This is a genomic window from Pseudoalteromonas sp. Xi13 (assembly GCF_003952205.1).
Classification (GTDB): Bacteria; Pseudomonadota; Gammaproteobacteria; order Enterobacterales; family Alteromonadaceae; genus Pseudoalteromonas; species Pseudoalteromonas atlantica.
The window spans coordinates 1190932-1248602 of sequence record NZ_CP034439.1 but is presented as its reverse complement, the minus strand read 5'-3'; the positions used below and the strand labels follow the sequence as shown (position 1 = coordinate 1248602).

General features: G+C 41.3%; 50 protein-coding genes (1 of these 50 running past the window's edge). 29 read left to right on the top strand and 21 right to left on the bottom strand.

What is annotated here, in order from left to right:
• The 4 genes in view from EJ103_RS05625 to EJ103_RS05610 are tightly spaced (at most 9 nt apart) and all read left to right on the top strand, a layout consistent with a single transcriptional unit that may run on beyond the window.
• On the top strand, window positions 1–1104 hold the 3' portion of the coding sequence (locus EJ103_RS05625) for a sodium/solute symporter (RefSeq protein WP_024033725.1). 507 nt of this gene lie to the left of the window's left edge; the window shows 1104 of its 1611 coding nt (coding positions 508–1611); its start codon lies off the left edge, out of view; it ends in the stop codon at window positions 1102–1104.
• Between the two features lie 9 nt (window positions 1105–1113).
• Window positions 1114–2079, top strand: a complete 966-nt coding sequence (locus EJ103_RS05620; protein WP_126006476.1) for an ester cyclase — start codon at window positions 1114–1116, stop codon at window positions 2077–2079.
• A gap of 9 nt (window positions 2080–2088) precedes the next feature.
• Window positions 2089–3192 carry an ester cyclase gene (locus EJ103_RS05615; RefSeq protein ID WP_126006475.1) on the top strand — a complete coding sequence of 368 codons (1104 nt, stop codon included), beginning with the start codon at window positions 2089–2091 and terminating at the stop codon, window positions 3190–3192.
• Window positions 3189–4043, top strand: coding sequence for a hypothetical protein (locus EJ103_RS05610; protein WP_096739884.1), 855 nt, complete (start codon window positions 3189–3191; stop codon window positions 4041–4043). Before EJ103_RS05615 ends, EJ103_RS05610 begins: the two co-directional genes overlap by 4 nt.
• 513 nt (window positions 4044–4556) lie before the next feature.
• Here EJ103_RS05610 and EJ103_RS05605 read toward each other — a convergent pair.
• The 5 genes from EJ103_RS05605 to EJ103_RS05585 form a co-directional block, all read right to left on the bottom strand.
• Window positions 4557–6971 carry a TonB-dependent receptor gene (locus EJ103_RS05605; protein ID WP_126006473.1) on the bottom strand — a complete coding sequence of 805 codons (2415 nt, stop codon included), beginning with the start codon at window positions 6969–6971 and terminating at the stop codon, window positions 4557–4559.
• A 351-nt stretch (window positions 6972–7322) separates the two neighbouring features.
• Window positions 7323–9677 (bottom strand): TonB-dependent receptor, encoded by a 2355-nt coding sequence (locus tag EJ103_RS05600; protein ID WP_164521611.1) that lies wholly within the window; start codon window positions 9675–9677, stop codon window positions 7323–7325.
• A gap of 502 nt (window positions 9678–10179) precedes the next feature.
• The gene (locus EJ103_RS05595) at window positions 10180–10692 is read right to left on the bottom strand and encodes a hypothetical protein (protein ID WP_054982240.1); all 513 of its coding nucleotides are present in this window, start codon (window positions 10690–10692) and stop codon (window positions 10180–10182) included.
• 25 nt (window positions 10693–10717) lie between these two features.
• Window positions 10718–11458 (bottom strand): hypothetical protein, encoded by a 741-nt coding sequence (locus tag EJ103_RS05590; protein WP_126006470.1) that lies wholly within the window; start codon window positions 11456–11458, stop codon window positions 10718–10720.
• Window positions 11455–11946 carry an RNA polymerase sigma factor gene (locus EJ103_RS05585; protein WP_126006468.1) on the bottom strand — a complete coding sequence of 164 codons (492 nt, stop codon included), beginning with the start codon at window positions 11944–11946 and terminating at the stop codon, window positions 11455–11457. Before EJ103_RS05585 ends, EJ103_RS05590 begins: the two co-directional genes overlap by 4 nt.
• A gap of 140 nt (window positions 11947–12086) precedes the next feature.
• Here EJ103_RS05585 and EJ103_RS05580 point away from each other — a divergent pair, with 140 nt between their 5' ends.
• The gene (locus tag EJ103_RS05580) at window positions 12087–13433 is read left to right on the top strand and encodes a S8 family serine peptidase (RefSeq protein WP_126006466.1); all 1347 of its coding nucleotides are present in this window, start codon (window positions 12087–12089) and stop codon (window positions 13431–13433) included.
• Here the strand turns inward: EJ103_RS05580 and EJ103_RS05575 are convergent.
• The 3 genes from EJ103_RS05575 to EJ103_RS05565 form a co-directional block, all read right to left on the bottom strand.
• Complete coding sequence (locus EJ103_RS05575) at window positions 13417–14370, bottom strand: hypothetical protein (RefSeq protein WP_126006465.1); 954 nt, start codon at window positions 14368–14370, stop codon at window positions 13417–13419. The two genes, EJ103_RS05580 and EJ103_RS05575, sit on opposite strands and share 17 nt — an antisense overlap.
• Window positions 14371–14432: 62 nt before the next feature.
• A complete protein-coding gene (locus EJ103_RS05570; protein ID WP_126006463.1) occupies window positions 14433–15305 on the bottom strand; it encodes a hypothetical protein in 873 nt (290 codons plus the stop codon).
• Between the two features lie 92 nt (window positions 15306–15397).
• Window positions 15398–17635 (bottom strand): exonuclease domain-containing protein, encoded by a 2238-nt coding sequence (locus EJ103_RS05565; protein ID WP_126006461.1) that lies wholly within the window; start codon window positions 17633–17635, stop codon window positions 15398–15400.
• An 89-nt stretch (window positions 17636–17724) separates the two neighbouring features.
• Here EJ103_RS05565 and EJ103_RS05560 point away from each other — a divergent pair, with 89 nt between their 5' ends.
• The gene (locus tag EJ103_RS05560) at window positions 17725–18219 is read left to right on the top strand and encodes a dual specificity protein phosphatase family protein (protein ID WP_126006460.1); all 495 of its coding nucleotides are present in this window, start codon (window positions 17725–17727) and stop codon (window positions 18217–18219) included.
• Window positions 18220–18312: 93 nt separating this feature from the next.
• On the opposite strand, the gene EJ103_RS05555 is transcribed toward EJ103_RS05560, so the two are convergent.
• A complete protein-coding gene (locus EJ103_RS05555; protein WP_126006458.1) occupies window positions 18313–19320 on the bottom strand; it encodes a hypothetical protein in 1008 nt (335 codons plus the stop codon).
• A 430-nt stretch (window positions 19321–19750) separates the two neighbouring features.
• On the opposite strand from EJ103_RS05555, the gene EJ103_RS05550 reads away from it, so the two are divergent.
• The 5 genes from EJ103_RS05550 to EJ103_RS05530 all read left to right on the top strand — a co-directional run bounded on the left by EJ103_RS05550 (window position 19751) and on the right by EJ103_RS05530 (window position 24714).
• A complete protein-coding gene (locus tag EJ103_RS05550) occupies window positions 19751–21175 on the top strand; it encodes a sugar porter family MFS transporter (RefSeq protein ID WP_126006456.1) in 1425 nt (474 codons plus the stop codon).
• Window positions 21176–21400: 225 nt separating this feature from the next.
• Entirely contained in the window at window positions 21401–22660 is a 1260-nt protein-coding gene (locus EJ103_RS05545) for an outer membrane protein transport protein (protein WP_126006455.1), read from the top strand.
• 1 nt (window position 22661) lies between these two features.
• Complete coding sequence (locus EJ103_RS05540; protein ID WP_126006453.1) at window positions 22662–23075, top strand: YeeE/YedE thiosulfate transporter family protein; 414 nt, start codon at window positions 22662–22664, stop codon at window positions 23073–23075.
• Between the two features lie 4 nt (window positions 23076–23079).
• Window positions 23080–23481, top strand: a complete 402-nt coding sequence (locus tag EJ103_RS05535) for a DUF6691 family protein (RefSeq protein ID WP_126006451.1) — start codon at window positions 23080–23082, stop codon at window positions 23479–23481.
• A gap of 153 nt (window positions 23482–23634) precedes the next feature.
• Window positions 23635–24714: a mechanosensitive ion channel family protein gene (locus EJ103_RS05530; RefSeq protein WP_126006449.1), complete on the top strand. Its 1080-nt coding sequence runs from the start codon at window positions 23635–23637 to the stop codon at window positions 24712–24714.
• 108 nt (window positions 24715–24822) lie between these two features.
• Here the strand turns inward: EJ103_RS05530 and EJ103_RS05525 are convergent, their stop codons facing one another.
• The gene (locus EJ103_RS05525) at window positions 24823–26958 is read right to left on the bottom strand and encodes a TonB-dependent siderophore receptor (protein ID WP_126006448.1); all 2136 of its coding nucleotides are present in this window, start codon (window positions 26956–26958) and stop codon (window positions 24823–24825) included.
• 245 nt (window positions 26959–27203) lie between these two features.
• On the opposite strand from EJ103_RS05525, the gene EJ103_RS05520 reads away from it, so the two are divergent.
• Window positions 27204–27656: a DUF302 domain-containing protein gene (locus EJ103_RS05520; RefSeq protein WP_126006446.1), complete on the top strand. Its 453-nt coding sequence runs from the start codon at window positions 27204–27206 to the stop codon at window positions 27654–27656.
• 86 nt (window positions 27657–27742) lie between these two features.
• Here the strand turns inward: EJ103_RS05520 and EJ103_RS05515 are convergent, their stop codons facing one another.
• The 3 genes from EJ103_RS05515 to EJ103_RS05505 all read right to left on the bottom strand — a co-directional run bounded on the left by EJ103_RS05515 (window position 27743) and on the right by EJ103_RS05505 (window position 31179).
• Complete coding sequence (locus EJ103_RS05515) at window positions 27743–28219, bottom strand: FKBP-type peptidyl-prolyl cis-trans isomerase (RefSeq protein WP_126006444.1); 477 nt, start codon at window positions 28217–28219, stop codon at window positions 27743–27745.
• Window positions 28220–30643 (bottom strand): ATP-binding protein, encoded by a 2424-nt coding sequence (locus EJ103_RS05510; RefSeq protein ID WP_241232299.1) that lies wholly within the window; start codon window positions 30641–30643, stop codon window positions 28220–28222. It abuts the gene before it with no gap.
• Between the two features lie 77 nt (window positions 30644–30720).
• Entirely contained in the window at window positions 30721–31179 is a 459-nt protein-coding gene (locus tag EJ103_RS05505; protein WP_126006441.1) for a hypothetical protein, read from the bottom strand.
• 174 nt (window positions 31180–31353) lie between these two features.
• On the opposite strand from EJ103_RS05505, the gene leuS reads away from it, so the two are divergent.
• The 13 genes from leuS to lipA all read left to right on the top strand — a co-directional run bounded on the left by leuS (window position 31354) and on the right by lipA (window position 44481).
• On the top strand, window positions 31354–33942 hold the full coding sequence (leuS, locus tag EJ103_RS05500; RefSeq protein WP_126006440.1) for a leucine--tRNA ligase: 2589 nt from the start codon (window positions 31354–31356) through the stop codon (window positions 33940–33942).
• Window positions 33943–34434, top strand: a complete 492-nt coding sequence (lptE, locus tag EJ103_RS05495; RefSeq protein WP_126006438.1) for an LPS assembly lipoprotein LptE — start codon at window positions 33943–33945, stop codon at window positions 34432–34434.
• A complete protein-coding gene (gene holA, locus EJ103_RS05490) occupies window positions 34434–35471 on the top strand; it encodes a DNA polymerase III subunit delta (RefSeq protein WP_126006436.1) in 1038 nt (345 codons plus the stop codon). Before lptE ends, holA begins: the two co-directional genes overlap by 1 nt.
• Before the next feature lie 11 nt (window positions 35472–35482).
• Entirely contained in the window at window positions 35483–36118 is a 636-nt protein-coding gene (gene nadD, locus EJ103_RS05485) for a nicotinate-nucleotide adenylyltransferase (protein WP_004585920.1), read from the top strand.
• A 54-nt stretch (window positions 36119–36172) separates the two neighbouring features.
• Window positions 36173–36490: a ribosome silencing factor gene (gene rsfS / locus EJ103_RS05480; RefSeq protein ID WP_024033760.1), complete on the top strand. Its 318-nt coding sequence runs from the start codon at window positions 36173–36175 to the stop codon at window positions 36488–36490.
• Between the two features lie 36 nt (window positions 36491–36526).
• A complete protein-coding gene (gene rlmH / locus EJ103_RS05475) occupies window positions 36527–36997 on the top strand; it encodes a 23S rRNA (pseudouridine(1915)-N(3))-methyltransferase RlmH (RefSeq protein ID WP_121637208.1) in 471 nt (156 codons plus the stop codon).
• A 9-nt stretch (window positions 36998–37006) separates the two neighbouring features.
• Complete coding sequence (gene mrdA, locus EJ103_RS05470) at window positions 37007–38887, top strand: penicillin-binding protein 2 (protein WP_004585917.1); 1881 nt, start codon at window positions 37007–37009, stop codon at window positions 38885–38887.
• Entirely contained in the window at window positions 38884–39990 is a 1107-nt protein-coding gene (gene rodA / locus EJ103_RS05465) for a rod shape-determining protein RodA (protein ID WP_004585916.1), read from the top strand. The genes mrdA and rodA overlap by 4 nt, the downstream gene beginning before the upstream one ends.
• A complete protein-coding gene (locus tag EJ103_RS05460; protein ID WP_024033763.1) occupies window positions 39990–40754 on the top strand; it encodes a septal ring lytic transglycosylase RlpA family protein in 765 nt (254 codons plus the stop codon). The genes rodA and EJ103_RS05460 overlap by 1 nt, the downstream gene beginning before the upstream one ends.
• Before the next feature lie 310 nt (window positions 40755–41064).
• Complete coding sequence (locus EJ103_RS05455; RefSeq protein ID WP_004585914.1) at window positions 41065–42225, top strand: serine hydrolase; 1161 nt, start codon at window positions 41065–41067, stop codon at window positions 42223–42225.
• Window positions 42226–42567: 342 nt separating this feature from the next.
• A complete protein-coding gene (gene ybeD / locus EJ103_RS05450) occupies window positions 42568–42846 on the top strand; it encodes a DUF493 family protein YbeD (protein WP_024033764.1) in 279 nt (92 codons plus the stop codon).
• 19 nt (window positions 42847–42865) lie between these two features.
• Window positions 42866–43519, top strand: coding sequence for a lipoyl(octanoyl) transferase LipB (lipB, locus tag EJ103_RS05445; RefSeq protein WP_126006435.1), 654 nt, complete (start codon window positions 42866–42868; stop codon window positions 43517–43519).
• Complete coding sequence (lipA, locus tag EJ103_RS05440) at window positions 43516–44481, top strand: lipoyl synthase (protein WP_004585911.1); 966 nt, start codon at window positions 43516–43518, stop codon at window positions 44479–44481. The genes lipB and lipA overlap by 4 nt, the downstream gene beginning before the upstream one ends.
• Window positions 44482–44545: 64 nt before the next feature.
• Here lipA and EJ103_RS05435 read toward each other — a convergent pair whose 3' ends face one another.
• Window positions 44546–47674: a multidrug efflux RND transporter permease subunit gene (locus EJ103_RS05435; protein ID WP_126006433.1), complete on the bottom strand. Its 3129-nt coding sequence runs from the start codon at window positions 47672–47674 to the stop codon at window positions 44546–44548.
• Between the two features lie 2 nt (window positions 47675–47676).
• The gene (locus tag EJ103_RS05430) at window positions 47677–48909 is read right to left on the bottom strand and encodes an efflux RND transporter periplasmic adaptor subunit (protein WP_241232298.1); all 1233 of its coding nucleotides are present in this window, start codon (window positions 48907–48909) and stop codon (window positions 47677–47679) included.
• A 147-nt stretch (window positions 48910–49056) separates the two neighbouring features.
• Between EJ103_RS05430 and EJ103_RS05425 the strand changes: the two genes are divergently transcribed.
• Window positions 49057–49995 carry a LysR family transcriptional regulator gene (locus EJ103_RS05425; RefSeq protein WP_126006431.1) on the top strand — a complete coding sequence of 313 codons (939 nt, stop codon included), beginning with the start codon at window positions 49057–49059 and terminating at the stop codon, window positions 49993–49995.
• On the opposite strand, the gene EJ103_RS05420 is transcribed toward EJ103_RS05425, so the two are convergent.
• Window positions 49984–51261 (bottom strand): VCBS domain-containing protein, encoded by a 1278-nt coding sequence (locus tag EJ103_RS05420; RefSeq protein WP_126006429.1) that lies wholly within the window; start codon window positions 51259–51261, stop codon window positions 49984–49986. The genes EJ103_RS05425 and EJ103_RS05420 overlap by 12 nt on opposite strands.
• Window positions 51262–51475: 214 nt before the next feature.
• On the opposite strand from EJ103_RS05420, the gene EJ103_RS05415 reads away from it, so the two are divergent.
• A complete protein-coding gene (locus tag EJ103_RS05415; RefSeq protein WP_126006427.1) occupies window positions 51476–51715 on the top strand; it encodes an RNA-binding protein in 240 nt (79 codons plus the stop codon).
• A 324-nt stretch (window positions 51716–52039) separates the two neighbouring features.
• On the opposite strand, the gene EJ103_RS05410 is transcribed toward EJ103_RS05415, so the two are convergent.
• On the bottom strand, window positions 52040–52633 hold the full coding sequence (locus EJ103_RS05410) for a TetR/AcrR family transcriptional regulator (protein ID WP_126006426.1): 594 nt from the start codon (window positions 52631–52633) through the stop codon (window positions 52040–52042).
• A gap of 122 nt (window positions 52634–52755) precedes the next feature.
• Here EJ103_RS05410 and EJ103_RS05405 point away from each other — a divergent pair, with 122 nt between their 5' ends.
• The gene (locus EJ103_RS05405) at window positions 52756–53841 is read left to right on the top strand and encodes an MBL fold metallo-hydrolase (RefSeq protein WP_126006424.1); all 1086 of its coding nucleotides are present in this window, start codon (window positions 52756–52758) and stop codon (window positions 53839–53841) included.
• Window positions 53842–53896: 55 nt separating this feature from the next.
• Here the strand turns inward: EJ103_RS05405 and EJ103_RS20140 are convergent, their stop codons facing one another.
• Window positions 53897–54046, bottom strand: a complete 150-nt coding sequence (locus EJ103_RS20140) for a hypothetical protein (RefSeq protein WP_164521610.1) — start codon at window positions 54044–54046, stop codon at window positions 53897–53899.
• Between the two features lie 155 nt (window positions 54047–54201).
• On the opposite strand from EJ103_RS20140, the gene EJ103_RS05400 reads away from it, so the two are divergent.
• Window positions 54202–55821: a M28 family metallopeptidase gene (locus EJ103_RS05400; protein ID WP_126006422.1), complete on the top strand. Its 1620-nt coding sequence runs from the start codon at window positions 54202–54204 to the stop codon at window positions 55819–55821.
• A 23-nt stretch (window positions 55822–55844) separates the two neighbouring features.
• Here the strand turns inward: EJ103_RS05400 and EJ103_RS05395 are convergent, their stop codons facing one another.
• From EJ103_RS05395 to EJ103_RS05385, 3 genes are all read right to left on the bottom strand, one after another.
• Window positions 55845–56789 carry a general glycosylation pathway protein gene (locus tag EJ103_RS05395; RefSeq protein WP_126006421.1) on the bottom strand — a complete coding sequence of 315 codons (945 nt, stop codon included), beginning with the start codon at window positions 56787–56789 and terminating at the stop codon, window positions 55845–55847.
• 242 nt (window positions 56790–57031) lie between these two features.
• Entirely contained in the window at window positions 57032–57247 is a 216-nt protein-coding gene (locus EJ103_RS05390; RefSeq protein ID WP_126006420.1) for an EF-hand domain-containing protein, read from the bottom strand.
• A gap of 72 nt (window positions 57248–57319) precedes the next feature.
• Window positions 57320–57520 (bottom strand): calmodulin, encoded by a 201-nt coding sequence (locus EJ103_RS05385; protein ID WP_126006419.1) that lies wholly within the window; start codon window positions 57518–57520, stop codon window positions 57320–57322.
• Window positions 57521–57671: the final 151 nt, after the last annotated feature.

The window sequence follows — 57671 nt, the reverse complement described above, 5'->3', positions numbered from 1 at the left end:
CTAGGTGGCATAACCGCCGTTATATGGACCGATGTAATTCAGTCAGCCATCTTATTTATAGGGGCTGGTATTATTATGTATGCCCTTATTACCTCTATGGATGGTTCATTTAGCTCAACACTGAGCGAGCTAAAAAGCCAAGGTAAATTAGACCCACTTAATTTCTCGCTCGACTTTACCCAAGTAACTACCGTGTGGTCTGGCGTGCTGGCTATGTCGCTTTATCACATTACGGTATATGGCACTAACCAAATGATGGTGCAGCGCACCCTTGCCGCTAAAAATATTGGCGATGCTAAAAAATCCTACTTACTAATGGGCTTTATCGCGTTCTTTATTTACTTATTCTTTATATTTATGGGCGTGCTGTTTTATAGCTACTACGGCGGGCGCACTTTTGAAAACGACAACTTAATTATTTTACAGTTTGCAGCTGATTATGGCTTACCGGGGTTAATGGGTATTATTGCCGCTGCGGTAATGGCAGCATCTATGTCGAGCCTCGATTCAGCACTTAACTCACTTTCAACCATAAGTACTATCGATTTTTATAAAAAGTACTTTGCGCCTGAAAAAAACGACGCTCATTATTTAAATGTTACTCGCTTATTTACGCTAGGTTGGGCGGTGATCATTATTATTCCGGCCATTATGTATCACCTATACAGCGAAGGTTCAATTTTAGAAATACTCACTAAAGTAGGCTCGTACTTTGTAGGTGCTCAGCTTGGCATGTTTGCCCTTGGGTTTTTCTCTAAGCACACCACCGAAAAAGGCTTATTAATAGGCACCTTAGTGTCGTTTATTACCGTTGCTGTGTGCGCACTTTTTACCGACATTGCATGGCCATGGTACTGCGCCATAGGGGCAATAACCTGCCTTGTATTTAGCATTGCGTTAAGTATTGCATTTGATGGCTATCAAGAGGATTACAACGAATACACCATTAAAGGTCAGTTAAAAGCATTTAAAGATGAAAAACGTCCAGAAAAAGAAAACGGCTGGTACTTAATTCCGGGTAAGTTTGACTCAATCAATTACTGGTTACTTGGCTTTTTTGTACTGAGCTTTGCCTCTCTCATGTTATTTGAATATTTTGTGTAAGGTGAAAAAATGAATATTTTAGAACAACTTTTCGAAAACTTCAGCGCTGCAGAATTGCCAAATCAAGCATTGCTTGCAGACTCCGTTCAATGGCAGGTAAGCCACCCTTTTGAGCCTATTAGCACAAAGCAAAATGTGATTAATGATTACTTTGGCGTACTTAAACATTCGTTACCTAACATAGAGCGCAAACCGTTTATCTCTATCCAGGGCGACTACAAAGGTGAGCAATGGGTGTGTGCAACAGGGTATTTTACCGGCACATTTACACAGCCTTTATTGGGTATTCCTGCCAGCGGCAAAAGTGTGTTTATTCGCTACAGCGAAATGGCGCAAATAGAAAACAACCAAGTGGTTAATGTTTACACATTTTTAGATTTAATTGATGTAATGAACCAAGTAGGCGTAAACCCATTACGCCCAAGCTTAGGTTACCCAGGTTTAGTTATGCCCCCCACCACACTTGATGGCGTACCAACAGGTGATAAAAACGAAACGCTTAGCAAAACCAACGAGCAACTTGTAGTTGATATGCTCACAGAGCTTGGCCGCTATGACGGTAAAGACTTATACAGCATTAATTTAGAAAAATACTGGCACCCAGACTTTATTTGGTATGGCCCAGCAGGCATTGGTACAACCCGCGGAATTAGCGGCTTTAGAGAGCACCATCAAGGGCCGTTTTTAAAAGGCTTTCCTGATCGCGGTATTAATAAAACACTGTGTTTAGTAAGTCACGATAACTTTGTTGCTACCGGCGGCTGGCCTCACATGTATGGCACCCATACCGGTGAAGACTGGTTAGGTTTACCGCCTTCTGGCAATAAGCTGTTCCCGCGTGTCATGGACTTTTGGCGCTGTGAAAACGGCATATTAAAAGAAAACTGGGTCGCTATTGATATCCCTCATTTATTAGATGGAATGGGCATTGATATTTTTGAGCAAATGCAACGCAAAATAGCCGCAGCTAATTAAGAGGTGAGCATGAACAAACACAATAATATGACCCAACCTTACTGGCTGCCGTTATCGAGCGTGTTAAACCCGCAAGGTAACAAACAACAGCCTTTAATCGGTTTTGATGACGAATTTGTTGATATCGTTGATTACATTTTACGCATAACGCACCGTATTTGGGAGCAAAAGAACATTGGCTTATGCTATCGCTATTACGCCGGTGTATGCCCTGTTTTTACCCTTGGCGCCTATGGCGAAAACATAGAAGATGTTATTCAAGGCACCCTTAAAACTATTGCGGCCTTCCCCGACAGGAGCCTAATTGGCGAAAACGTGGTGTTTTCAGAAGAAGCCAACGAGCACTATTACTCATCACATTTAATTAGCAGTGTAATGACCAACACTGGTAACTCTGAGTTTGGCCCAGCAACACATAAAACAGGCCGTGTTACAACCATTGCCGACTGCGTATGCTTTGAAAACAAAATAGTTAAAGAGTGGCTAGTGCGCGACAACGGCTTTTTAGTTAAGCAGCTTGGCTTAAACATTATTAATGTAGCCAAACACATGGCAAACATTCCGAGTAAAGAAAAACACACGCAGTGGCTAAACGATGAATTTAACCGTGTAATTGCAATAGATCACCGCGTTGCAAGTACGCCCATTGTAGAGGGTGAGCTTGCGGCATTTGCCCACACTTGGTTAGACACGCTATTTAATCAAAAACAGTTTGCTAAAGTGCACGAATTTTACAGTTTAACGGCCACACAGCAATGGCCTAGCGGCAGAATGGCCACCGGACTTGCACAAATTAACGGCGTATTTATACAATTTTTTGCAACCTGCCCCGACGCCAAATTAACGATTGATCATATAGCTATTACCCCATTTGACGAAACCACAACAGATGTAGCGATACGCTGGTCGCTAGCCGGCCACTTTAATCCGCAAAATAGCGAGCTAAGCGAGCTTAAACAGCAGCCTTACTTTATTTTAGGCGCATCGCATTTGCGTATTAAAAACAAAAAAATCATCGAAGAGATCACCGTTTTTGATGAAGTAGCACTTTATGCAAACTTATTTAAAGCACATGCATTAGTCAACAAATCACAGTGGGAGGAAAATGCATGATCAACGCTATTATCGATTTATACACTAAAGCCGACATTGAAGGCCTAAGCAGCAAGTTGCTTCGCAGTAGCCGTTGGCAGCAGCACCACTTTACCGCCATGGGTGCTTTGCAGGCGCAGCCTTTGTGGCTTAGCTTTTTAGCTCAATATGGTGTGTCTGAGTGTGTATCGCACACTCATAGTGTAGGCGCAGAACGTGAAACCCTACAGCTGGTTTTACAGCCTAAAAAGCTTAAAAACCCAGTGCGTTTAACGTTTGTAATAAAACACAACGGGACTTTTATTAAGTCAGTAAAATGTGTGGTTGATACGTTGTCGCTAGCGAATAACGAGTATGTAAATACAACGGTAAATAACAGCTCGGTTATTCCTAAACTACCAAAAAGTGACCCGATTATTGTTAGCGATTTAGATAACCAGCTGCACCCTACTACTTTTCATGCAACCCCCAGCGCTATTTGCGAGCTGCCCTCTCACACTGCTCGTACTTTAGATAACTGGTGGCAAATTTGGCAAACTAACAACCTGGCTCAGTTTGAAACCCTTTATACTCCAAGCGCTACGGCTGTACTTGCAGGTAACACACAGCCACAACCTATTAGCGCGCTGCTTGATTGCCACTTAGATTTTACGCAATCGCTAAGCAGACGCTATGCCCAGCTAGAAACCGTTGAGTATGACAGTACGCAAAACCAAGCCACCCTATGCTGGACTCTCGATGGCAGCTTTAATGCTAAAAACGTACGTGTACGTCAGCAAATAATTAGCGTTATTAGCATCAGCGATAATCAAATAACCCACGAAGTAATGCAATTCGACACGCTGGCACTTAACCAGCAGTTTGCATTATAAGGTCACCTTTTCCACTTCCCTTCAAGCGCTCACTGAGCGCTTTTTTTATAGATGGCCTTTGTAGCAACCTGTAATCATACTTAAGCAATTTTTACCTTGTTAATGACTCGCTTTTATAACTCAAAATAGCTCACTTAATTAAGCGAGTGGGTATTACTTATTTAAAAAATAACGCTTTAAAATAGTTAAAGGCAGTAAATAAAGTATCAGCCTCGCCTTACTAAAGCCCGAGTATCCAACCAACAGCCAAGCCCCCCATTGTAAGTTACGCACTTATGGCTTAAATACACGTATGCATTTAGCAAACTTAACTGAAGGGCTGGTTAGAGGGGTTAAGCTTACAATCTAAAGCCAATAAAAGCGCACTTAATAAATGCCAGCTAAGGTGGGGGAAATACAATAGTAAGGTTAAATAGTAGCTAACTGAAGCTAACTAACAAGCTTAAAATAAAAAAAGCCAGCTAATAAATAGCTGGCTGAAAGTAATGACCGTAGCGGCCATTTTAGGAAATTCTAAAACTGATATTTTAAGCTTGCGCCCCACGTACGTGGGTTGTTCCAGTTAGCTTGTACTGAGTTTGCAGGTAAGCCATCAACAATTTGTGAGTGCACTACACCACGGGTTAAAATCGCTTTATCACCAATGTTTTTAACGTACGCTTCTACTTGCACACTGTCGTTTATGTACCAAGTTAAACGTGCATCAGCCATTAAGTGCGCATCTACTTGCACCTCTGGGATGTTCGTATCAAACGCGTAGTAATCGTCTAAGTAATTTAGTTGAATGTACGGTACTAAGTACGAATCCCCCCCTAAGCTAAACTCATAACGAGCTGAAAAACCTACGCTGTATTCGGGTGCCATAGCCGGGCTCCAGCCTTCAAAACTAAACTGACTAGAGCTGTCGTTTATATCTTGGCGACCTTCTAAGTTACCTAATGCTAATAATGGGCGTAGTTGCTCATTACCTACTGCATAACCATCAGCAAATTCGCTATCAAGCAGAGATAAAGTACCGGTTAGTGTTAGGTTATTAATTGGCACCCATTGAATATCAGCTTCTAGGCCCACAGTTTCTACATCACCGCCGTTTTCGTAGTATTCAAAGGTGGTAGCAGTACCTGCTGCAACACACTCTAAAACAGTATCGCCAGTGGTCGTATCGTTACATGAGGTTGCAAATAACTGTGCTTTTACATCTTCGTATTCGTTCATAAATACCGAAAGATTTAAACGCATTGCGCCATCAAGCAAATAGCTTTTCATACCCATTTCGTAAGAGATAACATCTTCGTTATCATATAGTGGGTCAGCACCGCGAGCTACAACGCGCGAGTCGTTTGCGCCACCGGTTCTGTAGCCTGTCGCTACACTTGCATACACCATAATATCGTTATTAATGTCGTACTCGGCAGCCGCTTTATAAAGCAGTGCTGAGTCATCCCAATCTGGTATTGTATCGCCGGTAAATGTTTTGTCGTCTTGGTTTACACGCAATCCACCTACCACGCGCAAATCTTCTGTTACTTGGTAGCGTAATTGCCCATACGCCGCAATAGATTTAGCCGTATGCGGGTCGTAATCTGGGTTCCCCCATGAAGGCACTACAACAGAGTCTGATACACCATCGCCTGTGGTATCTGCATGCGATAACCAGCTCCAATCTGCTTCTTGGTCAAAGTAGTAAAGGCCACCAATCCACGAAAAATCACCCTCATCATTAGATGAAAGCTGCAGCTCAGATGAAAGTGTTTTTTGGTCATCCTCACGACCAAAACCACCTACAAAATCAATGCCACCGTCGCTGTAGTCGTTATCGTAATATTGCTTACCACTAAGCGTTGAGTAGTTGGTGGTCCATTTAATATCAGCAAAGTCGGTATACCATTCAAGTGCTAATGTGGTCGAAAAGCTTTCTTGCTTATCAAGTGAAAAACCATTGCGGTATACATCATACGGGCCAAGGTCTTCGTGCTGTGCATCACTTGGCTGATAAATATGCCCCTCGGTTATTGTAGGCGTGGTGTTAAATACACCCGACCCCGGCGAGGTTTCTTCAATTTGGTAGCCAGCTATTTGTTGGTAACCCCAAATAGCTTCTGAGTTTGAGTCTTTACGCGAGTAATCAAAGCGCACTGTGGCATTAAACTTTTCGTTTGGCTCCCACTTAGTAACGTTACGCATATAAAACTGGTTTTTCTCGCGCAAGTCATCTGAAGGGCCTGGAACAACTAAATTATTGATATAACCATCGTGACGATCAGAGGCCACTACAAAACGGGTTGCCACGGTGTCGCTTACTGGAATATTTATAATTCCTTCGTAAGCGCTGCGGTTATAACTGCCTGTTTCAACTTTTATACTCCCCAGTAAATCGTCAAAAACAGGTTGATTAGTAATAATATTAATACTGCCCGCAAACGTGTTTCGGCCATATAACGTACCTTGCGGCCCGCGTAATACCTCAATGCGTTGAACATCCACCAGCGCGCCTAAGCCCGATGAGGTAGTCGGCACATAAATACCATCTTGAAATATACCTACAATTTGCTCAGCAATACCGGTGCCTGCTACACCTACTTCGTTGGTGCGAGCGCCACGCATAGCGGGTCTAACTTCACCACCCGACGAACCCATACGTAAGCCTGGTACCACTTGCTCAAGACCCGTAACATCAATAATACCAGCACGGGCAATGTCCCCTTCCCCTAATGCTGTTATTGATGATGATACTTCCTGTAGGTCTTGTGAGCGACGGTTTGCCGTTACCGCTATACGCTCTATCGCGGGCTCTGCGGTTTGTTCTTGCGCTTGCGCTTGCGCTTGTGCTTGTTCTGGCTCTTGCGCAGCGTGTGCGTTCATTGTGGTTGCTGCAATAGCGGTGGTTACAGCAAAGTGAACGAGAGTCCGTGTAAATTTAGCTTTCATTATAGTTATTCTCCCCAGTATAAAACGTATTTAGTTCTCCCCAAACCTACATTTTCAATTATTACAGTAAACAAGTTGTATCAATTGAAAATGCATGGATCTAAAATAGACTTCGAAGTCAAAAAGATCAACAACTTTTTGCTCGAATAATAACCTTATCGAAATTAACCTAAATAAAACAATATATTAAAATTAAAATAAAGTGATTTCGAAACACAAAAAAAGCCAGTAATAATTTATTACTGGCTCTATGTAAGCGATTGTTTAATTTAAAATTTCAATGCTATATTTTAGCAAAATGCACAAACTTACACTTTTACTTAAACCTTAAAATACATTATTGAAAAATGCCTAAAAGTTATAGCCTACCCTTACACCATAAGTGCGAGGATTAGCATAATCGGCCGCAGCCACATTACCACCAAAGCGGACTGTCCTAAGTAATATAAGCTCATCTCCTGCGTTTTGAACATACGCACGTACAGACCACTCATTATCTGCCGAATACCATGCAAGGCTAGCATCGTACTTTTGGTAACTTTCTTGAGTACCAAATGAAAAAGGCAAATCGTTGGTTGTATACGAATCCGATAATTGAATACTGGTAGCAGGCACAACGCGGCCTTTATCACCTAAATCAAACTCATAACTGGCCAATAGTGTAATATTGTATTTAGGGCTTAGCTGCACGTCATTACCATCTAGTTGCAGTAAGTTATCCACGCCATTAATGGTCTCTCCACCCTCTTCAAATACATTTGGCGTAACAAAGTCGCCATACGTTGAGTCTGTAAACGCGGCGCGTGCCCCTAGGCGCAATGCATCACTTGCCTGCCAATCAATTTCTAACTCAAGACCTGCAGCATCAATTTCCCCGGCATTACCAAAAAACGACACCGCCGTACCACCCACGTTTTGAAAACGAGTAGAAAGTAGGTCCTCGTACTGGTTGTAATATAAAGAAGCGTTAAATCTTAATGAATTATCAAGCAGCATGCTTTTAAAGCCAAGCTCGTAAGCCGTTACTGTTTGCTCATCGTAGCTATCTTCACCATTAAAAGCGCCCTGTGCGTTACCCGCTAAAAAGCCTGTAGAAACTGTAGCATAAAGCAGTTGAGAACTTGCCAAATCGTGTTCAAGGCCTAGCTTCCAGGTTACTTTACTCCAATCATCGTCTGCGTTATCAACCTCAAGTACAGAAAAATCGAGCGTGCTTAAGTTATCTGGGTTTTGGCCGTAAATATCCCACTCACGGCTGTCATTTGTATACCTAATGCCGGCTATACCGCGTGTATCATCATTAAATGTGTAATTACCTTGAAAGTAGGCCGCAGCTGATCTTGTTTCTAACTGAATTTGATTTAACCACGACGCGTACTGAAATTCTTGGGGTTGCGTTGTATCTGGCACATTATCAACCACAGCGCCATAGCTGCCATTTAAAAATGCGTTGTCTAAATCTTCTGAGAGCAAATAAATACCCGCTACCCATTCAAAGTCGCTTTCATACGTTGAGCTAACCTGCACTTCTAACGAGTTTGTTTTTGATTCAATCGCATTGCCATCAACCGTGGTTGCATAAGTCGAAAAATCACCATCAGTAAGGCGCGTTTCTTCGTAATCCATTGAGGCTGCAATCACTTTCAAATCTACCGACTCTAATGACCAGTTAAGCTCTGCACTAATGCTTACATCACTTACATCACGCGATGGTTTATAGTCAAACTGCTGAGTAAATGGGTCTGACGATACCGCCTGTGCGGTATCAAGCCCAGGTGTTGCAGCGTTATCTAAACCTGCGCCAAAGCGGCCACAATTACTACCACACACATCGTCACGACCAATTCGCTCAGTTAATGGTGCCGACAAACTTGTTTTACCCGTTGCAGGATTTATAGGAACGCCTAAAATATGGTAGCCAAAAGCACCGCCGCCATTTGATTCATCCTGCCACGTTTCTACTTTTACATTTAAATTTATATCGTCGTTAATTTCAGTAAAAACTTGGCCACGTAAAAAATACATATCAGCATCTTTTAAGCCTGCATCTTCATTAAATGTATTTTCAACGTAGGGATCTCTTATTTCTCGAACGCCAGTAAATCGCACCGCGGTATCATCAGTAAGCGCTGCATTAAAAAAGCCCTCACCACGTAAATGACCATAATTACCAAATGTAACGGCCATACCGCCTTCGGTAATATCTAGCTCTGGTTTTTTAGCTATAACATCAATCGCACCACCAAATGAGTTACGACCAAACAATGTACCTTGTGGCCCGCGCAATACTTCAACACGCTCTAAATCAACAAACCCAGCAAGCGCCTGCCCGTGACGAGGACGATAAACACCGTTAGAATAAAACGCGATGGCAACATCGTTAGCCTCTACTTGCTCTGTTCTAGCACCGCGCATAGCTGGGCGAGCATCACTGCCCGACACACCCGACTTTAACCCTGGCGCTAAGCTATCAAGGTTTAAAATATCAGTAACGCCATTTTCTAGTAAATCTTTAGCAGATACAGCGGTCACAGCCAACGGCACTGATTGAATACTTTTAACACGCTTAGTAGAGGTAACCGAAATAACCTCCAACTCTTTGTTAGGGTTTAACTTTGCCTCTTGCGAGTATACCGAGGCTGAGCCCAATATCGCCGTGTTTACTGCAGCAAAAATAAGTGTTTTACGTAAAATATGTGCGGCCATGAGATTAATTCTCCACCTGTTGATATAAGTTATTTTATTAAGCATTTAAGGGCTAAATAACCCGCAACCGAATTTTAAGTATTTATAATGATTAAAAGCGCGATTTAAATGCCTATTTTTTCGACTTATAAAAACTATCGCTTTTTGCATTCGAATGCAATAAAGATTATGTAAAAGTTTTACATGTTCATAACACTAAAAACGAAGCAGCGTATTTAAATAAAAATAATCCCCTTTAAAATTATAAAGTTAATTTACAAGTTTATTCTTTAAAGCACTGGTTTGATCTGTTTAATTTAACAATAACAACCAAAGAAAGAAGTATGGTAGAGAAAATACAGATTAAAAGACTCCGAAGTCCAAGGGGTGTGTAATCACATTTAAAGTAGGCACCTAACCGACTAATAATTAAGTGCCCACTGTCTCTAAAGGTTAGACCGTAAGTGTGTAGCTGAAATATACTCACATGTAGAATAACAACAGCTAATAACTATTCTCATAATTAGTTTTGTGTCTTTTTGCTTAAGTTTTCAATTAAGTCTTGTGCGCTATAGCTGTTGTCGCTGGGTTTAATACCTTTGCCCATTTTAATGTCAATCAGGGTGTGTACTTCTTTTCGTTTATCATTGTTGCTCACTTGTACGCCTACGCTATTGCTCGGGCGTACGCGTGTTTCGCAGGTTAATAAACCGCAGTTTCGCTCATATTGCTGGCTGTGTGATGCACTAATAGATGACGCGGGCGCTTGCGATTTAGACTCAACAAAGGTTTCTTTATTTGTTACAACAAACCAGTCGTAACCTTGCGCTTGGGTAAGCTCAGCCGCGCGTAACAATGCATAGTCACCGGCATCGGCTACGTTGTTTGACACACTTTTAAACTCGACGCGGTATTGATCGTCACTAATTTTTTGCTCGCTATAACCTTGTGAGCCATTATTAGCTGGGCGGTAGTCGGGTTTAGATGCGCAACCCGCCATAAGTAAAATACTGATAATTAAAATAGATGTTTTCATTATTCACCTCGTTTTATAAAAACTATTATTGGTTTAACTGCCACTTTGCACTAATTGCTTGCTGCTCTTGCGCTCTATCTAGTGGTGCGCCGCTGATCATGCTATCTATAACAGCATCTAACTCACTGTTATTAGACGCCGTTTGATATTGCGCGCCATTATCACTTTGCTGCGCGGCTGTTTGCGCTTTTATTTGCCAACCGCTTTGCGTTTTACAAGCAATGCTTGTTTGCATGGTATTGTTTGAGCTTAGCGCATACTGCCTACAAAGCTCACCTTGCTGATTTTTAAAGCTAAGCTGCGCGCTAAATACTGAGCCATCACTTTGCTTATACTCACCACTACTTAGCTGTGTATTAAGTGCTGATGCTATGTTACTAGCTACTAAATTTTGCGACTCATTGGGTTGTAAATAACTCGTCATTGCAATACCAAATACCACGGCAACGCTTGCAGCGATTGCTAAGCTTTTATTAGCCGACTGCTTAACCCTTTGCCAAGGCGTTAACGTTACTACATTGCTATTTAACGTGTTTTTTGTCGTTGCTGTATCAAGCTTTGCAACCGTTTTAGCTAATGATTCACTAAGGGGTGCATCATCAATACTTGTTGCGTGCTCTTTTACTCGCATGTCTACTTCGCTTAGCTCTGCAAGTCGCATTACTAGTTCATCATCGGTTTCAAGGGCTTTGCGCACTTGCTCCATTTCGTGCTCGCTTAGCTCTGAGTCTAAAAAGGCGCTAAGTGTTTCGTCGTTAATGTTCATACTTGCTCCTTTTTAAAGTCGGGTTTTATTAAATTATAAAGTGTACTGCGTGCTCGCGATAATTTACTCATTACACTGCCTATAGGTATATCGAGTGTATGTGCTACTTCTTTATAGGCCATGCCCTGCACTGCCACCAGCGATACAATGGCGCGTTGCTCTTCGGGTAATTGCCCAAGTGCAATATTTACATTTTTAAGCATTTGATTGTTTTCGAGTGTTTGGTGCTCATTACTTGTAATTGGCTCTGGTAAAACATCGGCCTGAGCCGTATTTTGTCTTACCTTGCGCGAGCGGTATTCGTCTATCCACACATTGCGGCAAATTTTAAACGCCCATTTAGCAGGCTCAACGTCATCCGGAATGCCTTTTACTAATAGTTTTTCAATTGTTATTTGCACTACATCGTCTGCATCTGCTTTACTACCCGTTAGCGAATAGGCAAAGCGCCTAAGCATGGGCAATAAGGTTTTTAGAGTTTCGTTCATTGATTTTTACCCCTTTTATAAAGAAGACGATTCAAAAAAACATTTATTCCCAAAGAATCAAAATAATTTGAATAATGAAATATTTCTATGTGTTAAACGTTAACTAAGCAGCATGATAAATTTAATAGAAGTAACCCACTATGAATATTAAAAACACACGCGTTAAACACATAATAGCCACTTCGCTTTGCATATTTAGCGTAACGAGCTCTGCCAATATAGTGAGAGTCGATCAAGTGCTTGGGCAGTTAAACCCAATAGAGCAGCGTATTGAGCAAACAATAGAGCGGGCACAACGCCTGCCACTTCCGGTGCCTGTACCACAAGTTTCAATTGATGAACTAAAAGCGCAAATTAGTGAGCCAATTAGCAGCTTACCCAATGTGCTTAACATTAATATAAATAGCCAAAACACCGCATTTGTTGAAGTAGAGCTAGAAAACGGCTTTAGAGCAATAGAGCGCCAATGGTTATTAATGGCAAATAGCCAACAACTTAATACCCTAAAACAGCAAAATGTAACCATTGTATCGGTAAAAAATTACAACGCACTTAACATGAGCTTAGTGCGTTTTAACGTGCCCCAAGGTGTTAATTCTAAAAGTGAGTTATTAAAAGCGCTTAACTTAGATGAGTCTGCAATACTTGACCGAAACCACATATACCAAGCGCAAACAGGCGAGCCTACCGAAAAAGTAACACCAAATAACTCTATTGCCCCTTACTGCACACAAAGCGTAAAAATTGGCATGATCGACAGCGCCATTAATACCAAACACAGTGCTTTTGAAGGTGCAAATATCACTACGCAAAGCTTTTTACCACAAGGGTTAAGCTCGCCACATTTACACGGCACCGCCATTGCAGGGCTAATTACAGGTAAAGACGCAAAACTTAGCCCGCTTTTAGGCAGTGCCAAGCTTTACAGTGCCGAGGTGTTTTATAGGCAATCTGAATATGCTCAAGGGGCTACATTATTTGCCATAGTAGAAGCACTTAACTGGTTAGTAAGTAATAAAATACCCGTAATTAATATGAGCCTAACGGGGCCAAATAACGCAATTTTAGAAGCAAGTATTACTGCAGCAATAAAACAAAAGGTATTAATTGTAGCTGCTGCAGGTAACCAAGGGCCGGCGTCGCAGCCGTTATACCCAGCTGCGTATAAAAGCGTGATAGCGGTAAGTGCTATTGATTCACAAAACCAAATTTATAGATGGTCAAATAAAGGCGATTACATAGACTTTGCAGCCCTTGGTGTAAATGTTGTTACAAGCCAAGGCAATGGAAAATTTGGAAGGGAGTCGGGTACGTCAATGGCGGCGCCGCATGTAAGCGCGGCATTAAGTTGTTTATTGTTAAAGCATGGTAATAATAAAACCAAAGCACTAAACGAGCTTACATCGCTGGCCGTCGACTTAGGCGAGCAAGGCAAAGATACCACCTTTGGTTATGGCGCCATTTACCCACCTAAAAGTGCACTTTAGCTGACGCCGATAAAACAGATTGCGTATAGGTATTGCTACTAAGCTTTGATTGATAATCGCCATATTCAGCCTCGGCTATGAGTGTCACGTGCTCAAATAAAGCTAGGTTATAAAACGCATTAACTACATTTCTGTGCTCATCTCGCGACGGTATTTGCTCAAAAAAATCATCCGTTGTTTGCTCATCGTAATCTTTATTTTGATAACGCCAACCTGCCCCCACTTTGTTAGCCATATTAAAGGCCGTAAATTTGTGCGTAACTTTAGTAGTAAAACCGTAGCCGTTAAAGTCGTATTGGTTGTCGTCGGCGTTTTCTTTATCGGCACTTAGCGCTGCCATTAGCATGGTTTGGCCGTTATTTATAAAATGATAAAGCGCTACATCGCCGCCTACGCCGTCGGCATTACGTGCTTTTGCAGTAGCAAAACGTTTAGCTTTGATTTTTACACTCATACGCAAATACGTATGCGGGTTTAAAAAATGGCCATAGTAGGCGCTGGCTTGATTAAAATGTAAAAATGTATCGCCATCTACATTTGCTTTTGCACCATCGTAACGAACCCCTACCTCATGGCTATTAAAGCTGTAGCTGCCATCTAAACCGTATTGATGCAGGTCTAAATCGTATTGATCAAATTCATCGTAGTCTTGTTTTTCAAACTTATAGCTTGAGGTTAATTTAGCGCTTTTGGTTACTTGCCATTTAGCATTAACACCGGCTGCGGTTTTGATGCCGCTGTCGCTTTGCGACGAAATATCGTCAAGCTCTTGAACAGAGAGCGCCGAGTTACTTAATATCCCAACTTCAGCATCAGCATTTAGCTCAAAGCTACTTTTAAAGGGCTTATTTTGCTCAGCTGTTTTAATGTGGTTGGTTTGAGCAAGCACCGCTTGGGCACTAAAAACACATAAAGTGGCGGTTATAACTGCTTTCATATTTATTCTCCAACAGGCCGAATAGGTTTCCCCATTCGGCATTTGTGCAAGCACTTGGCGTATTAAAGCCCTAGGTCTAAATCGTTAGTAATGTTGGTTACTACTTCACTTGCGGCGCTAAGTGCTACATCGTTACTAATTTGATCAGTGACCGCTGCACTCACCTGCCCGCTAACACTTTGCTGTACCGTGCTTTGTAAACTACTAACCGTACTGTCTTGCACACTGGCAATTAAAGATTGCTGAACACTGCTTACTACTTCATTACTGGTATTAATTGCATCACCCACTTGCAGTGCAGAACTCACTGAGTTTGCAGCCGTATTAGTAATTGCTAACTGGTTTGTAAGCTCACCCGCATTTGTTGCATCAGCTTGTGTTACTGAATCGGTAGCGCTACTCACATTTGAAAGTAAAGAGGCATCTGATGGTGTATCGGTAGTGTCTGTCTGAGCGGCTTGCTCAGAAGTAAAAGAAAGTAATGACGACTGGCTCACAGCGGTTGTTAAATTACTCGCCGATGAGGTTAACTGCGTTGTTGCATCAAGCGCTGTATTGACTGCGGTATTGCTTGCAGCATTTAAAGACGAAGCCGATGCGTTCAATGAGTTATTTAAAGATGAGCTGGCAGATGCAACTAATGAATTTGCAGGCTCTGCGGCCTCGCTGCTTTCTTGCGCTGGAGTTTGCGTATTATTCGCCGTTGGATCTGTATCTTGCGAGTCATCAGCCGTTACTTGTGTATCGTTAGATACGTTTGTGTTATTGCTACCACTGGCTGTTAAACCGTTTTGTGAAAGCGCAATAGATGTAGATGTTTGTTGCTGCGCCGACATTGACTGAGATATTTCAATATCAGCGGCGTGCACAGCACCTGTAAAAGTACACACACCGCTTAACATCATTACGCTTACAATTTTATTTAATTTAGTCATTGTTTTGTCCTCTAGTTTGTCGGATTGACATAAAGAAGACGATTTACAAAAACACTTTATTCCAAAATAAATTAAAAATTTATAATAATACGCTACTGCATGAGCGTTTCACTATTTTGTATCAGCAATAATAGCTCAGCAGTGGCAGTTGCATCGGCCAATGCGCGGTGATGGCTGGTTAAATTTAAATTAAAATGCGCACTAAGGTTACCAAGCGAATACGACTTTAGCCCTTTAAACGCTCTGCGCGATTCAACCACGGTGCACATTTTTGGCATTTTAAAAAAGTGCCCTGCAACCTCGCACTCTTTTTTTATAAAACCGTAATCAAAGTTTACGTTATGGGCTACAAAAATACTGCCTGCGAGTTTTTCTAGTAGTGGCTGTGCTATCTCGGCAAATACAGGTGCGTTGTAAACCATGCCATCGCTTATGCCGGTTAGCTTAGTAATAAAGCCGGGTATATGGCGCTGCGGGTTAACAAGTGTCGTCCAGGTATCTATTACTTTACCGTGCTGCAGTTTAACTATGCCAATTTCGGTAATGCGGTTACCACCCTTTAAGCCGCCCGTGGTTTCTATATCAACCACGCTGTAAACACGGTTAGGGTCTACAAACCATTTAACTGCGGCAATATGTACCGTAAAGCCTACATTTTTTAAATTATCAATAGTGGTAAGTTGGTTGCGCCTAAGCTTGTCGCCCGGGGCTTTTACCTCTTCAAAATGTACTTGCCCATTATTAATAACCATTAAATCGGGGTAGCCGTCTTTTAGCTGTAAATACTGTTTACTCATGGCCGTTAAATGCGCAATTAAAGCTTCAAGCGGGCTGTTTAAAATAAGCGCCTCTAGTGGCTCTAATAAATTGCTGCGCCATCTAAATAAACCGTTGGGCTGCTCAAAGTATTGCGCTGCATGTTTACATACCAAATTCAGCAGCGCCTGATTAGTACTACAGCTTTTTAAACGTGCGTTAATTTGCGTGCTTTGTGCCTCATAAAAATTACCAAGCTGTAAAACTTGCGGGTAAATATCAAATTCATTACACGGCGGGTATGGCGACTCTATAAACAACTCGTGCCAAAATACTAAACCAAATAAGCTTTGCCATAAGGTGTTTTCGGTATTAAAAACCGTTAACCCTTTTGCGGTGTAATGCTCATTTACGCCTTGCTCTACATCGCCTCGGTAAATTTCGTCAATTTCCAGCACACATTGGGTGTCGGCTAGCATAGTGCTTAAGCGCGAACGCGTTTGTTTATTAAACTTACGCATTAAAAAGTCATCAGCAAAGTACAGTAAATCGTCGGTGAGCGGGTTTTCTATTATTTGTTCTAGCTGTGCTTTCACCCACTCTTTATTACCTAAACGGTATTGCTCTCTTATTTGAATTTCTTGGGCTTCGGCGTAATCGGTACAGCCTTCAAGTAAGCTAAAGGCAAGTTTGCTATCGGTATTTTTAAGTTGTTTATACAGCCTAACCAGCAGTTTGTTTTTAATATCGTGCGCTTGTGCACCGTGCGCCGGTTGCGCTAAAACTAAATGCGCAAGTTCGGTGTAAGGCGTTATGTCATCCAAGGTTTCAGCTTTTGCAGTACCGGCTGTTTTGCCAATGTTTTTAAACGCTAAACGGTAACGGTTTAAAACATAATTAGATTGCGCCTCAGCGAGTGTATTAAAGCGCGACAAGCTCTCGCTGTGCCCTTCGCGGGTAGCGGTCAATCCTAAATCTCGCATAACAAAACGGTTTTGATGGTTTACATCGCCACTACTTAAGCGCCCTGCAAATAAAAACTCAAAATACTCGTAATAATCTTCACGGTTATTTATCACATATTGGCTATATAAAGGGGCTAAATCATCTGCGCGCTCACTAAAAAATTGGCACGCAATAGTGACCAACTCCCCTTTAGGTGCACTTTTTTTAAAGCTTACTTGCTCGCTATAATTACTTAGTAGCTCCACCAGCATGGGCTTGGTTAAATGCGCTATAAGTAGCTTGTAATGCTGCGCGTTTGGCTCATATAAAATACCCGCTGTTTTTAGCGTATAAATAGCCTGATGCGGCGAGGTTATTTCTTCATAATTAAGCGATTGCGCCTGCACTAAATAAGGCTTGCGCGAATACACACGTGCCAACATGCATTGGCTTTGCTCATCTAGCTGGTTAATTTTACTAATAAATTGGCTGTGCTTGGGCTCAAGTAAATGCATACATTTACTTGTTACAAACTCAATAAGCTCTCTAAAATGCGCTAAATAGTATTTTGCTGGTAATTCTTTTTTCATAACATCGCCACAACTGTATATAAAAACAGTATCTAGCATTTGTGCTTATTATTCAATCTTAAACTTGTAACTAAAACACGCTATAGTGAGCGTATAAAAGTAAATTTATTAAAAATAAAGGACTTACCATGAGCGCGCACCCATACGATGTTTTATCACTCAATAACGGCGCAAATATTATTTTTACGCCTTGCCCTGGTACAAAAACACAAAACCTAGCGGATTCAATTGCCACATTAAAAGCCGCTGACACTCACATGCTGCTTTCACTTATGCCGCAAAATGAGCTTGAAAAAAATAATGTAGAAACAATTAATAGCAAGTGTAATAAGCACGGTATAACCTGGTTTCATTTACCTATAAATGACGACGAAGCACCCAAACAGCCTTTTACATCAAGCTGGAACACCCACAAAACCGACATATTACAAGCCATACAACACAAACAAACCATTGCCATACATTGTAAAGGCGGCACTGGCCGCACAGGGTTGGTGGCTGCACTTATTTTAAATTCGGCAGGTTACACAAAAGAAGAGGTATACAGCCTAGTACAAGGCATTCGCCCTAAAGCGCTCACTATAGAATTGCAAAAAGAATACTTTGAGAATTTTGAGGTGTAAGACAGAGGTTGGGGAAGATTTAGCACTATGATTAGTGCTAAAGATATTTTCAATGCTAGTTATGTGTTAGCAATTGATGGGGTTAATCACTCGTTAGGCAGTTTTTCCTACAGTGCTTAATGATGACTTATTTTGCTTTTGATCTTGAGGATCTGATACCAAGACGGTTAAACCAGAACCTTCGTTAATCCATTGATTACAATTAATTGAAATTTCCTTTTTGTCATCTGATATATCTAAATAATAATTAGCCCCCACAACAAAAATACAATGTTCTTGTACTTCAATATCATCTGCACAGTGTAAAATAAACTTAAAACCATCTGTTGGTTGTAACGCTTTAAAATCAATTAAAGCCCAATGATCAGAGCCGTACTCTGTAATTTTAAGCTCAACATCTAAGTGAGGTTGTTCATCAAAATCATCTGTGTTTACATATGTGATTTTACTAATATCACCACCATCATTCTTTTCCTCAAACGTAAATTTATCGATTAACTTACGTTTACCATCAGGTGTGCTAATGGCTACATGATGACATTGAGAAGGACCATTAAGGCCTTCTTGAAACCCAATAGTGATTCTTTGAAATCCATCAGAAGATGGATAGACTCTATAACTATAAACACTACTTATGGCTAACCTACTTTGTATCTCGTCAACAAATACACGTGCAGCAATTTGATAATTACTTCGGACTGATTTTGTGCCTATCTCTAAAGTTTTATTTATAAAGTGACCATAATAGTCACCTATATTAGGATATTTACTTGATTCACTAATAGTTGGTTGAATTAGTGATTTTAAAGCCTCTTTTTTGCCTTCTGAGTCAATATTACCTAAAAAATTCCTTTTAATTATAATGTCTTCTAATAAACCTTTTATTTTATCTACAAATTGCGATGTACCAGAAGCAAAAGTAAAAATAGATGCAATTAGAATAGCAATTCCAATAGAGTTTAATAAACTAACTAATATGGGTAGGAAAAAGCCTTTATCCGGGTAATGCACATCGATAATTATTGATATAAGAACTATGACAACACCTAGCCATAAATAATTAACAAAAAACTTCCGTAACCATCCAATACCTAAATTCATTTTATATCCTTGATTGAATTGAGCACTGAGAATACAGCCTATCAACTTAGCCTACGACATCTGTCAATTTTGGCCGATTAATATCCCTATTTTATAGTGCGTTCACTCTAACCACCAAATAACCACATGTAAACAATTACTAAACCCCATATCAGTTTATGTAATTGCAAAAGCACACCGAAAGGTACAGATCGGTAATGTCGGAAAAACAGGCACTTCCTATACAAAATTATTGTTTATTAAAATTCAGCATGTGTTATTTAAAAGGCGCTACTTAATTTCAAAGTATTAAATCTAATCCCTTTAAGCTAATACCTTTAAACGGTTTTATTTATACCCGCCGACCCCTTTATACCTGCACAAATGTATTCAGCCGTAGCGCTTTACGATATTATGCTCCTTTATATTCAATTTAACTTCAGGGCACATAATGACAACGCACACACCGCCTTCCCACTCAGCCAACACAGCTGAAAACACCTCTCTTTTTTACGTAATTTCTATCTCTGCCGTGGCTGCTATTGGTGGCTTTTTATTTGGTTTTGACTCGGGCGTTATTAACGGCACGGTATCGGCACTCGGTAATGCTTTTAATTCAAGCAGTGTGGCTACAGGCTTTAATGTAGCCTCGGTATTATTAGGCTGCGCCGTGGGGGCACTTGCTGCGGGGCCGCTGGCTGATAAGTTTGGTCGCCGTGCAATTATGATCATTACCGCGATTATTTTTGCTATTAGCGCGTTTGGCTCAGGCATTAGCGAAAGCTCGGCCGAGTTTATTTTTTACCGCTTATTTGGTGGGTTAGGTATTGGGGCTGCATCGGTATTAGCGCCAGCTTATATTGCAGAGGTTGCGCCACCAGCGCTTCGTGGTCGTTTAGCTACACTTCAGCAACTCGCTATTGTATTAGGTTTATTTGCTGCGTTTTTAAGTAACTATTTAATTGCTGATGCAGCAGGCAGCGCGCAAAATATTTTAATGCTTGATATAGCCGCTTGGCGCTGGATGTTTTGGGCTGAGCTGGTGCCTGCAATACTGTTTTTAGTGGGTGTGTTGTTTATTCCTGAGTCGCCTCGTTATTTAGTGGCGCAAGGTAAAGTAGACGATGCAAAAACGGTATTTAGTAAAATTTCGAACGACAACGTTGATGCGCAAATAAGCGATGTTAAAAGCTCTTTGCATAGCGATAAAAAGCCGAGTATTCGTGATTTATTTATTGATGGCAGTAAAAAAGTACACCCGATTGTTTGGGCGGGTGTTGCGCTGAGTGTATTTCAGCAATTTGTGGGTATTAACGTGGTATTTTATTACGGCTCTGAGCTTTGGCAAGCAGCTGGGTTTGACGAGTCGCAATCGCTATTTATAAATGTATTAGCGGGTACTACTAATATTGTATCGACCTTTATTGCTATTGCCCTAGTTGACAAAATTGGCCGTAAACCACTTTTACTAGTGGGCAGTGTGGGTATGTTTATAAGCTTAAGTGCGCTTACTTATATATTTGGCAGCGCAGGCCTCGATGAAGCAGGCAAGCTTGCACTTAGCGATAACATGGGTACGTTTGCGCTTATAATGGCTAACTTATTTGTGGTATTTTTTGGCTTAAGTTGGGGCCCCGTTGTGTGGGTGTTATTAGGCGAGATGTTTAATAACCGTATTCGCGGCGCAGCGCTTGCTGTTGCTGCAAGCGCACAATGGATTGCTAACTTTGCCATTACCATGACCTTCCCTATTATGCTGGCTAATATTGGCCTTGCAGGTGCGTACGGCTTTTATGCTTTATCAGCACTTATAAGTATATTTTTTGTGGCTAAATACATTACAGAAACCCGTGGTAAAACACTTGAGTCTATGTAATTAGCCTAATAAAAAGCGGTGAACCCTCTCACCGCTTTGTGTTTTTTAGCTAAATGATTGATTCAATAGTTGTATAAAAGGCGTAAGTAATTACTGCGCCAAATATTGGATTCACTACTCACCCTTAATATTCCTTTTTACTATAAGTAATCGATTTAAAATCCTTTTTTGAGTATAGAAAATTAGCTATTGTCCGCCTTTTCCCACTACGTAATGTCTATCAAAATGAAAAATAAGTTAGTATCTGGTTTGGCCCTTACCTTTGCTCTAGGTTCGTTTAACGCATTTGCTACCAATGGGTATTTTACTCATGGTTATGGCATGACCCACAAAGGCATGGCGGGTGCGGGTGTTGCGCTATCTGAAGAGTTAATGTCTGGCGCTAATAACCCTGCTACCTTTTTAGCGAATGGCACACAATTATCTGTGGGCTTAGAGCTTTTTTCTCCTGATCGAAAATACTCAGCATCCGATGTAGATACCTTTTACCCTGACGCATTTTACCTGCAAGCTAAAACCCAAAAAAGTGATAACACTTTATTTGCTATTCCTGAGTTTGCTATTGGCCACCAGCTCAACGACAAAGTAAATATTGGTTTATTAGTTTACGGTAATGGCGGTATGAACACCGACTACAGCGCCAACTCAGAGCCTGAAGGCACATTTTATGCTGGCACGACTGGCGTAGATTTAAAGCAATTATTTATTAGCCCAACAATAAGCTACAAATTTAACGAGCAAATACGCCTTGGTGTATCGCCTATTTATGCTGTGCAGCAATTTAAAGCCACAGGGCTTGGAAACTTTGCGCCTTTTTCGCAATCGCCACAAGCGCTTACTAATAATGGTACCGATACCAGCACGGGTTTGGGTATTCAACTAGGTATTAGCCAAAATATAAACTCGTCATTAAGTTGGGGAGCAAGTTACCGCTCATCAGTGTCTATGCAAGAGTTTGATAGCTATAAAGGGTTGTTTGCAGAGCAAGGTGGGTTTGATTTACCGAGTTCACTTCAAATTGGCGCTGCTTATAAAATTACACCAAATAACCAGCTTGTATTTGATTGGCAAAAAATAAATTACAGTGAAGTAAAAAGCATTGCTAACCCAATTGATAATTTAATGTCAGCTCCACTGGGTGCTGATGCGGGTGCAGGCTTTGGCTGGGACGATATGACCATTTATAAACTGGGTTATCAATGGCAGCGTACAGCAAAGCAAAAAATTCGTTTTGGGGTTTCTTATACAGAGCAACCTATTCCTTCTTCAAACGTTTTACTTAATATTTTAGCCCCAGGTGTGCAAGAATGGCATTTCACTGCAGGTTTTAGCCATTCTTTGAGTAACGCGGTACAATTAAATGCAATGGCTTTTTATTCGCCAGCTAAAAAAGTATCGGGTGCTAACTACTTAGCGCCAAATCAACAAATATCAATTGAAATGGAGCAGTCAGGCTTAGGTATGTCTGTTGTTTGGAGAATTTAAAATGGTTACAGAGTTTACGCCAATAGCTGCAGCTGTAGGTGGTGCTTTAATAGGTATAGCCTGCGCACTATTACTTGTTTTATACGGTAAAATAGCCGGTATATCTGGCATTGTTAAATCTGTTTTTAATAAGCAAACGTCTGAGTCGCGTTGGAAATTATACTTTATTGTAGGGCTATTATTAGCCGGTATTTCAGTGCGTATATTTGCGCCGTCTTTATTAGAAGGTGAGCTGAGCTTATCCCCTGTGCTTATTGTTATAGCTGGGCTACTTGTTGGTATGGGCACCTCTTTAGCTAACGGCTGCACAAGCGGTCATGGCGTATGCGGTATGTCGCGCTTTTCTACCCGTTCGTGGGTTTCAACATGTACATTTATGGCCGTGGCTATAATTACAGCAAACCTAGTAGGGTAAAAAAATGACAGCATTAATTCATGTTATTTTAGGATTTATATTTGGCTTAGGGCTTATCATTAGTGGTATGACAAACCCTGACAAAGTACTTAACTTTTTAAATTTTCAAAACCAATGGGATGGCAGTTTAATTATTGTTATGGCTGTGGCTATGGGAATAATGATGCTTACGTGGTTTTGGGTAGCTAAAAAAGAGAAACCGCTACTTGGTGAAACGTTTACTTTAAGCGATGTTAAAAACATTACCCCTCGGCTAATAATTGGCTCGGTATTGTTTGGTTTAGGTTGGGGGTTAAGCGGCATATGCCCAGGCCCGGGCCTTGTACAACTTACCTCTCTTAAAATGGAGTTTTGGTTATTTTTTGCAGCCGTACTTGGCGGTATGTGGATAGCTAAAAAAGTATAAATTTAACTCTTTATCCTTCATTAAAACTGGCAGGTATAGGCTTGCCAGTTTAAACCCATTTAATTAATCCCTCTTTACTTGCCTAACCTAATTATTAGTTTAGGTACATAACTTGCTGCTTTACCCTTTAAGTTTTTAAAAAAGGGATCTGTAATGTCTGTTAATACGTTTTACAACCTAACAGAGCAGCCTTGGGTTGTTATTGCTATTTGCTTAGTCACATTAACTATAGCCTTGTTTTGTATCCGCTTTTTTATAATGTACTGGCTCAAAAAGTGGACCTCTCATACTAAGTTTATTTTTGACAGTTTATTTATAGAGTCAATTTCTAAACCGCTCACCCTTTGCACAATAATTGTGCTACTCACCATTATAGAGCAAGGCCTTTTAATACAAGGCGAGCCTGTTACGCACTTTATTTCGTTTTCGACCATTAATATTATTTTGGGTTTAATCGCCATTATTTTATTTTTTGACCGGTTTTTTATCGGCACTATTAATTACTACAGCAAAGAGTCGGCAGTGCTATTTAATTCGCAAAGTATTATTAAAGGCGTTATTAGGGTAAGCGTTTTATCGGTTGGTATTTTAGTTTTATTGGGCACCTTGGGTATTTCTATTACGCCTATCATTGCATCTCTAGGTATTACATCACTGGCGGTGGCACTTGCCCTGCAACCCACCCTTGAAAACTTTTTTTCGGGCGTGCAACTTGTTATAGATAAACCCATACGTGTGGGGGACTTTATTGAGCTTGAATCAAAGGAGCAAGGCTTTGTAGAAAAAATTGGTTGGCGCTCTACGTGGGTTAAAATGCTGCCAAATAATATGATTATTATTCCTAATAGTCAGCTTTCTAAATCGCGTATTATTAATTACTTTTACCCCGAAAAAGAGCTGAGTGTACCTGTTGATGTAAGCGTTCATTACAGCTCAGACTTAGAGTTTGTAGAGCAAGTAACGCTTGAGGTTGCGCGCCAAGTACTGATTGACCATGAGTGGGGCGTTGATGATTACAATACCTTTGTGGTATATCACACCTTTGATAATTCAAGTATTAATTTTACCGTAATGCTGCGCGCAAAAGAGTACTTTAACCGATTTTGGGTTAAATCTGCTTTTATTAAAGCGCTGCATAAACGCTATAACCAAGAGGGGATTGTGATCCCCTTTCCTATTACGGCTATTAATACATCGCAAGAAGCGGCTAATTTTAATAACGCTGAGCATTAAAAAACCGAGATAAGCGTATGCCTACCTCGGTTTAATTATTGACTACACGTAAAATTACGCGCTTTTATGCGGTTTAATAAAGCATAAGCAGCCGTTTACTAACGTGTTTTAAAATTTATAGGTCAATTGGCCTACTATTTCACGTGGGCTGCCAGGAAAGTGACCGTTTCGCTCACTAAAGCCACTTACTGCGTATTCTTTATCAAATAGATTATTGATATTTACACTTAATAACACATCGTCAAAGCGGGTAGTCCAGCTCATGTCGAATACGGTAAAGGGTTTAACTTTTTGGCCATCTTGGCTTATTTGCTCGCTTACGTAATTTGCACCAAATGCAATAGACGAATCTATGTTATCAAGCGCAAAACGCGACCATAAACCAGCCTGATGGCGCGGCGCATTAGCAAAGCGAGAGCCATCACCGTAGGTGCTTGAAATAGTATCGCCCGTTACACCCTCAACAACTAATGTATCGTTATATGCGTAGTTAGCGGTTAGCGTCCAGTGCTCGGTTAAATCGCCCACCAGCGTTGTTTCAAACCCACGGCTTTCTACCTCACCAATATTTAAAAGTGCTGCAATGCCATCACCCGCACCAGTGTCGTCTGGGTTGCTCATTACTACGTTTTCTTTATTAATTTGGTAAAGTGCAAAGGTGCTCATAATTTTGCCATTAAGCCATTGGTTTTTCATACCAATTTCGGTTTGTTTACCGGTTTCTGGGGTTAAATTACCCTCGCCCTCTACATCTTCTTGGTCACCCGACGATGCGGGGTTAAAGCTTTCTGAGTAATTTATGTATACCGATGTGTTTTCAACAGGTTGGTATGTAACAGCCACGCGCGGTGTTACATCGTTATCTGAGTAACTGTAACCGGTTTCTTTGTTTAGCTCTTTAAAATAATCGTAACGCAGGCCTGCAATAACAGTCCATTGTTCGTCTATGCTCACAACGTCTTGTACGTATACGCCAAAACGGTCGGTTTCAACACCATCACGGTTCATGTCGGTAAGGTTATAAGTACTTGGGTCGGTTTCGCCGTAATTTAAGTCAAATATGTTTAAATTAGCCACGCCGTCTGCTTCATAGCGGGCACGTAAGTAATCGTACTCCGTATCGACTATGTGGTAGTCGCCGCCAAATAATACTTGGTGCGTTAATTGGTCTTGCTCAAAACTATAAACAAAGTCGGTGGTTAAGCTTGTTTCTTCGTTAGCGCGGTATTGCTTTCGGTATTCGCGTTTAATGGTTTCGTCATCAATGTTTGCTTCACCATCGCCGTTTACATCTACCCAGCTTTGCGACTCATGGTAGGCTTGATCGCGTTCATTATCCATGTAACGTAGTGTGCTACTTACAGAAAAATCATCATTAAAGTAATGCTTTAGCTCGGCTTGCAGCACTAATGCTTCCATGTCTTGGTAGTCAAATTCTTCGTTTGCGTTATAACTTGGGTCAACTAAAAAATTACCGTTGTCGTCAACAGGTACGCCACGTAAACGGTTACCGCCTAAGTCTTGTTTGATGTAGTCAATACTTGTTGTTAGTGTGGTTGAATCTGTTAAATCAAATAATAAACCACCGGTAAACTCTGTGTTTTTTGAATCTGCGTTATTACGAAAGCTGTCTTGCTCCTCGTAATAACCACCAACACGGTACGCCATGGTGTCCGTTAAACCGCCGGTCATATCAAGTGATGCACCATGCGTGTTGTAATTGCCAAGCGTTAGTTTTAGCTCTTTGCTTTGCGTGTACGAAGGCTTTTTAGTCACGTAGTTGATCATACCGCCTGGCTCACCGCCACCATATAACGCAGAGGCTGGGCCTTTTAATACTTCTACGCGCGCTACATTAAATAACTGCGGTACACCAAAGCCCGAGTATGGGTCGCCACGCACGCCATCGTAAAATACGTTAGCGTCGTCTCTAAATCCACGAAAAGTAACGCCTGAATAGCTGTACTCACTTACCCCTGCTATAGAGCGGTATAAATCGGTAATGTCTCGTGCGGCTTGGTCAATAATAAGTTGCTCAGTTAATACCTGCGCAGATTGCGGTAATTTAATAAGATCTAAATCTGTTTTAGTACCAATTTTACTTTCGGTTTCTAGGTAAAACTGCTGAGCGCGGCCAGTTACTTCTATTGTTTCAATCTCGTTATTTTGCTCGGCAAATGCCACATTAGAAAAAGCAGAAAAAGACGCAGCAATACTGAGCGCCAAATATTTTTGGTTAAACATGTCGATCCTGAGGTGAGGTGAATAAAACGCCGCGAATGATAACGACTATCATTATTATGTGCAATGCAAATAATTTCATAATCATCCTTATTTTTTGAATTAACCGTAGCCAAAATAGGGCCTTAAACGCTTTTTTGTGGGGTTTTTAACCATATACCTCTTTGCATAGTGTTGAACCAAATTAGTAACTCAGATAGTGTGTATTTTTCATACTCTTAATAAGCCGTTTTCATGAGGAGCAAATAATGTTAAACCGACTATTTTTAGGTGTTATTTTACTATTAGCCACATGCGTGGTGAGTGCCAATGACAGCTTAGTGCAATTTCAAAGTAATTATTCTGTAAAGGAAACGGCAAACCGTTTTGAAAAAATTGCCAGTAGCAAAGGGTTAACTATTTTTGCGCGGGTAGACCATCAAAAAAACGCTCAAAACGTGAATATGAAATTAGCGCCAAGTGAAGTGATTATTTTTGGTAACCCAAAGGTAGGAACACCGTTAATGCAATGCCAGCAAAGCGTTGCGATAGATTTACCACAAAAAGTACATATATCTCAAGACAACAACGGCCAAGTATGGCTTGCCTATAACAACCCAACTTATTTGCAAGAGCGCCATAATATAAAAGGCTGCGAAGAAGTACTTAATAAAATATCTACGGTGCTTAATAAGCTTTCTATGGCAACGGTAGCCAAATAACCACAATTTAAGTTTGAATCCACACAATAAAAAACCCGCTGATAAGTTAGCGGGTTTCATTCAATTAATAACACTAAGCGCCTGTATTAAGACTCAATAGCTAAAAGCTCTACTTCAAAAATAAGCAGTGATGCAGGTGGAATACTGCCTACTCGCTTTTCACCGTAGGCTAATTGGTGCGGTACATAAAAGATGTATTTATCGCCTGGGCTCATAAGCTGTAAGCCTTCGGTCCAACCTTTAATTACTTGGTGTAAACCAAAGCTAATAGGCGTTTTACGCTCAACTGAGCTGTCAAATACAGTGCCGTCGATTAATGTACCGTGGTAGTGCACGTTAACCATGCTAGTTGGGTTTGGTGTATTTTCGCTTTCACCTTTATGCAGCACTTTATATTGCAAACCAGAGGCGGTTTCTATTACGCCCTCTACTTTTGCATTAACTACAAGGTAGTCGGCTTCAATTTGCGCATTTACACCTGCTTGTTGCTTGGCTTTTTTACTATTTTGAAAAATTAAAAAACAAAATATAGCGATGATCACCGCTAAAATTATATTTATCATTTAGTGTTTTTCCTCATCTTCATCGGCTTCTTTATCTTCTTCGCTATCGCCATTAACTATGTCGGCTATATCTTTTAAGCGTGCTAAAGCAATACCGTTAACAGAATCCTCTGGGTATTCGCCGTCAATAATATCGCCTGCATCAATATCCATTAATAAGTTAAGTGCTTGGTCTACAGTTTCTACTGCGTAAATATTAAATTTACCGCGCTCAACCGCTTCAAGTATTTCATCATCAAGTACTAAGTTAACTTGGTTAGATTTTGGAATAATAACGCCTTGCTCGCCTGTTAAGCCGCGCATTTTACACAGCTTAAAAAAGCCTTCTATTTTTTCGTTTACGCCGCCAATAGCTTGCACATCACCGTGTTGGTTAATAGAGCCTGTAAGGGCAATAGACTGGCTAATAGGCAAACTGGTAATAGCTGATATAAGCGCACATAACTCAGCAAGTGAGGCGCTATCGCCATCTATATAACCGTAGCTTTGCTCTATAGCTATGTTAGCGCTTAGCGTTAAACTAAAGTGCTGGGCGTATTTGTTACCTAAATAACCGGTAAGTAGCATTACACCTTTTGAGTGAATTGCTTTACCTAACTCGGCTTCACGCTCAACATCTATTACACCATCGGCGCCGGCATATACGGTGGCGGTTATGCGTGCGGGTGTACCAAACGACGTATCGCCAATGTGCAGCACTGTTAAGCCGTTTACTTTACCAATGGCTTGGCCTTGTGTGGCAATAAGCGTGTGGCCTTCTTTTATATCGCTTAGCATGTTTTCGCTTATTTGGCCGGTGCGGTACTGCTTACCTTCAATGGCTTCATCAATATGATGCGCATCAATTAGTGTTTGCTTATCTTGCTTGGCGTAAAAGCTGGCCTCAGCCACCAGTTCAAGCACATCGGCAAAGCGCGCCGATAATTTATTATGGTGCTCTGCTTGGCGGTAGCTAAATTTAAGTAACCGCACCATGGCGGCCTCTGTGGTTGTGCACTTTAACGTTTGCTGGCAGTACTCACTCACTTTAGTAATAAATTGGTACTGAAGCTTATCGCTACTTGGTAAATAGTAATCAAAGTCGGCAAGTACTCTAAACAGCTCTGCAAATTCTTCATCGTACTCACCTATGGTGTAATACAAATCGCGCGAGCCTAATAAAATAATTTTTACATCAAGAGGAATTAATTGCGGGCGCAGCGTAAAACTGCTGCCTACTGAGCTGTCTTGATACGGTAGGTCGTTTTTAATTTGGTGCGTTTTAAGCGAAAGCTTTAAACCATCCCACACTTGCGGGTTGGCCATTACTTTTTCGGCATCCATAATTAAGTAACCGCCATTTGCACGGTGCAATGCACCAGGCTGTATAGAGCGATAACTAGTTATAAGTGAGCCTTGCGATGTTGAATACTCAATTTTGCCAAATATATTGCCAAAGGTTGGGTTTGGCTCATACACTACAGGTGCGGCATCGTCTTCTTTAAATTCAACTAAAATGTTAGGCGCAAAAAAGTCTGTAAGCATGCCTTTACGGTCAAAGTCTTCTTTGCTTTCTTCGCTTTCATCTTCATCGTCTAGCCACTCAAGTACTGCATCAATTATTTCTACGCGAATATCTTTTAAGTATCGCAGCACTCCAATATGGGCAGCGTATTTATGCTCTAAGTCTTTTAATAATGGCTTTGTAGCTTGCTCGGCTGTGGCCTTTTTTAGATTACGCTGTTTTTCTTTTGATTCGCGTTTCCAGCGAGGCAGCTCAATCAGCGCTTCAATTAAGGCATCTTCTAGTTTTTCTATTTTTTCAAAAAACTCATCACGAAGCTCTTCATCTAGGGCGGCAAATTCGTTATCGCTTAACTGCCTGCCTTCAACTAAAGGCGCAAAACCTACGGCGTTTTTCTCTTCTATTAGCGCTACGCTTTGCTCAAGCGCCATTTCTTCTACTGCGGTAATAGCGCTGTCGTAAGCGTCGTTAAATTCGCTCTCGATTGACTTTTTTTTGCGTTGATAAGCTGGGTTATCAAACGCTGCCGGAAAGGTGTCGAGTACTTCATCTAAAAATGAGTCTATGTCGTCACTTAATTGCTTGCTTTGCCCTGCTTGCATAAATAGCGCTATTGGCTCACGGTGGTCGTCGTAATTATTAACATACAACCACTCGTTAGGTGTGGGGCGATCTTTTGCGTGTTGTTTAAGTTTGTCTTTTACGAGTGTAAATCGGCCATGCGCGGCCTCACCCATTACATAAACATTGTAGCCTGGCAGCTCCATCCCAAGTGAAAAGTCGAGCGCACTTTGGGCGCGTTGTTGGCCGATAAAGGTAAGTTGCTCTGGGTATGGATTGCTCATACACGTGCTAACGTGATTAGTAGAAATGCTCGGTGCGAGCTGTGAAACAGATAATGGCAGCAGTTTTTTCGTCATTCTAACTTCTTTTTGTACCAACATACTCGCTGGCTTTGGGCGTATTAAGTGGCCTACAAGCCACTTAATACATATATTTAGGGTTGTAATGCCTTACGGCTAAAATAAATACCATCACATTCAATGCACGGTGTAATTTGTGTAGCGTGATAAATATCAAAACTATGGGTGCAATTCTTACATACTAATGTGCCCATGGCTATCCATTCGCCTGCGTGATACATCCCATTGTGCTTAAAATCTTGACTAAGAGACTGCCATTCAAGCTGGGTTTTGTCCTCTATGTGTGAAAGCTCATACCATAACGACTCTTTAAGCTCTTGCCATGCAAGCGAATTATAGTGCGATTCGTTTTCTTGAACGTGTTCTATATCGCGCTGCAAATAACTTTTGTATAAGCCGTATTTTTCTTTGCCTAAATCTTTAAGTGCTTGCTCAGATTCAACAAATCGGGTCATTGCATCTTTTACTTCATGATCTTTTACATCTTTTAACCACGTAGTGAGGTCGCTAAGCCATGTTTTATAATCTGCCATTTTATACTCCATCAAAATCAAGGGCGTGTTGGCCTTAAACATAGATAAGTATAGGTTAACCTGCACTGAAAGTGAGATTTTAACAAAACCGTGCTTATACGCTGTGATTAGGCTTTTATTTGGGGTATCCTATCGGCAATTTTTTATTAGTTTGCAAGAAGTCTGGAATCATAGATGCAAGAGCAATATAACCCGCAAGACATAGAGTCAAAAGTCCAAAGTTACTGGGAAGAAAACCAGGTATTTAAAGTCACCGAAGATGAGAGCAAAGAAAAGTATTACTGTCTTTCTATGTTCCCATACCCAAGTGGTCGACTGCATATGGGTCATGTGCGTAACTACACCATTGGTGATGTTGTTTCTCGTTTCCAGCGCCTGCAAGGCAAAAACGTAATGCAACCTATGGGTTGGGATGCGTTTGGTTTACCTGCAGAAAACGCTGCTATTAAAAACAAAACAGCCCCTGCAAAGTGGACTTACGAAAACATTGATTACATGCGCAACCAACTTAAGCAATTAGGTTTTGGTTACGACTGGGATCGCGAAATTGCAACCTGTCACCCAGAATATTACAAGTGGGAACAATGGTTTTTCACCAAGCTTTACGAAAAAGGCCTAGTGTATAAAAAAATGTCAACGGTTAACTGGGATCCGGTTGATCAAACTGTACTAGCAAACGAGCAAGTAATTGACGGCCGTGGTTGGCGCTCAGGCGCTGTGGTTGAGCAAAAAGAAATACCGCAGTGGTTTATTAAAATTACCGACTACGCACAAGAACTTTTAGACGATTTAGATAAATTAGAAGATTGGCCTGAGCAAGTTAAAACCATGCAGCGCAACTGGATTGGTCGCTCTGAAGGGTTAGACATTGAGTTTACGCGTACCGACAACAACGAAAAGTTTAGCGTATACACTACGCGCCCAGATACATTTATGGGTGTAACTTACCTTGCTGTTGCCGGTGGCCACCCTATTGCACAAGAAGCCGCTAAAAACAGCGACGCAATTGCAATGTTTGTTGAAGAATGCAAAAACACCAAAGTAGCCGAAGCAGACATGGCAACAATGGAGAAAAAAGGCATTGCAACTGGCTTTTACGCAACTCACCCATTAACAGGCGAGCAAGTGCCTATTTGGGTCGCTAACTTTGTACTTATGCATTACGGCTCTGGCGCGGTAATGGCAGTACCTGCACACGACCAACGTGACTATGAATTTGCTACCGCTTACGGCCTAGACATAAAACAAGTTATTGCACCGGTTGAAGGCTCAGACCTTGAAGTAAACCTAGCGCAAGAAGCATTCACCGAAAAAGGTGTATTAGTTAATTCTGGCGAATTTGATGGCCTTGATTTTGAAGGCGCATTTAATGCTGTTGCCGACAAACTAGAAACACTAGGTGTAGGTGAGCGTAAAGTTAACTTCCGTTTACGCGATTGGGGCGTTAGCCGCCAGCGTTACTGGGGTTCTCCAATCCCAATGCTGAGCGACGAAAACGGCAATGAGCTTGCTGCAACAGAAGACATGCTACCAGTTCGTTTACCAGAAGATGTGGTAATGAATGGTGTTACATCGCCAATTAAAGCAGACCCAGAATGGGCTAAAGCAACGGTAAATGGCGTACCTGCAACACACGAAACAGATACCTTTGATACCTTTATGGAATCATCTTGGTATTACGCACGTTACTGTAGCCCTCGCCATGACGAAGGCATGCTAGACCCTGCTGCAGCTAACTACTGGTTACCTGTAAACCAATACATTGGTGGTATTGAACACGCTATTTTACACCTACTGTACTCGCGTTTTTTCCACAAATTATTACGTGACTTTGGTTTAGTAAATTCAGACGAGCCGTTTGACCGCTTACTTTGTCAAGGTATGGTACTTGCCGAAACGTTTTATCGTAAAGATGAAAAAGGCGGCGATGTATGGATTTCGCCAAGCGATGTAAATACCGAAACCGACGATAAAGGCCGTGTAACTAAAGCATGGCACAAAGAAGACGGCGAGCCCGTATTCTCATCAGGCATGAGCAAAATGTCTAAGTCTAAAAACAACGGGATAGACCCACAAGAAGTAATTGCCCAATATGGTGCAGATACAGTGCGTTTATTCATGATGTTTACTGCACCACCAGAGCAAACACTTGAATGGTCAGACTCAGGGGTTGAAGGCGCACACCGCTTCTTAAAACGTGTATGGAAATACGCGGTAGACGTTAAAACTGTTGGTTACCAAGCACTTGATAAATCGGCGCTTACTAACCCACAAAAAGTACTGCGTCGTGAACTACATAAAGCCATTGCTAAAGTAAGTGATGATGTTGAGCGTCGTCAAACGTTTAACACTGCCATTGCTGCTATTATGGAGCTTTCTAACAAGCTATTAAAAGCACCATTAAACGACACGCAAGACGTAGCCATTGCTAACGAAGCACTTGAAGCATTACTTATTATGCTTGCGCCAATAACACCGCATTTATCGCACGAGTTATGGCAAGAACTTGGTAAAGAAGGCGACATTTTAGACGCAGCATGGCCAAAGGTTGATGAGTCTGCCCTAGTTGAAGATGAAAAGTTAATCATTGTTCAAGTAAACGGCAAACTACGCGCTAAGCTAACTGTGGCAGCTGATGCAACGCAAGAGCAAGTAGAAGCGCTAGCGTTTGCTGAGTCTAACGTAACTAAATTTACCGATGGCGCAACCATTCGTAAAATCATTTACGTACCAGGCAAACTATTAAACGTGGTAGCTAACTAAATGGTTAGCTTTAACGCCCTTAAAAACACATTAGCCTTAGTGCTAATGTGTTTTGTGTTATCTGGCTGTGGCTTTCATTTAAAGAAAGCCTCTAGCCTGCCCGATAACCTTAAAACGCTTACACTTAAAGGTGATGATGAAAAATCATCGTTATTTTTAAACCTTAAAAAAGAGCTTAAAGCCAGCAACGTAGAACTGACAACTTCGGCTAAAAATGTTGCCCAGCTGTACTTACGCAAAGAAAGCATTGAGCGCCAAACCTTGTCGTTGTTTCAAAATGGTCAGGTGGCTGAATACGAGCTTGCCTACGGGGTAAGCTATGTTGTTAAACGCCCAGGCGAAAAAGCCATAGAAAAACGCTTTGAGCTTTATCGTAACTACCAAGACGACCCCGATCACGCACTTGCAAAAGCAAAAGAGCTTGAGCTGCTTATTAGCGAAATTCGTAAGCAAGCCAGTAGTCGTATTGTTAGAGAGCTGTCGCAACTATAATGCGCTGTTATGCTAATCAGTTACTGAGTGAATTAAATAAAGGTTTAAAACCCTTTTATTTAGTGTTTGGTGAAGAACCGTTTCAAGAAGCGCAATGTGTGCAGCAAATACGCGATACGGCAAAAGCCCAAGGCTTTGATGAGGTAATTAAATTTACCCTAATGCAAGGGTTTGATTGGCAAGAAATTATAGCTCAATATCAAAGCATGTCTTTGTTTAGTGCGCGCACTATAATTGAGCTTGATTTAAACCAACAAAAACCTGGCACCCCAGGTAGTAATACCTTTAAAAAAATAGTCGAGTTAATTAACCCTGATACCATTTTAATTGTAAAAGGGGCTAAAGCCAGCCAAGACATACAACGTGGCGCCTGGTTTAAAGCGCTCGATAAACACGGTGTATTTGTACCATGCTACCCGCTTGCAGGGAATCATTTAAAACGCTGGTTAGATGAACAAGTAGCGCGCCTTTCTCTGAATATGCAAAACGAAGCAAAACTGAGCTTAATTAACGCTACCGAAGGTAATTTGTTAGCGTGTTTTCAGGAGCTCGAAAAGCTCTCGCTACTGCATGGTAATGCCTTAATAACCCAGCAACTTGTGATGCAAGGGCTATTAAATCAAGCCAAGTTTGATATTTTTGATTTAAGTGATGCCCTATTAAATGGCCACGCCAAGCAAGCAATTAAGGTACTTAATAAACTGGCCAGCGATAACACCGAAGTGGTGAGTATTTTATGGGCTATAAATAAAGAACTCACCAGTTTGCTCACTATTCAGCAAGGGCTTTTAAATGGCGAGCCTATCGCACAGTTATTTAAAAAAAATGGTATTTGGAAAAACCAGCAAGGCCCAGTGCAAAATGCAATTAACCGCTTAAATATTAATACACTTGAGCAAATAAGCAGTGAGCTTGCACTGTTTGATTCAAGCTACAAACAAGGTAACTTAATTGCGCCTTACCAAGCGCTTGCGCATATTTGTATTAAGTTTTGCCAGCCGCTTGATATTCCAATGCCTTGCCACGCACTTAACTAAAGATTTTTAACATGATTGCAATTTTTGGCGGCACCTTCGACCCTGTGCATTTAGGTCACCTAAATATGGCCTCGCAGTGTGTAAATACATTTAACTTATCCACGTTGTACTTTATGCCCTGTGCACTTCCCGCGCACAAAGCTGCGCCAGGTATAAGTACAGCGCACCGTATTAATATGCTCAATGCCGCTATTGCCCCTTACCCTCATTTTGCACTTGATTTAAGAGAGCTTAATCGTACTGGGCCTTCTTACTCATTGTTGAGTTTACAAGAACTAAGAGCTGAGCACCCAGATACGCCAATTCTTTTTTTAATGGGCATGGACTCATTTAATAACCTCGACAAATGGTATGAATGGCAAGCAATTACACAGCTATGCCATATAGTGGTTTATCATCGCCCGGGGCAAACATGTAACCCAAATAAGGCGCTTAAAAGCTATATTAGTAATGCCCACACTGAAGCGCTACAGCAACTTGCCACACACAACTTTGGTAAGCTTTATTTTTTACCTGGTGAAACCCTTGATGCTGCCTCAAGCGCTATTCGAGAGCAATTAAAAAAAACCAATAAAAATAATGAACTATTACCCGAACCTGTCAGTCACTACATTAAGCAACACCAGCTTTATCAAAGTGATGATTAAAACCCCCTAGCATGTTAAAATGCACGCTATTAAATTTAAAATTGAGACAATACCTTGGATTCGAAACAACTACTTGCCTTTGCACTAGACAAAATTGACGATATGAAAGCACGCGACGTGGTACAACTAGACGTACGTGACAGCTCAGACATTACCGATTACATGGTTGTGTGTTCGGGTACTTCTAAGCGTCATGTGCAATCAATTGCCGATAACGTAGCAAAAGAAGCTCGCCACGCTGGCGAAGAACCTTTAGGTTACGAAGGTCAAGACGAAGGCGAATGGGTACTGGTAGATTTAGGTGATGTAGTTGTACACGTGATGCAAGATCACGCACGTAGCTATTACGATCTAGAAAAACTGTGGGGCTAAGCGCCACTATTTTTTAATTGAGCTTGGAAGTATTACGTGAAAATACAAATGATTGCCGTTGGCACAAAAATGCCAGCGTGGGTAGAAAGCGGATTTGCAGAGTACCAACGCCGTTTTCCTAAAGATATGGCGCTTGAGTTAATAGAAATTCCGGCCGGTAAACGCGGTAAAAATGCCGATATTAAACGCATTTTGCACACCGAAGGTGAAAAAACCTTAGCCGCTATTCCAAAAGGCAATCGCATTGTTACCCTAGAGGTAACAGGTAAACCACTTGATACTCACCAGCTTGCTAAAAATATGGAAAAGTGGCAGCTCGATGGCCGCGACGTTAGTTTGCTTATTGGCGGCCCTGAAGGGTTAGCCCCTGAGTGCATTGCCGCCTCTGAGCAAAAGTGGTCGTTATCTAACTTAACGTTACCGCACCCTTTAGTGCGTATTATTGTTGCCGAAAGCCTATACCGAGGCTGGAGCTTAAATAACAACCATCCTTATCATCGCGAGTAACGCCTTGTTATGATTAAGCAAAGACCCACAATACGCGACCATTCCGCTGAGGCAAACTTATTTGCACGGCGCGCATTTGTGGGTTTTATTTTTGTTTTAGGCTTAGTGGCAATTTTGCTTTCTAATCTTTATACCATTCAGGTAGAAGAACACACCGACTATCAAACCCGCTCTAACGATAACCGTATTAAAGTAATTCCTATTGCGCCAAACCGTGGCCTCATTTACGACCGCAACGGTGTACTGCTTGCTGAAAACAAACCCGTTTATAACCTCGAGGTTATTCCTGAAGAGGTCGACGATTTAGCTAAATCGCTTGAGCAAGTTAGCAAAATAATTACGATTACCGAGCAGCAAAAAAAAGACTTTATTGATGACATAAAGCATACGCGTCGATTTAAGTCGCAAGTACTAAAAGCCCGCTTAGATGAAACCGAAGTGGCCCAATTTGCGGTTAATCAGCATAAATTTCCGGGCTTTAGCATTGAGGCGCGCCTTGCACGCTTTTACCCATATGGCGATACGCTAACCCATGCACTAGGCTACGTTGCCAAACTAAACCGCAAAGAACTTAATAAGTTAGAACAAGAAGACCAAGCCACAAATTACCGCGCTACGCACGATATCGGTAAGCTTGGCATAGAAAAATATTACGAGCAGCTTTTGCATGGCCAAGTCGGCTCTCAACGCGTTGAAGTAAATAACCGCGGCCGTGTTATTCGCACATTAAGTATGACTCCCCCACAGCCAGGCAGTGATTTAGTGCTTACCTTAGATATAGGTTTACAACAAATAGCCCAACATGCGCTTAAAGATATGCGCGGCGCGGTTGTAGTAATGGATGCCAAAGATGGCGGCGTATTAGCACTTTATTCAAACCCAAGTTACGACCCTAATTTATTTGTCCATGGTATTAGCAGTAAAGATTATAAAGCACTGCTAAACCCCGACCGCCCTCTTATTAACCGTGCTACTCAAGGGCGCTATGCGCCAGCTTCCACAGTAAAACCGCATATGGCCATACTGGCACTTGAAGAAAACATTGTCAGTGAAAGCACCTCGGTGTGGGATCCTGGTTTTTTTCAAATACCGAATGTTGAACATAAATGGCGCGATTGGAAACGTTGGGGCCACGGCCATGTAGATGTTTACAAAGCGATTGAAGAGTCGTGCGATACTTACTTTTACGATGCGGCATACCGCTTAGGCATAACAAAAATTAGTAATTTTATGGCGCGCTTTGGCTTTGGTGACTTATCGGGAATAGACATACACGAAGAAACCACAGCCATACTGCCCTCAAAAGAGTGGAAAGAAGGCCGCTTTAAAGAGTCGTGGTGGCGTGGCGATACTATTTCAGTGGGGATTGGCCAAGGGTATTGGACTGCCACCCCTATTCAAATTGCTAACGCGACTAACATATTGGTTAATAAAGGCATAAACCACCCGCCGCATTTAGCACAAGTGGCTAAAAAAGAAGACCAAGTGACGCAAATTAATAACGAAGAAAAACCGCCGGTGGTACTTAATAACCCTGATAACTGGCGTATCGCGCTCGATGCCATGCACAATACCGTAAAAAAAGTAACAGGAACTGCACACCGTGCATTTAAAGGCGCTAATTATGACCCTGCGGGTAAAACAGGCACAGCGCAAGTAGTGAGTATTGCCCAAGGTGAGCGTTACGATGCAAAATCACTAAAGGAGCGCCAACGCGATAACGCGATTTATATTGGTTTTGCTCCGTATGACGACCCTAAAATTGTGGTTTCAATTGTGGTAGAAAACACCGGTGGCGGCAGCTCTGTGGGTGCCCCTATTGCACGTGAGCTAATGGATTACTATTTTGCAGCAAACCCAATAGAAGTTGCTAGGAATACAGCGCAATGACCGTATTAAACACCCAGCGCTCGATATGGATGCGCATGCATTTAGACTTACCGTTACTAATTGCCTTATTACTTATGATGGCAGGCAGTATCACCATAGTATATAGCGCAAGCGGCCAAGACTCGGCCATGATGATCCGCCACATCACCCGTATGGGCGGCGCTATTATAGGCATGATAGTGCTTGCACAGTTCTCCCCCGCGACTCTTAAACGCTTAGTGATCCCCCTTTACTGTGTTGGGTTACTCATGTTGGTGGGCGTATTGCTATTTGGCGTGAGCTCAAAAGGCGCTCAGCGCTGGTTAAATTTAGGTATTACTCGCTTTCAGCCCTCAGAACTTATGAAGCTGGCGGTCCCTATGATGGTGGCTTGGTATATTGGCCGAAACCAACTTCCGCCACGCCCATTGCACCTAATTATTGGCTTTGTCATCGTGATGCTGCCTACCTTATTAATTAAAGAACAGCCCGACTTAGGCACCTCAATTTTGATTGCCAGCTCAGGAATATTTGTGTTGTTTTTATCCGGTTTAAGCTGGCGTTTAATTGGCTTTTTAAGCTCGGTTGTCGCACTGGCAGCATGGCCATTTTGGCACTACGGTATGCACGACTACCAAAAGCAGCGCGTATTAACGTTTTTAGACCCAGAGAGCGATCCGCTTGGCTCGGGGTATCATATTATTCAATCCAAAATAGCCATCGGCTCAGGTGGTATAGAAGGTAAAGGCTGGTTGCAAGGCACGCAATCACAACTCGAATTTTTACCAGAGCGCCATACCGACTTTATATTTTCGGTATTAAGTGAAGAGTTTGGCTTATTTGGTGTGTGTGTTTTATTAAGCCTGTACTTATTTATTATCGGCCGTGGTTTATACATTGCGGTAAACGCGCAAGATGCGTTTGGTAAATTATTGGCCGGCGCCCTTACCCTCACCTTTTTTGTTTATATTTTTGTAAATATAGGCATGGTATCGGGCTTGTTGCCTGTTGTAGGTGTACCTTTACCCCTTATTAGTTATGGCGGCACCTCTATGGTGACGTTAATGGCCGGATTTGGCATTATTATGTCAATTGCGACAGATAAAAGGATGCTTTTAAAATAATGAATAAGCCTACCCAGCTGTTATTTATTTCAGCCTTAATATGTATGTTAAGCGCATGTAGTAGCGGCTCTAATAGTCGTTATCATATGGAGCACGATGCTGCACCTTTACGCGCGCCAACCGCACTTGAGATGCAAGATGCCGTTGTAGTGGATGTTAAAAAAAGTGCCAGTGCAAGTCGCCCCTACGAGGTATTAGGCAAACGTTATACGCCAATGCTTGATGAAAAAGGGTATACAGAAGAAGGAATCGCTTCGTGGTACGGCCGTAAGTTTCATGGTTACCATACCTCAAACGGTGAAATTTACGATATGTTTGCCATGAGCGCTGCGCATAAAACCTTACCCCTGCCAAGCTTTGTACGCGTTACTAATACTGCCAACAATAAATCGGTAATTGTGCGTGTAAACGACCGTGGGCCGTTTCATGATGACAGAATAATAGATCTTTCGTATGCTGCTGCTTATAAATTAGGCTATTACACTCACGGTACAGCCAAGGTTAAGCTAGAGGCGATTACGCTCGACAGCATTCCTGCACGTAAAACATATATACAGGTAGCTGCGGGTAGTACGCTTAGCAATATTGAAGCATTAGCTTCTACATTACGCCTGCAGTATCAAGTACCTACTAATATAGTAAAAGCAGACAACATTTATCGTTTGCATTTGGGCCCGATTAAAGATGCCCAGCATGCACAAGACGTATTAAAAAAATTAAAACAAAACCAATTTCAAAACGCGTTCTTGCTTTACACTCAGTAAGACAAATACCTAAACCACGCCAAAATGTAGGATTCAGCGTTGTATTGGGCTTAAAATCTAGGTGTTATTTTTTAATTGGCAATCCCTTTTAAAAAATAACAACACAGAAAATCAGCCTTAGTGAAACGCCCTGAAGCGTGGTTTAAAAACGATTTATACTGCGTTATTGATTTGAACAATAGAGTGACTATTATTGACAATCAATGCCTTGTCTAAATTGTTTTTAATTCCAACGACGCTCGCATCTCGGGGTAGTTTGGGTATAAGATGGACTAACGCGAATTTTTAACTTTAACCATTAATGAGTATGATGAAATCAATTAAACATAAAATCCTCAAAGGTGTATGCGGCTTAGTTTGCACAGCCGCCGTATTTTCAGCCAGCGCCCAAATTATTCCGGCTCCACCTCAAATTAATGCAAAAGGTTATTTTTTAGTAGACTTTACAACAGGTAAAGTTATTGCTGAAGGTGAAGCTGATACAAAGCTAGCCCCTGCAAGCTTAACTAAAATGATGACTAGTTATGTAATTGGTACAGAAATTAACGCCGGTAACATTGCACCAACCGATATGGTTACAGTGAGCGAAAAAGCCTGGGCTAAAAACTTCCCTGAATCGTCAAAAATGTTTATTGAAGTAGGCAAGCAAATAAGTGTTGATGAGCTTAACCACGGTATTATTATTCAATCTGGTAATGATGCATGTGTAGCCATGGCTGAGCACATTGCAGGTAGCGAAAGCGCATTTGCTGATTTAATGAATGCCCATGCCGCTAAATTAGGCATGAGCAACAGCCACTTTATTAATAGCCACGGTTTAGATACAGACGAGCATTACACTACCCCACGTGATATGGCGACGCTAGGCGCTGCACTTATTCGTGATGTACCTGATGAGTACGCACTTTATAAGCAAAAATCGTTTACTTACAACGGCATTAAACAATATAACCGTAACTCTTTGTTATGGGATGAAAGCCTAGATGTTGATGGCATTAAAACGGGTCACACATCAGAGGCAGGTTACAGCTTAGTAACGTCTGCGACTAAAAACGACATGCGTTTAATTGCGGTTGTTATGGGCACATCAAGCGAGCGCGCACGTAAAGTAGAAAGCAAAAAACTACTTAACTACGGATTTCGCTTTTTTGAAACAATTACACCTTACAAAGCAGGCGACAGCTTTGCAGAACAACGTATTTGGATGGGTAATAAAGAAAATGTATCGTTAGGTATTTTAGAAGATACCCCAATTACCATTCCACGTGGTCAGCATAAAAACCTTAAAGCTAACTTTGAGCTAGACAACACACTCGAAGCACCATTAGCGAAAGGCACTAAAGTAGGCACTTTATTCTTACAACTAGAGGGTGAAGATATTGCACAATACCCGCTAGTTACACTGGAAGAAGTGGAAGAAGGCAGCTTCTTTAGCAAAATTTACGACTACTTACGTTTACAAATTATGTAAACGTAAAAATAACCCGACAGTCGTTGGGTTGTTAAACGAAGCGCCTCTGTTATGAGGCGTTTTTTTTTGCTTGAAAAATGATAGAATGCGCCCCATATAGGCAGGATCACCCTAAACCGGCCAGTCACGCTTAGCGTTATACCAATTCGGTTAATTAAGTAATCTATTTTGAGGCTGGAAAAACGTGTTGATAACTTGGCTAATAAATCACTATTTAGTTGTTCTAAATGAGCATTTTTTAACGCAGGTAGCAACACGTTTAGCCCCGCAAAATGATTAAGTCTTATTGCGGATTGATATTATCTCACGTAGCCAACATTTTTTGTTTGAGGAGTCACCGTCGTGGTTCAACCTGTTAAAAATACTAAATTTGATGAGTACCTTGAGTACCCATGTCCGTTCACATTTAAAGTTATGGGTTTAGCAAACGTTAACCTTACGGAACAAATTTTAGCTAAGTTACAACCTATTGCACCTGGTGACTACGCACCAAAAGTAAAGCCAAGCAGTAAAGGCAATTATGAGTCGGTAACGTTTGTTGCCACAGTGACAAGCGGTAAACACATAGAAGAAATTTACAACGTGATCAGCAACATTGATGACGTACGCCATATGCTTTAAGCCATAGTTGAGACTTGTTGTGAACGAAAACACTTTAATCGTACGCCAACTAGGCCGTCAGCGTTACATGCCAATTTGGCAAAAAATGCAAGCCTATACCGACACCCGTGACGACAGCTCGCCAGATGAAATTTGGCTTGTAGAGCACGAGAGTGTATTTACACAAGGCCAAGCTGGTAAAGATGAGCATTTACTCGCCCCTGGTGACATAGAAGTCATTAAGGTAGACCGTGGCGGGCAAGTTACTTACCATGGCCCCGGCCAACAAATGATGTATGTGTTATTTAACTTGCGCCGCTTAAAAATTGGTGTGCGCGAGCTTGTTACTTGGCTTGAAGAGTGCATTATTGATACCCTTAATGAGTATGATATTAAAGCCTACGCAAAAGCCGATGCACCCGGTGTGTACGTAAACGAGAGTAAAATTGCATCATTAGGATTACGTGTTCGTCGTGGTTGCTCGTTTCATGGATTAGCATTAAATGTTAACATGGACTTAAGCCCGTTTTTACGCATCAACCCGTGTGGTTATGCCGGCATGAACATGGTGCAAACGAAAGAATTAAACGGCCCTCAAAACTTAGCACAAGCAGGTGAAGGGCTGGTAAAACACATGATAAAGAAGCTTAATGCAACACAGGTTAAGCATACTGAAGGGTTTGAAAACGAATGAATAAACCAGTCAAAATGGAACCAGGTGTAAAACTACGCGACGCAGAAAAAATGGCGTTGATCCCCGTTAAAGTTTTACCTACAGAAAAAACTGAAATGTTGCGCAAGCCAGAGTGGCTTAAAATTCGCTTACCAAAATCTACCGAGCGTATCGACGGTATAAAACAAGCTATGCGTAAGCACGGCTTACACTCAGTATGTGAAGAGGCCTCGTGCCCTAACCTTTCTGAGTGTTTTAACCACGGTACTGCTACCTTTATGATTTTAGGTGCTATTTGTACTCGTCGTTGCCCATTTTGTGATGTTGCCCATGGTCGCCCATTAAAACCTGATGCAGCAGAGCCTGAAAAGCTTGCATTGACAATTAAAGACATGAAGCTTAGCTACGTGGTTATTACCTCGGTTGACCGTGATGATTTACGTGATGGCGGCGCACAGCATTTTGCCGATTGTATTCGCGAAATCCGTAAGCACAATCCAACCATTACTATTGAGATTTTAGTGCCAGATTTTCGTGGTCGTATGGACCGCGCACTAGAGATACTAATTGAAACGCCACCTGATGTGTTTAATCACAACCTAGAAACTGCCCCGCGTTTGTACAAGCTTGCGCGCCCGGGTGCCGATTATAAATGGTCGTTAGAATTACTTCGTCGCTTTAAAGAAGCGCACCCAGAGGTAAAAACTAAGTCTGGCTTAATGGTTGGCCTAGGTGAAGAAATTAGTGAAATAGAAGAAGTATTACGTGACCTACGTGCGCATAACGTTGACATGCTTACCGTTGGCCAATACTTACAGCCTTCTAAGCATCACTTGCCAGTTAAACGTTACGTGCCACCAGCGGAATTTGATGCACTAAAAGAATACGCTGATGAAATTGGCTTTACGCATGCTGCCTCTGGCCCATTTGTTCGTTCAAGCTATCACGCTGACCAACAAGCTGCAGGTAAAGAAGTAAAATAATTACTTTTTAAAACGCATTAAAAAAGCCCTTAGCAATTAAATTGCTAAGGGCTTTTTTGTTGGTTTAATTTTTACCACTGTGTTTAAGTATATAATAAAACACAGGTGTAAGTATTAAGCCAAATACCGTTACGCCTATCATGCCAGAAAATACCGCAACGCCCATAGCTTGGCGCATTTCAGAGCCTGCTCCCGATGAAAACACCATAGGTACAACCCCCATAATAAATGCTATTGAGGTCATTAATATTGGGCGTAATCGCAACCGGCTCGCCTCTTTAATGGCATTAAATGCATCCATACCGGTATCTTGCAGCTCTTTTGCAAACTCAACAATTAAAATAGCGTTTTTAGTGGCAAGTCCAAACAATACGATTAGGCCAATTTGGGTGAAAATATTATTATCACCACCATAAATAGCCACACCAATCAGCGCACTTAGCAATGTCATAGGCACAATTAAAATAATAGCGACAGGCAAACGTAAGCTTTCGTACTGCGCTGCTAAAACCAAAAATACAAGCAACACAATAAGTGGAAATACATACATTGAAGTATCGCCCGCTAAAATTTGCTGATAGGTTATGTCTGTCCACTCATACGCAATACCCATTGGCAGTGTTTCATCGAGTATTTTTTCTATTGCGGCTTTAGCTTGGTCAGAGCTATACCCTGGTGCGGGTACGCCGTTAACCTCTGCCGTAACATAGCCGTTATAATGCATTACTCTATCTGGCCCTAAACTATGCTCAATACTAAGCACTGCGCCAAGGGGGATCATATCGCCATTTTTATTGCGCACTTTTAATTGCTTAATTTGCTCTACATCTTCTCTGTAGGGTGCATCTGCCTGCACATTTACCTGATACGTGCGACCAAATAGATTAAAGTCGTTCACATAAACTGTACCTAAATAGCCTTGCATCGCTTCAAATAAGGTGTTTATTTCAAGCCCTAAGCTTAGTGCCTTTTTACGATCTACCTTTACATCTAGCTGCGGTACGTCGGTTGTAAAACTAGTAAACGCATTAGCAAGAGCGGGGTCGGCTTTAGCCTTAGCAATTACTTCATTTGTTACTTGCTGCAAGGTGTCAAACCCTAATGAGCCTCTATCTTCAAGCTGCAGCCTAAAGCCACCAATGGTGCCCATTCCCCTTACTGGAGGAGGCGGAAATATAGCAACATTAGCGCCTTTTATTTGACTAAGTTGTTTATTTAAATCTTCCGCTATTTCAGCTGCCGACATGCGCGGGCCCTGCCGCTTTGAAAACGGCTCTAACGGTGTAAACATCATCCCCGAACTTGGGTTTATAGATAAACCATTAATACTTAAACCTGCAAAGGCGACGGCGTCACTAACGCCTGGGTGCGCCCTGATTATCTCTGACATTTGGCGAACCACCGCTTCAGAGCGATCTAGCGATGCTGCATTAGGTAATTGCGCAAAAGCGACGAGATACATTTTATCCTGCGGCGGAACATAGCCTGTTGGCGTATTTTCAAACTGTTGCCACGTTAAAGCCAGTAAACCAACGTATAGCACACCAATTATGCCGCCCTTATGCACTATTAGACCAACGGCTCCTGTGTATTTACCCGAGGCTTTATCGAACATTTTGTTAAAAGGCGCAAATAACCAGCGGCCAAATAATTTATTAATGGCACGGCTTAACCAATCGTTGTCTTGCCCATGAGGTTTGAGTAATAACGCAGCCAGCGCTGGGCTTAGCGTAAGCGAGTTAATGGCAGAAAGCACTGTTGAAATAGTAATTGTAAGAGCAAATTGACGATAAAATTGCCCTGTTAAACCGCTCATAAACGCAGTAGGAATAAACACCGCAGCAAGCACTAAAGTAGTGGCAATAATAGGCCCTGTTACTTCTTTCATTGCTTGAGTGGTTGCATCAATGGGACTTAATCCCTCACTGATGTTTCTTTCAACGTTTTCGACCACAACAATGGCATCATCAACAACAATACCGATTGCTAACACCAAGCCAAATAACGACAACGCATTAAGTGAAAATCCCATTAAGTGCATAAAAGCAAAAGTGCCCACTAATGAAATTGGCACTGCCACTAGCGGAATAATAGATGCTCGCCATGTTTGTAAAAACAGCACAATGACCAACACAACTAATAAAACCGCTTCAAATAATGTATCGACTACGGCTTCAATAGAGCCCCTTACAAATACGGTAGGGTCATACACTATTTCATAGCTCATACCCTCTGGAAATAGCGTCGATAGTTCAGCCATTTTAGCGCGCACATCGTCAGAAATTTGTAATGCATTAGAGCCTGGTGCTTGAAAAACAGGCACAGCGGCAATGGATTCATTATTAAGAAGTGGCCTAAGGGTATAACTATCTGCACCTAGCTCTACTCTAGCAACATCTTTTAGCAGTGTAATTTCGCCGTTATCGCCCGTTTTTACGATTATTTCTTCAAATTCATCTTGCTCTATTAAGCGCCCTTCTACATTGATAAGCCATTGAAACTCACTGGTGCCTATGGGTTGTGCACCTAGGCTTCCTGCCGCAGCTTGCTGATTTTGCGAGCGAATAGCATTGACTACATCACTTGGGTTTAAATTGAGCGCCGCTAATTTGTTAGGCTCTAGCCACACACGCATACTGTAATCGCCTGCGCCAAATACACGTACTTGGCCCACGCCATTAATGCGCTTTAGCTCATCTTTTATAAATTGATCGCTATAATTAGACAGGTACAAACTGTCGTATCGCCCTGAAGGCGAAGTTATGTGTACCGCTAGGGTAAGGTTAGGTGATGACTTTTCGGTGACCACACCTAGCCTTTGTACTTCCTCTGGTAGGCGAGGTATTGCTCTATTTACCCTATTTTGTACCAAGGTAGTTGCTTCGTCAGGGTCGCTCCCTATCGCAAAGGTGACTGTTAATGTCATGGTGCCGGCAGAGTTTGCAAGCGATGACTGGTACAGCATGTTTTCTACGCCGTTTATCTCTTGTTCAAGCACTGTGGCCACGGTTTCGGCTATTACCTTAGGATTTGCACCTGGGTAGTTAGCTGTAACAACAACCGTTGGGGGTACTACATCTGGGTATTCTGTAATAGGTAACTGCCATATGGCTATCGCACCCCCTATAAAAATAAGAATAGATAAAACCGCTGCAAAAATAGGTCGATGAATAAAAAACTGAGAAAAATTCATTATTACATGCCTATTTCAAGTGTTGGCTCGGCATTGGCTAAGCGGTTTTGGTTATCAACCTTTTGCTGCCAAGCTTGTAACTCGTTTAAAGTACTTTGCTTTGCCATATTAATTAATTCTGGCGTAATGAGTACGCCAGAGCGCACGCGCTGCAAGCCATTAACTACTATGCGTTCGCCGCTTTTTAAACCTTGTTTAATAACTCGTAGCTCACCCACTTTGTCGCCTAAAGTAATGGCGCGGTATTGCACTTTATTTTGCTCATCAACCGTTAAAACGTATTTATTATTTAAATCGGTACCAATGGCTTTCTCTGCAATTAAAATACCTTGCTCAGTATTGCCCCCGGCTAATTTTAAATGGGCGAATAACCCAGGTAAAAGCGCGCCGTCTTGATTATTAAATACAGCCCTCACGCGTAATGTACCGGTTTGGGTATTTACTTGGTTATCAACAAAATCAAGCTTGCCCCAGTGTTGGTAATCTTGCTCATTCGCTAAACGCATCGCCACAGGTAACGCGGTAGATTGATTGTTATCAAGGTGCGCTTGTTGATAGTTAAGCCATGTTGCTTCATCAATATCAAAATAGGCATAAACCTGCTCTGTAGAGACAATAGAGGTCATTACAGTTTGCCCTGCACTGACATAGTTGCCCTCGGTAATTAACGCACGAGACACTCGCCCAGAAATAGGCGCTTCTACGCGTGTAAAGGTTTTGTTTAGCTGTGCAAGCTCAAGGGATGCATTACTTTGTGCTACGTAGGCATTTGCTTGGTCAACCTCTGCGCCTCGGGTCTCTAATAACTCTTTAGATATTGATTTACTTTTAAATAGCTCTTTAGCTCGATTAAAATCTTGCTTTGCTAGTTTTAAGCGGCTTTTTGCTTCATCAAGTTGCGCTGTTAGGCGGTTTACTTGTGCATTAAATTCGCGGCTATCAATTAAAAATAAAGTGTCGCCTTTATTTACCAGCTCCCCTTCTTCAAATACTGCGGCTTCAATATAACCAGATACGCGAGGGCGCAATAACACTGTTTGCGGCGACTCTAGCCGCCCTGTAAAACTATCCCATTCGGTTATTCGCTGGCTTATCACTTCGGCTACCTCTACCGATACCCCTTGCGAAGACTGATCCTTCACTTGATTAGAACTTGGTTTATCACTGCAAGCACCAAGCATTACTGCTAATAGTGCGATAATAAACGTGTAAGTAAATTTATATATAGCTGACATGACTAACTCTCTTGCTGTTCGAGTTGTGTTAAAACTGGCGATATTATGAACGCAGCAAAAGCATAAAAATAATTATATTTTAATATAAGATACATCATTAAAAATGATATATAGTACTATTACGTTTAAAATTTAAGGCGGTGTACCATGCGTCCCCAAGAGCTTAACTTATTAATGATTTTTGATGCCATCATGACTGAGGGCAGTATTACTCGTGCAGCCGAGCACTTGTCACTTACACAACCTGCGGTATCTAACGCACTTGCTCGTATGCGCGCAGCCTGGGGAGAAGAGTTATTTATAAAAGATGGCCGAAATATTCAACCAACTGCATTTGCTAATAATTTATGGGGGCAAATACAGGGGCCACTTGGTTCATTAGAGCATGCTATAAACCAAAGTGAATTTAATCCCGCGACAGCGCAGCGTACCTTTCGTATTTCTGCCGCTGATATATTTGTAGAAATGATATGGGGACCGCTTCGTAAAATTATTGAACAACAGGCTCCAGGCATTAATATTCATGCCATTCCTAATCGGGCGGTAGAGGCTGCAAATGTACTTAAAGACGCCGAAGCCGAACTGGCAATAAACCGCTACACCTTGTCAGAAAACGTTATTAGAGCCGAGCACTTATTAAAGCCTCAGTATGTTGTGCTTATGCGCCCTGGTCATCCACTTGCTAATGCCCCGTTAAGCATTGCCGACTTTGCTAATACAGATCATTTATTAGTATCAATTACGGGCGATATTTTAGGGCCTTCTGATCAAGCACTAAGAGTATTAGGATTAAAACGCCGAGTAGCTATGACGGTAAATAACGCCGCAAATGTACCTAATATTCTTAAAAATACCGATCTTATTTGTGTCATTCCCTCAATAGCACTTGAACACGAAATTTTTACTAAAAAACTCGTGGTTTTAAAAAGCCCTATTGATACGCCGCCAACGCCCGTTTCTGTTATTTGGCATAAGCGCCAAGACAACGACGCAGGTTTGCAATGGATACGCCGCCACATCGTGACTATTATTCAACAGCGTGTAAGTAGTCACGATAAAAACCTAGGCAAGTATTTATTGCGCTAAAACGCCTTTTTTAATCACAAAATCAGCAAATCGTACCTGCTCTTCTTCAGCGCGAAGGCTATCGGTTTCGACTATTGAGCGATAAATTCCCCATTTAGGGCGTGCAAAGTCATCATCGCTAAAGCCACGCCACATATCTATGTTTTGCTCGCTAATGCTAAATAGCTCTTCGTTGTCACTTAAGCGGGTGAGGGTCATATCAAACTTGCCTTCTTCACTAAAGGTAGCTTGAACAAATACCGCTATCCATTCATCCGTAATAAGTGACCAGTCGGTTTCTATAAGGTTTTTATCAAGTCCAGTGCTGTTACCATTTTCGTCAAAACCTGCGCTATATCGCACTTGTAGCTGATTACCTGTACTGTTTTTTTGTGCACCCGAGAGCGTAATAATAGGCTGATCGTCGTTACCATTAGTGTTGTCGTTGCTCTCGTTACGGGCTTTTATTTGAAAGAAATGACTAAATTTACTGCTCAGCTCAAGCTCACTAGAGACTTTAAATTTCCAACTGTATTGTACGGTTTCGCCTTTAAAGGCAAGTGTTGCCGCAGGTGATTTATCATAAGCTTTTATTTCGTTGCGTTGGCGGTCAGTTGCGCCTTTGTCTTTATCTTGGTCGTCATCGCGATGCGCTAAAAATACAAAGTGATTACCAATTATTGAGTCGGTATCTTCAATAATATGCTCAACATCTTGATGATTCCCGCTATACATATCGGGCGATTCAATTGAACCTTCACTAAAAGCATTTTCTATTAACGTATAAGCACTTAGCCCTGTATTAGCGCCATCAGCATTAAGCGCGGTCTCTTCACTTATTATAAAATCATCAGCGCGTGAAGTACCTATAATTGTTATAGACACTGCGGCAGTCGTGCCATCAGCTGATGTAACAGTTACTTCATCAAGTATGGTTTCGCCTTCGTTGAGGGTATTAACCGTCGTATTATCGCCACTGAGAGTATATGACCAATTTCCTTCTTGCGTTAAGCTAAATGAACCATAATCAGTGGTGTTATTGCTTTGCGTTTTAAATACCGCTTCGTTGGTTTGTGCATCTGTTATAGATAGTTCACCTGTTATTGCAGCTTCTCGGGTATTTTCAATACTGACAGCTGTTTGACCGCTAATTACCGCGGCGCTCTGCGCTGCTATCGATACATTTACAGGCTCACTTTTTGACCCTGAGCTGCCGCACCCTACAACTGAACCAGCCAAAAAACAAACAGAAGAAATAGTTAAAACACGCAAGTTAAATTTTGACATAAACAACCAGCCCAGGTTAATGGTAAGTAAATAAAGTAAAATATAACTTACCAATTATTTATTTTAATAACTAGATCTTTATTACCAATGCGGTTTTATATTTTGGGCTTAACTACATCATAAAAGCAGCTTTAAACGAGAGGATAAAAATAAAATTAGGTTAAAGCGAAGTTACTTGAGATAATCATTACTGAACCCATTATTTAGGTTAAATATGAAATTATTAGTTCGTAACTTGTCTCGCGCTACTACCGAGCAGGAACTTCGTACATTGTTTGCAGCTCACGGTAAAGTGACTACCTGTAACTTAGTACTTGATAAAGAGACTGGCCAGTCAAAAGGCTTTGCCTTTGTAGAAATGCCAAATGACATAGAAAGTAGAAGCGCTATTAAAGCATTAAATCAATTAAGCGTAGCTAAAAGCAAAATTCGCGTAAAATACGCAGATGAGTAATTAGTTACTTGCTATATTTGATTAAAACTAGGGTCTGTTGACCTTTCAGGGTTAAATTTGCAGCAGCCTGTTTGGTATTTAGGCAAGGCAGAGCCTATGTGGTGTGGTTATTCCCCATAAGTAGGCGATAACGCAGCATTAATGCCAAACAGGCGCTGCCCTGCGGGTTCTTCCTAGGGGCAATTTACTCTTTGTTGCTCGGTTTTGACTTAGCCCACTAGGTTACAAACCTTTCGCCGCGATTAAATCGCCCCTAGGTTGAACAAATTTTAATCCGCAAAGGTCAACAGACCCTAACTAATTGCTGGTTTTTTACTTTTAAGTTTACGCTTTATATTTAGCCAAAAATAAGCTGACTGTTTGTTCAATTACTTTATTATTTTGCTGCTCTGTTACTGTTTCAAACCCATAAAGTAGTGGATAAAACACAAACGATTTTAATTGAAACACAAACTGTTTAGCAGCTACATTTAGCTCATCACCTTTTAAAACACCTGCAATTTTAGCTTGCTCTAAAAAACCTTCTAAATAAGTCATACACCCCATAGTATTATTACTTAAAGACTTTGCTAGCTGCGGCTCTTGTAGCATTTGCATAAAAGCAATTTTAGCTAAACGTAAAAAATCAGGCGATGTAAGCATAGCCACTTCTTGCTCGGCAATAGCCGTAAGCTGCAAATCAATTGGTTGATTTTTATTAAAGTGAATAACATCACCATGATTAATTTTAGCCAGCATAGTCGTTAAAATAGCCTGAAATAGCTCTTCTTTTGTCGCAAAGTGATTATAAACAGTTCGCTTAGACGCCCCCGCTTTTGCAGCAACTTGATCCATACTAGTGTGCTCTACACCTTTTTCAAAAAACAGCTGCTCTGCTGCTTGAAGAATATTTATGCGTTTTTTTTCTGATAATTTCATAATGGGTTCTGCAATTATTAATAGCTACATTTTAACTAAACAATAAAAAAATGCACTGCATAGTTTACTTTTTATCAAAACAATGAAAAACTACACTCATTAGTTTACTTTAAGGTTTAACGATGACATTTATAAAATGGTTAGTTGTGATCATCGCCATCATTGTTTTTGGAGGTTGTAGCGTGAATAAACAAATAGTTGCGCAAGGTGTTAATGAAACGCCTAGTGTAGATAACTACGAAAATGGTAAATTTCATAACCATCAACAGGTTGAGCCGAATAGCTTTAAGAAAACACTCGGAATTTTAGGGCGTTACATAACAGAAAAGCGTACCAACATTACACCTAAAGAGCCCATTGCAATTAAAAGTGTTACAGCAAAAATGCTTAATGCCCTTGCAAATAATACCGTGCATGTCGTTAAACTTGGCCACTCTAGCGTACTTTTAAAAGTGCATGGCGAATACTGGTTACTCGATCCGGTATTTAGTGAGCGTGCATCTCCTTTTTCTTTTTTAGGGCCAAAGCGCTTTTCTAAGTTGCCTATTAGTATTAGCGAACTGCCACCTATCGATAAGGTGCTTATTTCGCACAACCATTACGATCACCTTGATAAATCAGCTATTAAAAAGCTGGCCGCAAAAACTAAAGAGTTGTATGTGCCACTTGGTGTAGATACCGATTTAGTTAAGTGGGGAGTGAATGAAAACAAAATTAGCACATTTAACTGGTGGCAGGAGCTACAAACCGAACATGCCTTAGTTGCCTTTACCCCTACTCAGCATTTTTCGGGCCGTGGATTAAGTGATGCAAACAACACACTTTGGGGTTCGTGGGTTATTAAAACCGCCCAGCAAAGTGTTTATTTTAGTGGTGATTCGGGTTATTTTGCAGGCTTTACAGAAATTGGTAACAAGTACGGTCCTTTTGATTTAACCCTAATTGAAACAGGTGCCTACGACAAAGATTGGGCCGATATACACATGACACCAGAGCAATCGGTTCAAGCGCATATTGATTTACAAGGTAAAACTTTAGTGCCTATTCATAATGGTACGTTTGATTTGGCGTTTCATGCTTGGGTTGACCCATTTGAACGAGTAACGGCTGCAAGCAGCATAAATAACGTAACATTGAGTACGCCCGAGTTTGGACAAATATTTACCCCTACCGATGCTGCAATAACCCATCAATGGTGGAAACAATAATTTGGTAAGTGTTTTAAAGGTATTTATTACAAGGTGTTAATTAAATAAGCGGCTATTAAGCCGCTTTTTTTATACTAATTGTTCCTAATACAACAAAGGATACAGCTAATGCAAAAAACATTGCTTGCTGTGCTAGCAAAGCTGCAGCAAAAAATGCAGCGCCGCTGCCTATAAATAAGTACCCGCTTTTTTTAGATTGGCTCATTGTGTGTGCTCCATTTTATTGTTGTTGATTATTTATACACCCCAATAGCGAATCTTTCAATTTTTGAGTGAGCGCTTAAACAAACAGATAAAAATTCGACATCATAGCCGCGCTTCCTTATATTAAACGCCATTATTTAAAACAAGACGAAAACTATGGTATCGACCTTTTTAAAAAGCGCTAGCCTAGGCCTACTAGTTGCCCTTTTTGGCTGCTCAGAGCCTGCAAGCGAACAATCTCCTTTAGAGACCACACCCGGTGTAAGCCTAAATAATGTAAAGCAGCATATTAAAATTCTTGCCTCAGATGACTTTCAAGGTCGCGGCCCGCTTACTCATGGTGAAGTAAAAACAGTAGGTTACTTAAGCGAGCAATATAAAGCACTGGGTTTAACAGGCGCGTACAAAGAAAAATACTTGCAGCCGGTAAAAATGGCGATGGTAACGGCAAATCAAAATATGCAGTTAACAATAGGCGATTTAAGCTTTGTTGCAGGAAAGGATTTTACAGCGCGTACCAAACAATTAAAGCCAGTTATTGATGTGCGAGATTCAGACATAGTGTTTGTGGGCTACGGAATAAACGCGCCAGAATACAATTGGAACGATTATAAAAACATTGATGTTGAGGGAAAAACGGTAGTGGTGCTGGTAAACGACCCAGGCTTTGCAACACAAAATGATGCACTATTTACAGGTAACGCCATGACCTACTACGGTCGTTGGACTTACAAATACGAAGAAGCTGCTCGCCAAGGTGCCAAAGCGGTATTTATTGTGCACGAAACAGCACCTGCAGCCTACCCTTGGGGCGTAGTTGAAAGCTCAAACACGGGCACAAAATACACCCTAATGGACAACAACCTAAACGCTAACGAACTGCCAGTTATGGGCTGGTTAACCCTTGATGCTACCGAGCAATTATTTGCATCGGCAAACTTAAATTATCAGCAATTAAAGCAAGCCGCATTAAACGATGACTTTAAAGCCACACCACTTAATCTTAAAGCTAATCTTGCGTTTAAAAATGAAGTATCGCATGCCAAATCGCATAACGTAGTGGCGCAAATTACCGGCAGCGAAGCGCCTGATGAATACGTTGTTATAAGCGCCCACTGGGATCATTTTGGAACTAAACAAACTGATAGTGGCCCTAAAATTTATAATGGCGCGGTTGATAATGCATCTGGCACAGCCGCAACCCTAGAAATTGCTCGCATTATGAATCAAATTCACCAGCAAACACCGTTTAAACGCTCAATTATTTTTGCCAACTTTACCGCAGAAGAAACCGGGCTTATTGGCTCACAAGAGTTTGCCTCGGGCGCTGTTATACCAACAAAGCAAATGGTGGGGTTATTAAATATTGATGGCATGAACGTGCTTGATGGTACTGACTATATTTTGCAGTACGGCAAAGACTTATCAACAATGGAGAGCTATTTAGCAAAAGCCGCTAAAGCGCAAGGTCGCGTTGTTAAAATGGATCCTCGCCCGCAAAATGGCTTGTTTTTTAGATCTGATCATTTCTCGCTATCTAAGCAAGGCGTTCCTAGCTTATTGTTTATGAGCCTTGGCGATACCGATCCAGATTACATTGCACATAAATACCATAAAGAAGCCGATGATTACTCGCCACAGTGGTCTTTAGGTGGCGTAAAGCAAGATATAGAGCTTATTGTTGATATAGCGTCGCAACTTGCTAATAACGGTGACTGGCCTAAATGGACAAGTGACTCAGACTTTAAAGCAAAACGCGCACTCGATAAGCAATAATAATACTTAAAGCTAAAATCCTCCTACTTGGAGGATTTTAACTTTAAGCGTGCCCGCATTAATAAGGTTTCGGCCTTTGCCCCTAAATACACATAAATAGCCAATGCGATTAAAAGCCCGACCACCGCTAGCATCATCGCAATAGCCGGCAGTAGGTATTCAGCTTGCCCGAGCGCCGCCTTAAACATAGTTAATAACGCCTCAATAGATATAGCAATAAGCACGGTAGATATAAAGCGCGTAATGGTACGCCGTGTTGAGGAGTGCCTAAAAATATCTTTATGCATTAAAATTTCTTCTTCGAGTATCGTTTTCCCTAAATCAAATACAGCTAATGCAAGCGTGATATAAATAATGATGCTAAAAGGCTCTAAAGGGTCAGACGCCGAATCAAAATGAGTCAGTAACGAGTATATATCGTTAAATACTATGCCTAATAAAAACAGCACTAAACTAAATAAACACGCCACAATAACACCGTAACCCGCTTTAAAATAAGGCGACATGCTAGCTCGTGCGCTATCCCCCATAACAAACTCAATTAACTGGGTTAAACATACATCGAGTACTAAATAGTATTGCTGGTTAATGGGTTTTTTTAGCTCTTTAATGGCCGAAATACATAAATGGTTAGTTGCAATAGAAATATAAGGCTCAGTAAAGCACACCGAATCGGTTTGTTTAGATTGTAAAAAATAAGGTCGATCGCTTAAATCTTGTTGATTGCCTTGCTCTGCTAATTTTTTATAAGCACGCTTAAAGCACACGTTGTTACCTTGCTGTAACCCTGATTCGTTTAAACAATACTGCAGCTCTAAAAATGGGTACTGCTTAACTAAATAGCGTGTATCGCGATTTTTAGTAATGCCATCCTCAATACTCATTAAAATAGAATCGAGCAGGCTGTGTATCATTTGCTCGTATTCATGGTAACGCTCTACACTGCTTATATAACTCATTCGCGCCATTATTGTGTACTCACTTGGTTGCTATAGCGTTAACTAAGCAAGTTTAAAACCACATAAATATACTATTTAAAATCAAGAGGTTATTAATTCACATAATTGGAATTGCACCCTTTTGGTGATAAAACGGCATTTATATTTTATTCGGCGCACAAAAAAGCAGCTAAGTATTAAATACTTAGCTGCTTTGTGAGTATGATCTTTAAACGTTTAGTTAGTGCGTAAACCTACGTATGCGCCTAATTTTACTGTACCTTTGAAAACTCTTGCTGAGAAAGCTCACCATTTCCATCTGTATCTAGCTTATCAAATAGCTGAACTAACTGAGCATTAGCCTGCGCTTCTGATTTGCTAATAACGCCATCGCCGTCAGCATCAAAAGAGTTAAAATCTACCGCAGCAAAGGCTGCTGAAGATGATAAAAGAGCAACAAGTGCTAGGGTTTTATTTACTGTTTTCATAATCGTTCCTTAGGCATAATAGCCAGATTAAAGGTAAGAAGTCCTTTTCAAAGATCCATTAAGGGGTAACTGTTAATATTCAAAAAAGTCGTTTTCGGTAACGCCATTTCGGCTTTGCATATTTAATTGCTGCATTATTTGTTCTACTGATTGATCACTTTGATTTGTTAAACCACCTTCGCCTTGTGTAGGTGTTTTAAACTCTGTATTTGCCAATACCACCGATGATGACACCAAGGTGATAAGTACAAGTGTTGTTTTCAGCTTAGTCATAATGTAATCCTTCAATAATATGCATTACCTGTATAAATTTGCACTGAGGTGGTTACAACTCACTTCCTTGTTATTCTTTTTAATAGGCTCCCTTGCCTATTTAGGTTGTCTTTGGCAACTCAGAATTATGCTTACACCACAGCGCATTAAT

Coding starts and splice junctions, on each gene's coding strand:
- EJ103_RS05580 (WP_126006466.1), top strand. CDS start 12,087: ATGAATATTAAAAACACACGCGTTAAACACATAATAGCCACTTCGCTT.
- EJ103_RS05525 (WP_126006448.1), bottom strand. CDS start 26,958: ATGTTTAACCAAAAATATTTGGCGCTCAGTATTGCTGCGTCTTTTTCT.
- EJ103_RS05530 (WP_126006449.1), top strand. CDS start 23,635: ATGTCTGTTAATACGTTTTACAACCTAACAGAGCAGCCTTGGGTTGTT.
- EJ103_RS05460 (WP_024033763.1), top strand. CDS start 39,990: ATGAATAAGCCTACCCAGCTGTTATTTATTTCAGCCTTAATATGTATG.
- holA (WP_126006436.1), top strand. CDS start 34,434: ATGCGCTGTTATGCTAATCAGTTACTGAGTGAATTAAATAAAGGTTTA.
- EJ103_RS05585 (WP_126006468.1), bottom strand. CDS start 11,946: ATGAACGAAACTCTAAAAACCTTATTGCCCATGCTTAGGCGCTTTGCC.
- EJ103_RS05550 (WP_126006456.1), top strand. CDS start 19,751: ATGACAACGCACACACCGCCTTCCCACTCAGCCAACACAGCTGAAAAC.
- rodA (WP_004585916.1), top strand. CDS start 38,884: ATGACCGTATTAAACACCCAGCGCTCGATATGGATGCGCATGCATTTA.
- EJ103_RS05405 (WP_126006424.1), top strand. CDS start 52,756: ATGACATTTATAAAATGGTTAGTTGTGATCATCGCCATCATTGTTTTT.
- EJ103_RS05395 (WP_126006421.1), bottom strand. CDS start 56,789: ATGGCGCGAATGAGTTATATAAGCAGTGTAGAGCGTTACCATGAATAC.
- EJ103_RS05425 (WP_126006431.1), top strand. CDS start 49,057: ATGCGTCCCCAAGAGCTTAACTTATTAATGATTTTTGATGCCATCATG.
- nadD (WP_004585920.1), top strand. CDS start 35,483: ATGATTGCAATTTTTGGCGGCACCTTCGACCCTGTGCATTTAGGTCAC.
- EJ103_RS05510 (WP_241232299.1), bottom strand. CDS start 30,643: ATGACGAAAAAACTGCTGCCATTATCTGTTTCACAGCTCGCACCGAGC.
- EJ103_RS20140 (WP_164521610.1), bottom strand. CDS start 54,046: ATGAGCCAATCTAAAAAAAGCGGGTACTTATTTATAGGCAGCGGCGCT.
- EJ103_RS05410 (WP_126006426.1), bottom strand. CDS start 52,633: ATGAAATTATCAGAAAAAAAACGCATAAATATTCTTCAAGCAGCAGAG.
- EJ103_RS05545 (WP_126006455.1), top strand. CDS start 21,401: ATGAAAAATAAGTTAGTATCTGGTTTGGCCCTTACCTTTGCTCTAGGT.
- EJ103_RS05555 (WP_126006458.1), bottom strand. CDS start 19,320: ATGAATTTAGGTATTGGATGGTTACGGAAGTTTTTTGTTAATTATTTA.
- EJ103_RS05595 (WP_054982240.1), bottom strand. CDS start 10,692: ATGAAAACATCTATTTTAATTATCAGTATTTTACTTATGGCGGGTTGC.
- EJ103_RS05600 (WP_164521611.1), bottom strand. CDS start 9,677: ATGGCCGCACATATTTTACGTAAAACACTTATTTTTGCTGCAGTAAAC.
- EJ103_RS05570 (WP_126006463.1), bottom strand. CDS start 15,305: ATGACTAAATTAAATAAAATTGTAAGCGTAATGATGTTAAGCGGTGTG.
- EJ103_RS05520 (WP_126006446.1), top strand. CDS start 27,204: ATGTTAAACCGACTATTTTTAGGTGTTATTTTACTATTAGCCACATGC.
- lipA (WP_004585911.1), top strand. CDS start 43,516: ATGAATAAACCAGTCAAAATGGAACCAGGTGTAAAACTACGCGACGCA.
- EJ103_RS05430 (WP_241232298.1), bottom strand. CDS start 48,909: ATGTCAGCTATATATAAATTTACTTACACGTTTATTATCGCACTATTA.
- EJ103_RS05590 (WP_126006470.1), bottom strand. CDS start 11,458: ATGAACATTAACGACGAAACACTTAGCGCCTTTTTAGACTCAGAGCTA.
- EJ103_RS05515 (WP_126006444.1), bottom strand. CDS start 28,219: ATGATAAATATAATTTTAGCGGTGATCATCGCTATATTTTGTTTTTTA.
- EJ103_RS05415 (WP_126006427.1), top strand. CDS start 51,476: ATGAAATTATTAGTTCGTAACTTGTCTCGCGCTACTACCGAGCAGGAA.
- EJ103_RS05610 (WP_096739884.1), top strand. CDS start 3,189: ATGATCAACGCTATTATCGATTTATACACTAAAGCCGACATTGAAGGC.
- EJ103_RS05420 (WP_126006429.1), bottom strand. CDS start 51,261: ATGTCAAAATTTAACTTGCGTGTTTTAACTATTTCTTCTGTTTGTTTT.
- EJ103_RS05455 (WP_004585914.1), top strand. CDS start 41,065: ATGAAATCAATTAAACATAAAATCCTCAAAGGTGTATGCGGCTTAGTT.
- EJ103_RS05620 (WP_126006476.1), top strand. CDS start 1,114: ATGAATATTTTAGAACAACTTTTCGAAAACTTCAGCGCTGCAGAATTG.
- mrdA (WP_004585917.1), top strand. CDS start 37,007: ATGATTAAGCAAAGACCCACAATACGCGACCATTCCGCTGAGGCAAAC.
- EJ103_RS05560 (WP_126006460.1), top strand. CDS start 17,725: ATGAGCGCGCACCCATACGATGTTTTATCACTCAATAACGGCGCAAAT.
- EJ103_RS05535 (WP_126006451.1), top strand. CDS start 23,080: ATGACAGCATTAATTCATGTTATTTTAGGATTTATATTTGGCTTAGGG.
- EJ103_RS05615 (WP_126006475.1), top strand. CDS start 2,089: ATGAACAAACACAATAATATGACCCAACCTTACTGGCTGCCGTTATCG.
- EJ103_RS05435 (WP_126006433.1), bottom strand. CDS start 47,674: ATGAATTTTTCTCAGTTTTTTATTCATCGACCTATTTTTGCAGCGGTT.
- EJ103_RS05385 (WP_126006419.1), bottom strand. CDS start 57,520: ATGACTAAGCTGAAAACAACACTTGTACTTATCACCTTGGTGTCATCA.
- leuS (WP_126006440.1), top strand. CDS start 31,354: ATGCAAGAGCAATATAACCCGCAAGACATAGAGTCAAAAGTCCAAAGT.
- EJ103_RS05540 (WP_126006453.1), top strand. CDS start 22,662: ATGGTTACAGAGTTTACGCCAATAGCTGCAGCTGTAGGTGGTGCTTTA.
- EJ103_RS05400 (WP_126006422.1), top strand. CDS start 54,202: ATGGTATCGACCTTTTTAAAAAGCGCTAGCCTAGGCCTACTAGTTGCC.
- EJ103_RS05565 (WP_126006461.1), bottom strand. CDS start 17,635: ATGCTAGATACTGTTTTTATATACAGTTGTGGCGATGTTATGAAAAAA.
- lptE (WP_126006438.1), top strand. CDS start 33,943: ATGGTTAGCTTTAACGCCCTTAAAAACACATTAGCCTTAGTGCTAATG.
- EJ103_RS05390 (WP_126006420.1), bottom strand. CDS start 57,247: ATGAAAACAGTAAATAAAACCCTAGCACTTGTTGCTCTTTTATCATCT.
- EJ103_RS05575 (WP_126006465.1), bottom strand. CDS start 14,370: ATGAAAGCAGTTATAACCGCCACTTTATGTGTTTTTAGTGCCCAAGCG.
- EJ103_RS05605 (WP_126006473.1), bottom strand. CDS start 6,971: ATGAAAGCTAAATTTACACGGACTCTCGTTCACTTTGCTGTAACCACC.
- EJ103_RS05505 (WP_126006441.1), bottom strand. CDS start 31,179: ATGGCAGATTATAAAACATGGCTTAGCGACCTCACTACGTGGTTAAAA.